The organism is Streptomyces sp. SID13031, assembly GCF_010548305.1.
GTDB lineage: Bacteria > Actinomycetota > Actinomycetes > Propionibacteriales > Kribbellaceae > Kribbella.
The window spans coordinates 1-56,186 of the sequence record NZ_JAAGLV010000010.1; the positions used below are offsets into that span (position 1 = coordinate 1).

Sequence of the window (56,186 nt, forward strand, 5' to 3'; positions counted from 1 at the left end):
TGACGGCTTCGTATTTGGGGAGGTTCTTGGTGAGTTTGAGGTCGCGGCGGATGTCGCCACGGTTGCGGCGGTGCCGTAGCGACAGGAGTTCGATGGTGTCGCCGGCGCCGAGTTCTTTGGCCAGGCCACGGGACTCGATCTCGGCGGTGAGGTACCAGTTGTGGGTGGTCAGCTCGGACAGCGCGGCATCGACGGTGTCTGCAGCGATCAGCAGTTCGCTGTCACTGTACAGACACGGCGGTCGCAGCTGCGAGATCTCCATACCCGAAACGATAGACGACCCCACCGACAGTTTTCAAAGCCGGGAACCCCTTATTTATAAGGGAATCCGAAGTGGCCGATATTGGTCAGGTTGTCCACAGGGTGCGTCGGCTTGTGGATGAACGGGCGTGTTTGGCGAGGGCCGGGGGAGGCGTCGCCGACGAGTATCAAGCAGCATGTCGAACACCTCACCGGAGCTGGGTGTTCGCTGCGGTAGGGAACGTGTCGTCGCAGTAGATGTTAGTTTCCGTGGCATGGGCGGGCAGCGGACGGCTGGGGAGTTTCACGCGGCTGATGGGGTTGAGGATTGGCGCGCGCTCTATCACCTGGTTTCGGCGCATTTTCGGACCGGTTCGCTGGCTGCGGGGGTCGCGCTCGTTGATGAGATCGGTCGGCTTGTCGACGGGAGTGAGGAGCAGTACCTCAGTGTCGACCTGCGGAGCGCCGGGGTCACGGTGTCGCTGGGGCGGCGCGATGTCGGGTTGGCTCGGCGGATTTCGGGTGTGGCCAAGGAGTTGGGGGTTTCTGCTGACCCGACCGCTGTTCAGGTCGTCAACGTGACGCTTGATGCCCTGGTCGGCGCTGACGTGTTGCCGTTCTGGCGGGCGGTGCTTGGGTATGGGCAGATCGGCGACGACTATCTGTTCGATCCGTTGCGTCGCGGGCCGGGCTTCGGGTTGCAGGAGTTGGCGGTGGCGCGGCCGGAGCGCAATCGTCTGCATCTCGACGTCGCCGTTCCTCACGATCAGGCCGCGGAGCGAATCGCCGCCGCCCTGGCTGCGGGCGGTCGGCTGGTCTCCGACGTGCATGCGCCGAAGTGGTGGGTGCTGGCCGATGCCGAGGGCAACGAAGCGTGCGTTGCCACCTGGGTCGACCGCGAATAGGCGATCCGCGACCCCGCAGTACTGGCGCCGTGCTCGGGCCGGCTGGGAAATGGAGTCAGAGCAGTCGGTCGAGGGCTCGCTGGATGGAGGTCATTACCTTGTCCAGGTCGGCTGCGAAGGCCGGATTGACCTGAGCCATCCCGGCGAACCACAGGCCGAAGGCTACGTCTCGGGTGGCGATGAAGTTGTCCAGGTGGGCGAGGTCGGGCAGCTCGCGGTGTTCGCCGTAGCCCTCGAGAAGCGCTGCCCGGATCTCGGCATGGTCGGGTCGGCTGCGGTACTCCCACAGCGGTACTGCGATGTCGTAAAGCCAGTAGCCGAACCCGCAGTCGTCGAAGTCGATCAGCCGGACCGCGTCGCCGTCGAACAGGGCGTTCTCCAGATGCAGGTCGGCATGAATCAGGCCGAAAGCGTCCGGCTCCGATCCGAGCTCCGCCGTCACCGTACGCATCCGGCGCGCGATCTCGTCGAACTGCGCGCGTACCGGTGCCGGCAACAGGTCCCAGCAGTCGGCTGCGGCGACACCGCCGTACTCCATGGTGTTGCCGAAGAAGGTCTCCCAGTCCCACCGCATGCGGACGAAGCCGCTCGGCGGGACCCACCCTGAGGCGTGATCGTGCAAACGGGCGAGGACGCCACCCAATCGCCGGAAGTGCACGGGTCGCGGATTGGCCGCCTGCATCCGTCCGCCCTGCCAGCCGAGGACCGAGCAGACCAGGCCGTCGGCGACAGTGGTCCACTCTGCGCCGTGGGTCCGTACCGGTGTCGGCACGCTCAGCTCCGTGTCTGCCTGCAACGCGGTCAGCCAGGCCAGCTCCGATCCGACCGCGACCCGCGAATCGACCCCAGGGCCGTGCCGGTTCGGCCGGTGTACGCGGAGCAGGAATCGGCCATCGCGGGAGTCGACCCGGAACGTGGTGTTCTCGCCATGCGCGATGAACGACAGGCGCGGCTCGTCGATCGGGTAGTCCGCAAGCGCCCGCACGCCCGTACGGCGGATGCGTGCGACCTGCGCGCGCGTCGACTCAAGCTCGGGCATCCACGCAGCGTATCGGCGCACGTTCGCGGGCCACTACCGAATTTCGGGCTGACTGGTGGCTGGCCCCTGCGCGAGTCGGAGCGCCACCAAACACCAAACCCACGGGTAGAGGCTTTGGCTCGGTCGGCTAGGCGTGGCTGAGTGTGGGGAGCGCGCTGGTGGTGGGGTTGGTGTGTGGTGGCGGTGCGGTGGACCTCGGGCGGGTCAGGATGGGGGGATGGGTGAGGTGCTCGGCTATGTGCGGCTTCAGGACAAGTATGCGTTTCCTGAAGGCACCGGCGTTCTGTCCGTCAACGGACTGGCGGTGGCCAAGGCGGCGCGCGGTCGGGGGATCGGCTCGATCCTGATGACCGCGGTCACCGACGAGGCGACGCGCCGCGGCGCTCGCAAGATCACCTTGCACGTCCACGGCACGAACACCGTCGCAAGGCGACTCTACGAGCGCCACGGTTACACCGTCGAAGGAACCCACCCACGAGAGTTCCTGATCGAAGGCCAGTACGTCGACAGCCTCGTACTGGCCAAATTCCTGACCTAGTACTACGGATTGACACCGTGCTCACGCAGCCACGGCTTGGGGTCGATCGGGTCGCCGCCGCCGGGCAGTACTTCGAAGTGCACGTGCGGGCCGGTCGTGTTACCGGTGACGCCGATCGCGCCGACCTGGTCGCCTGCCTGGACCGTGTCGCCGACGGAGACGGTGAACGCGGACATGTGGCTGTACGACGTGACGGTGCCGTCGGCGTGACGGACCTTCACCTGGCGACCGTAGGCGCCTTCGTAGTCGGCCTGGATCACTTCACCGGCCATCACGGAGTCGATCGGCGTACCGATCGGAGCCGCGAAGTCGAGGCCGGTGTGGTTGTTCGCCCAGCGTCCGCCGGCCTGGCCGAAGCCCGCCGTCAGGTGGTAGCCGGTGGTCGGCAGCACGACCTTGGGCGCCGCCTTCGCCTTGGCGATGGCCTCGGCCTTCGCTTTGGCGGCCGCAGCAGCAACAGCCTTGGCCTTGAGGGCCGCTTGTGCCTTGGCCGCTGCCAGCGCGAGGGCACGACGCTGGGTCAGATTCGCATTGGCCGAAAGCTTCGCAGCACGAGCCTTCGCCACGGCCGCCGCGTCGGCCTGCGCCTTGCGGGTGGACTCGAGCGACAGATCGAAGCGCGCCATGTCGCGCGAGGCGAGGTCGCGGCGCTCGATCCGGGCGGCGGTCATGGCATCGAGCTGGCTGGCGGTGGCGCTGGTCGTGGCGTTGGCCGGACCGGCAGAGGGGGAGATGGCGACGGCACTCGTGCCGGCGGCGGCCGCGAGGGCGGCCGTCAGGCCGACCAGCTGGACGCCACGGACGGAAGAGCGACGGGACGTCAGGCGGTGCTTCGCCACCCGACGCGCGCCGGCCGGAGTACGACGGGGTGTCGTACGTCCTGCTTCCGACACGTCATGGTGAGGGGACACGAGAGCCTTCCAGAGTCGAGTTGCCCCCGGGGTCATCCCCAGCGGCCCATCGACCATAACGAGGAGGTCACGGTCTCCTCAAACGCGCGTTGCGACCAGATCACGGATTTCGGCCACGGACAGTGAGCGCCATCTGCCGAACAGTGCGCGGTCAGGCGTGAAAGTGACCCGCGGGTAGTTCGATCCGGCCGTGATGGGGATCACCCGGGTCACAGCTGTCCGGAGGCCTTTGGAGCCGTTATGCAGGCGTCCACAATATGAGAGGTTTGTCCACTAACTTACTTCCCTTTCAATAACCTCGCATACTGGGAATCACCAGGCCCGAAGGAAGGAGACGGTGATGACAGAACCAGCTCGGCGTGAACTCGCCTTCTACCGTCTCCACATCGACCTGCAGCGCGTCTCCAGCGCCCTCTGTCTGCTCTGACAGCTCTTTAGACCACCCCTTTTGTCATGACGGCCCATTCTGGGTCCGTCCACAGCGCCGTGCCCGCAGCTCCAGTGCGGGCCGGCGTCACCCCTGCCTGCCCGCCGCCGCCCGGGAGCTCTCTGTGTCGACCACCTCGCTGACCTCGGCAACTGCCGCCGCCGACCCACCGCAAGGCCCTGCCCTGTCCGATGCCGACCTGCCCGTGATCGGGCGCCGGCACCCGTGGCGCTGGGTCGGAGTCGCCGTCGTCCTGGTGCTGCTGGCGATGTTCGTGCACGGACTCGCCACCAATCCCGGCTGGGACTGGCCGACGTTCTTCCAGTTCTTCACCACCCAGACGATCTTCTCGGCGCTGGCGGTGACCCTGCAACTGACCTTGTACGGAACGGTTCTGGGCTTCGCGCTCGGCGCGGTGATCGCGACCATGCGACTGTCCAGCAGCCCGTTCCTCCAAGTAGTTGCCTGGGGCTACATCTGGGTGTTCCGCTCGATCCCGTTGATCGTCCAGCTGCTGTTCTGGTTCAACCTGGCCTATCTCTACCAGGAGCTCAGCCTCGGTATCCCGTTCGGACCGGAGTTCGTGCACTTCAACACGAACAACCTGTTCGGCCCGCTCGGCGCCGCGGTACTGGGCTTGGCTTTGCATCAGGCCGCGTACGCCGCCGAGATCATCCGCGGCGGCATCATCTCGGTCGACCAGGGGCAGACCGAGGCGGCGGCAGCGCTCGGCATCCCGCGGTCGCGGCAGTTCTTCCGGATCGTGCTGCCACAGGCGATGCGGTCGATTCTGCCGAACGGCGCGAACGAGGTGATCCAGCTCTTCAAGGGCACCTCGATCGTCTCGGTGATGGCGATCCCGGAGCTCTTCTATCAGGTCCAGGTGATCTACGGCCGGAACAGCCGGGTCGTGCCTTTGTTGATGGTGGCAACGGTCTGGTACATCGTCCTGACCACGGTGCTGTCGATCGCGCAGTTCTATCTCGAGCGGTACTTCGCCCGCGGTACCAGCCGCTCGTTGCCACCGACACCGATTCAACGGGTGCGCCGAACGTGGCGCTCGATCCAGGCCAAGGCCTCGGCGCGACCCGATGCGGGGGTGACCTCGTGACCGCGATGGTCGACCTCAAGGGCGTGCACAAGGCGTTCGGCACGCTCGAGGTCCTCAAGGGGGTCGACCTGGAGGTCCGGGCCGGCACCGTGACCGTGATCCTCGGCCCGTCCGGTTCGGGCAAGTCGACGCTGCTGCGGTCGATCAACCATCTGGAGAAGGTGGATCGCGGCCTGATCCGGATCGACGGTGAGCTGGTCGGGTACAAACGGCGCGGCGACAAGCTGTACGAACTGCGCGAGCGGGAGATCCTGCACCAGCGGTCGCAGGTCGGGTTCGTCTTCCAGAACTTCAACCTGTTCGCGCACCTGACCGCACTACAGAACGTCGTCGAGGCTCCGGTCTCGGCACAACGCCGCAAGCGCCGCGAGGTCGAGCCGGTCGCGCGGGAGCTGCTGGAGCGGGTCGGAGTCGGCGACAAGGCCGATGTCTACCCGCGCCAGCTGTCCGGCGGGCAACAGCAACGAGTAGCCATCGCGAGGGCGCTTGCCCTGCGACCGAAGGTGCTGTTGTTCGACGAACCCACCAGCGCGCTCGACCCGGAGCTGGTCGGCGAGGTGCTCGACGTGATCAAGGAGCTCGCCCGGGCCGGCTCGACGATGGTCGTCGTCACCCACGAGATCGGCTTCGCCCGCGAGGTCGCGGACACCGTGGTGTTCATGGACGGCGGCGTGATCGTCGAGTCCGGCCCACCGCACCAAGTTTTGGACAACCCCACTCACGAGCGCACCCGCGCCTTCATCTCCAAGGTTCTCTGATGAAACGATCCCTGCTCGCTGTCGCCCTGCTACCGATCGCCTTGCTGGCGGCCTGCGGCGCCGATCCCACCACCACCCAGAACGCCGCCGCCGACACCGGCGGCATCAACACCGGGCCCGAACAGAACCGGGTGACGGCGGCCAAGAACGAGGCAGCCGCCGCGCTGGTACCGGCCAAGGTCCGCGAGCGCGGCACCCTGATCATCGGCGGCACCGTCGGTACGCCGCCGCTCGGGTTCGTTGCTGATGACAACAAGACCCCGATCGGGATCGAGGTCGATATCGCCACCCTGGTCGCGAGCGAGCTCGGACTGAAGCCGGACTACCAGGTGACCAGCTGGGAGAACCTGTTCGTCGGTCTCGACTCGGCGAAGTACGACGTCGGCTTCTCGAACATCACCGTGACCGAGAAGCGCAAGCAGAAGTACGACTTCGCCACCTATCGCAAGGACGACATCTCGTTCGAGGCGAAGAAGGGCGGCAGCTGGAAGGTCGCCAGCGGCAAGGACGTGGCCGGCAAGACGATCGCGGTCGGCAGCGGCACCAACCAGGAGAAGATCCTGGTCGACTGGAACGAGGCGAACATCAAGGCCGGCTTGCCGGCCGCCTCGATCAAGTACTTCCAGAACGCGTCCGACACCTACCTGGCGCTGTCGTCGGGCCGGATCGACGGGTACTTCGGGCCGAACCCGAGCGTCGCCTACCACGTCAAGGTGAGCGGCCAGACGGAGACGATCGGCAAGTTCTCCGGCGCCGGAGCATCGCTGCAGGGCCTGATCGCGGCCACCACGAAGAAGGACAGCGGCCTGGTGCAGGCCTTCCAGGCGGGGCTGAACGCGGCGATCGCCGACGGCAGCTACGCCAAGGTGCTGGCCCGCTGGAACGTCGCGAACGAAGCGGTCGACAAGTCCGAGATCAATCCGCCCGGCCTGCCGATCACGAGCTGAGGGACGATGATGAAGAGAGCACTTGTTGCCGGTGTGCTGTTGGTGGCACTGGCTGGTTGCGCGGATCCGGTCGCCGAGGCGCCGAAGGGCAGTGACGCGTCGGCGATCTCGTTCGACACCTCGGCCACGCAGTCGCACATCACCTCCGCCAAGGTGGACAGCATCGCGGCCGAGTTGCCGGCCGCGGTACGGGAGAGCGGGAAGCTCATCGTCGGCAGTGGTTCGGCCGGTGGTGGGCAGCCGCCGCTGGCGTTCACCGCCGACGACAACAAGACCCCGGTCGGGGTGGACATCGACTTCGCCTACCTGGTCGGCAGCGTGCTCGGTCTGCAGGTGGAGATCCAGACCACCAGCTGGGAGAACCTGTTCCTCGGGATGGACTCCGGCAAGTACCAGGCCGGTATCTCGAACATCGGCGTCTCCGAGCTGCGCAAGGAGAAGTACGACTTCGCGACGTACCGGCTCGGGCTGCACGCCTGGGAGGCGAAGAAGGGCTCCGGCTGGACGATCACCAAGCCCGCGGACATCGCGGGCAAGACGGTCGCGGTCAGCTCGGGCACCTTGCAGGAGGCGATCCTGCTCGACTGGAACAAGCAGAACGTCGCCGCCGGCCTGAAGCCCGCGAGCCCGAAGTACTACCAGTCGGCGACCGACTACTACCTGGCGCTGGAGTCCGGCCGGATCGACCTGTACCTCGGGCCGAACCCGACCGCCACCTACCACGTGGCGACGTCGGGCAAGACCGAGATCATCGGCACCGTCTCGTCCGGCTACCCGATCCAGGGGCTGGTCGCGGTGACCACCAAGAAGGACAGCGGGCTGGCCAAACCGTTCGCGGACGCGCTCAACGCGGCGATCCAGGACGGCAGCTACGCCAAGGTGCTGGCCAAGTGGCACCTGCAGGCGGAGGCGGTGCCGAAGTCGCTGGTGAACCCGCCCGGACTGCCCAAGAACAAGCAGAAGTGATTCAGCCGAAGTGAGAGGTGCAAGGGGCTAATGGCAACTATCGCGACCATCTCCAGCAGTCCGTCCGACGTGTCCCGGACCGACGCGGTGCTCTCCTATGTGACCAAGCGGCTGCTCAGCCACGGACATCGGGTCACGCCGATCGTGCTGCGTGACCTGCCGGCGTCGCCGTTGCTGCGCGGGCAGGCCGACGACCCGGAAATCGCGCGAGCGGTCGAGACGCTGGCCGCCGCCGACGCGGTGGTGGTGACGACGCCGGTGTACAAGGCGGCGTACGCCGGGTTGCTGAAGGTGTTCCTCGACCTGCTGCCGCAGTACGCGTTGCGGAGCAAGCCGGTGTTGCCGCTGGCAACGGGTGGGTCACCGGCCCACGTCCTGGTGATCGACTACGCGCTCCGGCCCGTGCTCACGAGCCTCGGCGCCGGGTCGATCGGGCAGGGCTGGTTCGTCTTGTCGTCACACATCCGCCTGTACGACGGGGGCGGGCTGCTGCTCGATCCTGCCGCATCGGTGCCGCTCTACCAGGTGACCGAGGCCTTCCTCTCCACGGTGGAAGGCGGGCAGGTGGTGGAGAGCTTGCCGGTGCAGACGAGTGCGCTCGAGGTAGTACGTGCGAGGCCGGAGGATCCGGAGGCGGCGCCGTTGCTGGCCGACCTGGTGGTCGAGTACAGCACGCGGTACGGGCGAAGTAACGATCACACGCTGCTGACGGAAGTACCGCCATCGGACTTCCACCGCGAGCAAGGTGGGGCGTTCGTGCTGTTGCGGCACGGCGGGGAGACCGTTGCCGGGGGCGCCATTCGCCGGTATGACGACCAGACCGCCGAGGTGAAGCGGATGTGGACGTCGCATCTGCATCGGCGGCAGGGGCTCGGTCGGCGGGTGCTCCAGGAGCTCGAAGTGGCAGCACGCGATCTCGGGTACCGGCGGTTGTATCTGACCACCGGGCCCCGGCAACCGGAGGCCAGCGCGTTGTATCTGGCAGCGGGGTTCGAGCCGCAGTTCGATCTGGACGTCGACCCGGAGTCGATCGGGCCGCTGCCGTTCAGCAAGAACCTGTCGGTCAGCTTGCAGGTGGCGTCATGAGCCGGCGACTGATCACGGCCATCGAGATCGACGGCGCCGGTGGGCATCCTGCTGCTTGGCGTGGCGCCGAGCTCGACCCGGCGGCCATCCTGACCGGCGAGGTCGCGTTGCGTGCGGTCCAGCGGGCGGAGGCGGCCGGGATCGACTTCGCAACCTTCGTGGACACGCTGGAGGCTCCGGCCGACGAGCCGGCGCAGGTCAGCGCCCGGCTGGATGCGCTGGGGCTGGCAGCGCGAATCGCGCCGTCGACCGATCGCATCGGGTTGATCCCGACGCTAACGGTCACCCACACGGAGCCCTTCCACGTGCAGGCGTCCGTCGCCACGCTCGACTTCGTCTCGGCCGGTCGCGCGGGCTGGCTCGCCGACGTCTCGACCAGTGCGGAGGCGGCCGCAGTTATCGGTCGCCGCGAGCCCGCACCGGCCGCCGATACCTGGCGCGAGGCCCGGTACGTCGTCGATGTGAGCCGTCGGCTCTGGGACTCGTGGGAGGACGACGCGATCATCCGTGACGCCCCGAGCGGCCGATTCATCGACCGCGACCGCATCCACTACGTCGACTACACGTCGCCGGCGTTCGATATCAAGGGTCCTTCGATCGTGCCGAGGCCGCCACAAGGGCATCCGCTCACCGCCGTTCGGCTGAGTTCGCCCGAGGCGCTGCAGGCCGCGGCGGACGCCGATCTGGTGTTGCTGCCGGGCGCTACTGAGCTTGACGACCGGCTGGCCGCAGTACGGGCAGCAAGTCTCACTCCGCGGGTGCTGCTCTCTGTGAGCGTGCTGCTCGACGAGGACGAGGCCAGCGGGGTACGACGGGCTGCCGGGGCTGAGGTTGATTACGTCGGCACAGTGGAGGGGTTGGCCGACCTGATCGAAGGATGGAACGCGGCCGGGGTGGACGGGATCCATCTGCGGCCTGCCTCGCTCGAGCTCGACGTACCGGTGATCGCGGAGCGCCTCGTCCCGTTGCTGCGGGAGCGGCGGCTGCTCGGGCCGGCGGTCGATCGGGCGACGTCGTTGCGGAACCGGCTCGGGCTGAAGCGGCCGGCCAATCGGTATGTGGGGAGCAGGAGATGACCAAGCAGCTTCATCTGGCGGCGCACTTCCCCGGGGTCAACAACACGACGGTGTGGTCCGACCCTGAGTCCAGATCGCAGATCGACTTCGCGTCGTTCCGGCACCTGGCGGAGACGGCCGAGCGCGGGACGTTCGACTTCTTCTTCCTGGCCGAGGGGTTGCGGCTGCGCGAGGTGAAAGGACGGATCCACGACCTCGATGTGGTCGGGCGGCCCGAGTCGCTGACCGTGCTCAGCGCGCTGGCCGCGGTGACGACGCATCTGGGTCTGGCGGCGACGGTGAACTCGACGTTCAACGAGCCGTACGAGCTGGCCAAGCGGCTCGCGACCCTCGACCACCTCTCGGGTGGCCGCGCGGCGTGGAACGTCGTCACCTCATGGGACGCCTTCACCGGCGAGAACTTCCGCCGCGGTGGGTATCTCGACAAGAGCGACCGGTACGTCCGGGCGCAGGAGGCGCTGCGGGTGGTCCGGAAGCTGTGGGAGTCCTGGGACGAGGAGCTCGTGCTGGACCAGGGGGGTGGAGTCTTCGCTCGTGAGGGCGCTGGGGCCTTCGCGGACGAAGGCGACCACTTCTCCATCCAGGGCCGGTTCGGGTTGCCGCGGTCGCCGCAGGGGCATCCGGTGGTGATCCAGGCCGGGGACAGCGACCAGGGCCGGGATTTCGCGGCCGAGGGCGCCGACGTGATCTTCAGTCGCCATGGCAGCTTCGAGGCCGGCCAGGCCTTCTACAAGGACGTGAAGGCGCGGCTGCCGCAGTACGGGCGGTCGGAGGACTCGCTGAAGATCATGCCGGCGGTCACGGTCGTTGTCGCCGACAACGATGCCGAGGCGGCCGACAAGGCGCAGCACATCCGTGAGCAGCAGGTCTCCGGGCCGACGGCGATCGTGCTGGCCGAGCTGCTCTGGGGACGCGACCTGTCGTCGTACGACCCGGACGGGCCGTTGCCTGCCGAGGGTCCGGTGGTCGGGTCCGGGGTGACGCAGGGGCGGGTCGGCTACAACGACCCCGCGCCGATCATCGCCGAGTGGCGGGCGCAGGCGGAGGAGCATGGCTGGTCGCTGCGGCAGACGGTGATCAACCAGCAGAACCGGCAGACGTTCGTCGGCTCGGCGTCGACGGTCGCTTCCGCGATGAACAGGCATGTGCAGGAGGACGCGGCTGACGGCTTCGTCCTGGTCCCGCACCTGACTCCGGGTGGCCTCGACGACTTCGTCGACCAGGTCGTGCCGCTGCTCCGCGATCGAGGGGTGCTGCGTTCGGAGTACACCGGTACGACGCTCCGCCACCACCTCGGGCTGGATCGATGACCGCGCCGGCCATCCTCCATCGCCACCGGTCGACCGAGGACCCCGCCACGGTGGTTTTCGTGGGTGGCGGTCCCCGGACGGTCGGCCTGCTGGAGCGGTTCGCGGCGAGTGCTGAGGAGTTGCTGGGGGACCGGGCGGTCGAGATCCACGTGGTGGATCCATACCCGGCCGGTGGCGGGCGGATCTGGCGGCGGGACCAGTCGCGGCTGCTCTGGATGAACTCGATGGCCTCCGACGTCACGATCTTCACCGACGAGTCCGTCGTCTGCGAGGGGCCGATCAGCCCGGGGCCGGATCTGGCCACCTGGGCGAACGGTGTCGGCGCGACCCTGCTGGAGGAGGCCGGGCTGGAGGCGCCCGGTCCGATGGACTTCCCGCCCCGGCTGCTGCAGGCGGAGTACCTGAGCTGGGTCTGGGATCGCGTCCTCCGGTCGCTTCCGCCGGGCGTCACGGTCACGACCCACCTGGAACGCGCGGTGTCGCTCACCTCGGACTGGGGCAACCGTGTCGAGCTGGCATCCGGGGAGGTGCTGGAGGCGGACCTCGTTGTGCTCGCCCTCGGGTACCTCGACCGGGTGCCGACGGCCGACGAGGCGGCTCTGGCGGACGCCGCCTCGTCGGCCGGCCTGACCTATATCCCGCCCGGCTACACCGCCGACGTCGACCTGAGCTCGTTGCGACCGGCCGAGCCGGTGATCGTGCGCGGGTTCGGGCAGGCGTTCATCGACCTGATGGTGCTGCTCACCGAGGGGCGTGGCGGCTGGTACGACTCGGGCAGCGGGCGGCTCGAGTACAACCCGTCGGGCAGCGAACCGATCCTGTACGTCGGGTCGCGGCGCGGCGTGCCCTATCACGCGAAACTCGGCTACACGGTCGCTGGTACGACGCCCGTTCCGACCCGGTACCTGACCAGCGCCGCCCTGGACGAGCTGGGCGACGGGGTGCTCGATTTCGCCACCCAGGTGCGGCCATTGGTCGACAAGGAACTCACGTTCGCCCACTACCAGCAGCTGTTCCTGGCGCACCCGGAGCGAACCAGGTGGCCGTGGCAACAGTTCTTCGAAGTGCTCGACCGGACGTTGCCCTCGGCTCCTGAATTCGTTGCTGCGGTGAATGAGGCTGTCCCGGCCGTGGAGGATCGGTTCGTGCTGGCCGCGGTCGATCGGCCGCTGGCCGGGTTGACCTTCGAGGAGCCCGGACAGCTGGATCGCGAGCTGGTGGGGTTGATCGAGAACGATCTGCTGCGTCGCGCCGATCCGCTGCACTCGGCCGATCTGGCCGTTTTCAACGCGTTGCTGAGCGTCTACACCGTGCTCTCGGTGGCGATCACGGCCGGCCGATTGTCGGACGAGGACCGGGTCCGGCACGTCGAGACCGAGTGGCACGGCTTCTTCTCCTTCGTGGCCAGCGGTCCGCCGCCGCGCCGGCTGGAGGAGCTGCTCGCGCTGCATCGGGCCGGCCTCGTCCGGTTCGCGGGTCCCGATCTGAAAGTTGCTCTAAGCAATGATCGGTTCGTTGCCGCCAGCCCCGCCCTGCCGCGGGAGATCGAGGCGCGCGCCTTCGTGGAGGCCCGGTTGCCGAGGCCCGATGTGCTCGCCACCCCGGATCCCTTGCTGACCGGGCTGCTCGAGTCGGGGCTGCTCGCCGCCGATGAGCTGATCGCGTCGGACGGTACGAGTCTCGGCGGCGGTCAGCTCAAGGCGGACGGCGAGTGCCGCGCGATCAAGGCCGACGGCTCGGTCCATTCCTCCCTGTTCCTGCTGGGACCCTCGGTGTCCGGTTCGGCCGGCTCGTCGGGGTTCTCCCGGCCGCACTTCAACGGTCCGGGCTTCCGCCAGAACGACGCGGTCGCCCGGAACCTCTTGCGCCAGTTGACACTCACGAGCCAGAAAGCAGGTCAACGCCATGCCAGTTGAGTTCCTCGGAATCGCCGGGACGAACCCGGCCAGCGAGGTCACGCCGCGCACCGGTGCCGCCCTCGATCTCGAGTACACGGCCAAGCTCGCCAGAGCCCACGAGGACAACGGGTGGGACCGGATCCTCTTCGCGTACCACTCGGGCGCGCCCGATCCGTCCCAGGTCGCGGCTTTCGTGGCAGGCAGGACCGAGCGGATCAACCTGGTCGTCGCGCACCGGCCCAACGTGGCCTATCCGACGCTGACCGCGAAGACGTTCGCGACGCTCGACCACCTCAGCGGTGGGCGGTTCGAGGTCCACGTGATCACTGGTGGGTCGACGGCCGACCAGGCGGCGGAGGGTGACTTCCTGGCCAAGGACGACCGGTACGGACGGACGCGCGAGTTCATCCAGATCCTCAAGCAGGCCTGGACCTCCGACGAGCGCTTCGACTTCGCCGGCAAGCACTATCAGTTCGAGCAGTTCGTCGCGGACATCAAGCCGCTGCAGCAGCCCCGGCCGCGGATCTCGTTCGGTGGTTCGTCGGCGGCCGCCTATGCGGTCGGGGCCGCCGAGGCGGACATCTTCGCGCTGTGGGGCGAGCCGTTGGCCGGTACCGCCGAGCAGTTGGCCACGATCGACGCGGAGGCCGCCAAGGCCGGGCGCGCCAGGCCCACCATTCAGATCGCCTTCCGGCCGATCCTGGCGCCGACCGAGGAACTCGCCTGGGAGAAGGCGGAGACCGTCCTCGGCCGGATCAAAGCCGCCCAGGCCGGTGGTGCTCAGGTGAAGGGCCGGTTCCGGGATCCCCGGAAGACGCCGGAGAACGCCGGCTCCCAGCGCCTCCTGAAGGCAGTCGAGGCCGGTGATCGGCACGACCGTGCCCTGTGGACGGCACCGACCGGCCTGACCGGTGGCGGCGGCAACTCGACCGCCCTCGTCGGTACGCCGGAGACGGTCGCGGCCGCGTTACTCGACTACTACGACCTCGGGGTCCGGATCTTCTCCGCCCGCGGCTACGACATCTACGACGACGCCGTCGACTTCGGCCGCTACGTGATCCCGCTGGTCCGCGAGGAAGTCGCCCGCCGCGAGCAGACCACCCAAGAGGAGCTGGCGTCATGACCGTCACGACTGAGCAAGCTGAGCTTGAACAGAGCTGGCAGACCTGGCACGCCCTGCGCGAGCAGGACCTGAACACGGACTACGGCTGGCTCACGGTGGTCGCCTTCAACTGGCTGCCGACGTCGCCGGAGGAGCTGCCGGGGCTGCCGGGCAAGTGGTGGGCTGCCGATGGGTTGGCGCACGTGACGACCAGCGGTGGTCTGACACTCAACGGCGAGCCGGTAGACGGCACCACCTCGGCCAGCGTCGCTGAAGCCGGCTCCCTGAGCTGGCTGCTGTACGGCGACAAGCTGGTCGAGCTGGTACTCCGCGGAGGCCGCTACGCGGTCCGGCAGCGCGACCCGCGCGCTACTACCCGAGCCGGCTTCAACGGAGTGCCCACCTACCCGGTTGACCCGGCCTGGGTGGTCACTGGCCACTTCAGCCCGCGCGAGGAACCAGTGCGCATCGAGGTGGCTACTGCTCGCCCGGACCTCCGGCAGCACATCACGTCGATCGGCACGGTCCACCTCGCGCTCGGCGATTCGGCGTACGAGCTGGTTGCGACCGCAGCGGGGGAGGGGAAGGTGTCACTGTCCTTCCAGGACGAGACGAACGAGGACGAGACCGCTCCCTGGCGCATGGTGACGACCGGGCGGGTGCAGAGTGACCGGACCGTTGTCGTGGACTTCAACCGGGCCATCAACCTGCCGTTCGCCTTCACGGACTTCGGCACCTGCCCTGCACCTGTCATCGGCAACCAGTTGGCTCTACCGGTCACCGCGGGGGAGAAGAGGCCCCGGTGAAGTTCTGTACGTACACGCTGATCGACAACTCGCCGGACCCGGTCAGCGGGCAGCAGCTTACGACGTACGAGTGGTTCCAGCGCGTGGTCCGGCAGGCGCAGTGGGCGGAGGAGCTGGGCTTCGACGGCTACGGCGTCGGCGAGCGGCATGCGCAGCGGTTCATCTCGTCGTCGCCGCCGGTGGTGCTCTCCTACATCGCCGCCTCCACCAGCCGGATCAGGCTGCTCACCACGGTCACTGTCGTGTCGTTGCTGGACCCGGTCCGCGTTGCCGAGGACTACGCGACGCTGGACCAACTGTCGGGTGGACGGCTCGACATCATCATCGGCAAGGGCAACGACCCGGAGCAGAACGCCCTGTTCGGGTACGACCTCGACGGGCAGTGGGACCGGAACAGGGAGAAGTACGAGCTGCTCCGGCGACTGCTGCGGGAGGAAGGCGTGTCCTGGTCGGGGACCTATCGGTCGCCGCTAGTGGATGCCACTACTCAACCCCGGCCGCTGCAGGAGCCACTGCCGATCTGGCACGGCTCTGCCTCGTCCACGGAGTCCACTGAGCTCGCTGCGAAGTGGGGCGAGCCACTGTTCTCCGCGAACGGCTTCCACCCGATGGAGAAGTACGCAGGGTTGATCCGGCACTACCGGGAGCGCTGGGAGGCGTACGGGCACGACCCGGCGGATGCGGTGGTCGGGGCCGGCTTCAACGGGCTCTACGTGAAGAAGAGCTCACAGGAGGCGCTGGACGGGTACCGGCCGATCTTCGACGCCTTCATGGACTCTCCGGGCGCCAAGCACAACAAGCTGCCGTTCACGACGCTGGAGGAGTTCCTGGAGCAGGGATCGGTGCTGGTCGGGTCGCCGGAGCAGGTGATCGACAAGTTCGGCCGCTACCAGGAGGCGTTCGGGCATGAACTCTCCGGCGTCTCGCTGGAGGTCCCCGGCCTGCCGGAGGACGAGAACCGGGCCAGTGTCGAGACTTTCGTCACCGAGGTGGTACCGGTCCTGCGGGCCTCGTATCCGAGCCGTGTCTGGTCCTGAAAATTGGTCGGAAGCACTCCGGAGAACCGGTATGCTTCTCTGGTCGGACGAGGGGTCCAGCAGGGCACTTCTTCCCCGATTTCACATCGGGGCAGGAGACCGTGTAATCTCTCTCCTCGGCCCGCCCCTTTAGCTCAGTCGGCAGAGCGTCTCCATGGTAAGGAGAAGGTCTACGGTTCGATTCCGTAAAGGGGCTCTGAGAATCGCTGCACCACCCGGTCCGCCGGGTGGAGCATCGGACTCTCTGGCGGGGTAGCTCAGGTGGTTAGAGCACACGGCTCATAATCGTGGTGTCGCGGGTTCGACTCCCGCCCCCGCTACTTCGAGAACGCGATCACCCCAGTTGCGCGTTCCAGACAAAAAGAGGCAGTAGTGGCAAAGGCAAGCGACGTCCGGCCGAAGATCACCCTTGCGTGCACGGTCTGCAAGGAGCGGAACTACATCACCAAGAAGAACCGGCGCAACGACCCGGACCGTCTTGAGCTGAAGAAGTACTGCGCGCGTTGCAACGATCACACCGATCACCGCGAGACCCGCTGACCTCAGCAGTCTTCACGTCAGGCCCGCTTCGACACCGAAGCGGGCCTTTTCGTTTGCCCGGACCTTTCAGACGGTGAGGATGGGCTTGCCGGCCTCGTAGGCGGTCAGGCGGTCTTCTCGCGAAGTCAGGCAGCAGGAGCCGCAGACAGTGCCGCAGCCTTTCGCGCTCGTGTAGTAGAGGCAGCAGGTGTTGCGGAGATAGACGAGCTTGCCGGCGGCCTCGGTGACCTCGCCCAGCCGGGACAGCTCCGCGGGGGCCTTCGCGACGAAGGTCTGCCAGCGCTCCAGCAAGAAGGACGGGGCGACCGTCTCCTGCTCGCGGGTGGCGGCACAGAAGGCCATCGCGCAGCCGGCGGCCACCCCACCGTGGAGTTGGCGCAGGCCGGCCCGCGTACGGCGGTGGAGCTCGGCCGAGAGCGGGAGCAGGTGCTGGGTCAGCACCACGTCGTACAGGGTCTGCAGGCCGCCGGGGAGGAAGCTGGCCGAGCGGATCGCGACCGAGGCGATGCCGTGGCCGTCGTGCGGCTTCACCCAGAGGTTGTGGGGGCGGATGTCGAGCACCCGGCCCTCGAGCGCCCAGAGCAGCAGTGCGGTGGCCGGCGCGCGGCCCGCGTAGAACGACATCAGGCTGAGGGCGTTGGCATGGGCAGAGACGTGGTCGCTCGCGTCGTGGTCACGTTTGAGCAGCTCGGTCAGCTCGGGGCCGTCCGGTTCGAGTAGCCGGTCGACCCGCAGCCACTCGGTCCCGCCGGGTTCACCGATCTCGAGCCCGTACCTCGGGGCGTAGCGGGCCAAAGCGGCTACACCTCCCCGTCGTGCCGTCACGCGTCCTCGCCCTTCGTCTCGGGAGGAGTGGGTGGCGGCACTCACGGGACAGTCTAGGGTTACTGACCATGACGATCGACGCCACGATGGTCGGCCGGAGCTACGCGGCCGCCGAGTCCTACCAGGTTGGCCGGGAGAAGATCCGGGAGTTCGCCGACGCGATCGGCGACCCCAACCCGGCCTACCGCGGTGATGACGCCGTCGCGCCGCCGACCTTCGCCTTCATGGTCGCCAACCCGGCGCTGATCGAGCTGCTCGGCGACGCGGAGCTCGGGCTGCGGCTGGACCGGATCGTGCACGGCGCGCAGAAGTTCAGCTACACCCGCCCGATCAAGGCCGGCGACGAGATCGCCGCGACCGCCACCATCACCACTGTGCGCAAGGCCGGTGACGTCGAGGTGATCATGTACGAGACCGCGCTGACCACCGTCGGCGGCGACCCGATCGCCACCTCGACGTCGACGATCTCGCACAACCGGGCGGACGCATGAAGAGCGTCGAGGCCGGCACCGAGCTGCCGCCGCTGACCATCACCGTGCGCCGCGAGGACCTGGTCCGGTATGCCGGCGCGAGCGGCGACTTCAACCCGATCCACTGGAGCGACCGGATGGCCGCGGCCCTCGGGCTGCCCGGCGTGATCGCGCACGGCATGCTCACGATGGCCAACGCGGCCCGCGTGGTCACCGACTGGCTCGACGACCCGGCCGACCTGGTCGAGTACGGGGTGCGCTTCACCAAGTTCGTCGTCGTCCCGGATGACGACAAGGGCGCCACGGTCACCTTCTCGGCGAAGGTCGACAAGCTCACCGACGACAAGGTCACCGGCGGCGGCCTCGCCGAGATCGACATCACCGCGTTCGCCGGCGAGGAAAAAGTCCTCGGCCGGGCCCGGGCGGTCGTGCGCGTCGCGTGAGTACTCAGCAGCCCTCGACCGGCACCGTGTCCAAGGACGTCCGGCTGGCGGACTTCACCACGCTCCGGATCGGCGGCCCCGCCGACCGGCTGATCGAGGTGACCACCGAGCAGGAGTTGATCGACGCGGTCCGCGAGGCCGACGCGACCGCTCAGCCGGTGCTGCTGCTGTCGGGTGGCAGCAACGTGGTGATCGGCGACGAGGGCTTCCGCGGAACGGTGATCAGGATCGCCACCCGTGGCATCCGGGTCGACGCGGACGCCTGCTCCGGCGCGATGATCCACGTGCAGGCCGGCGAGGACTGGGACGCCGTCGTCCAGCGCGCGATCGCCGAGGAGTGGAGCGGCCTGGAGTCGATGTCCGGCATCCCCGGACTGGCCGGCTCGACACCGGTCCAGAACGTCGGCGCCTACGGGCACGAGGTGGCCGAGTCGATCGCCTCCGTCCGCGTCTGGGATCGCGTCGACAACGCCGTCCGGACGATCTTCGCCGCCGACTGCGGCTTCACCTACCGCAACTCCCGCTTCAAGGCCGACCCCAGCCGGTACGCCGTCCTGGAGGTCGCCTTCCAGCTGCCGCTCGGCAACCTCTCGGCCCCGATCGGGTACGCCGAGCTGGCCCGCGTACTCGACGTCGAGCCCGGCTCCCGCGCCCCGATGACCGAGGTCCGCGAGGCGGTGCTCGAATTGCGCCGCAGCAAGGGCATGGTGCTCGACGAGTCCGACCACGACACCTGGAGCGCAGGCTCGTTCTTCACCAACCCGCTGCTCGGCACCACGGCCGAAGTACCGGCCGGTGCGCCGCAGTGGCCGCAACCGGACGGTCGCGTGAAGACCAGCGCCGCCTGGCTCATCGAACACGCAGGCGTAGCCAAGGGCTTCGCCATCGGCAACGCCGCGGTCTCCACCAAGCACACCCTCGCCCTCACCAACCGCGGCAACGCCACCTCCAAAGAACTCCTGGCCCTAGCCACCCACGTCCGCACCCAGGTCCACCACGCCTTCGGCATCACCCTGATCAACGAACCGGTCCTGGTGAACTGCAGCCTCTGAACACAACGACAGGAAGTAGTGGCCCAGCGGCCACTAGCTCTCGCCTAGGCCCCACCCTCAGCGCCCAGTTACCGCACTACTTCCTGTCGCTCTGTACGCCTGTGGACAACCCAACGCACCCAACGGCCTAATCCAGGCACCATCTGCGGGTGGAATCGCTTGCCAAGGTGCTGGCCGACAACCAGGGCCAGCTCAGCTACGCTGCGCTGAAAGCCATCACCTCGCGCCGTGAACTCGCCTCGGCACTGAAGAGCGGAACGATCGAGCGCCGCTCACGATGCACTGGGCGCCGATCACCAAGGACGACTGGCCGGACAGGATCACCTCTGTGCTGCGTACGGTTCTCGACTGTGCGCGGATCCTTCCGTTCGACGAGGCGTTGGCGGTCGCCGATGGCGCCTTGGCGAAGGGGCTGATGAATCGAGAGGAGTTCACCAGGGCTGCAGACACGATGCGTGGCCCTGGCCGACCCAATGCTCGCCGGGTTGCCGCCGCGATGCACGCCGGGGCCGAAAGCTTTCTCGAGTCGATGCTGCGCGCACTGCTGCTGACGGAGCAGATCGAAGGCTTCGAACCGCAACTCCTGGTCGAGACCGGCTCGTTCCCGGTGCGGGTCGACCTTGGACACCGGCAGGCTCAGGTTGCGCTGGAGGCCGAGGGGTATGCCTTCCACGGCTCAAGTGGTGACTTTGCCGCCGACTGCCGTCGCTATGACGAGCTGGTGGCGATGGGCTGGTTGGTGCTGCGGTTCACCTATTGGCAGGTGCTGAACGAGAAGAAATGGGTGGCCGAGATGATTCGTGCGGCGTTGCTGCAGCGGGGGTGCGGGCAGAGCGACAGGAAGTAGTGCGGAAGGGCGGTCCTGGGCGTCGTTGGCTGAGCGCGTAGGCCGGGGATGGGGATTACTACTGCCTGTCGTTGTGTCCGAGGTCAGGTCATCTGGTCCATGGGGCTGCGGATGGTGGCGGGGAAGCGGGTGAAGTCGCGGATTGCCTGGTGGATGGACTGGGCTTTCGGGTCTTCGGCGTAGCGAGAGGTGCGGGTCAGGGCGGCCACCTCGCTGATGCGGTGGATCAAGGGGCGCATGCGGTACTCCGTTCGGGTCTCGAGGACTGGGGCCAGGGCGTCCTGGGCGCTGTCCAGGTCGCCCAGGAGGAGGTAGGCCTTCACCTGCTGGAGGCGGGCCATCCGCTCGGAGCCTGGGTTGCGGCGGGCGTGCGGGGCTGCTTCGAAGAGGGCGACGCTGTGGTCGGCGTGCTCCAGGGTCAGCTCCGGCTGGCCGAGCGTCAGGTAGGTGTCCGACCACAGTCCCTCGGCGCGTTCCGGCGTACAGAGGAAGAGGCCGCCGAGCTCGGGCACGGACGAGTCGGGTCTGGTGCGTTTGGCCTGGTCGAGCATGGTCCGGGCCTCGTCGGTCCGGCCGGCCCGCGCCAGATCCAGGGCGGCAGCCGCCGTCAGGAAGCGCGCGGAGGTACCGGCGGCGTACTGGAGCCCGTCCAGCGCGAAGCCGAGCGCGTGGTCGATGTCGTCCTGCCAGAAGGCGGCGGTGTGCTGGGTGGCCCGGACCCAGGCGCGCAGCTCGTCGTGGCCGGCGGCGTCGGCGCAGGCCCAGGCCGTCCGGGTGTGGCTCTCGGCGACGTCCGGACGGCCGAGGTCCACCGACATCCAGCCGAGCAGCGTGAGCGCCCAGCCGGCCGCGGCGTACAGGTCGCGGGTCTGCTGCGGTAGCTGCCGGCCGGAGAGCAGCCGGAAGGCTCGGTCGCGGACGGCGACGCTGCGCTGGAACAGCGCCTTGGTCGGCACCTTGAGGTAGTTCTGCGCGATCCGCTCGATATCGGCGTGCAGCTGCTCGACGGTGAGGCCGCCGACGTTTGACTCCTCGGCCAGCGCGAGCAGCGAGATCGACGCGTCGCCGGCGTCGATCAGCTCGTCCTCCAGCCCGGCCATCGAGCAGCTGGTCGCCTCGGATGACAGCGATCCCGACGTACCGGTCTGGCTGAAGCCCAGCTCGCTGTCGCTGGTGACGCGCAGGACCTCGCGCAGCCCGGCCCGGTACGCCGCGCCCGGCCAGCGCACCGCGCCGCGTTCGAGCTTGGCGATGTAGTGGCCGTCCAGCTCGTACTTCGTATCGGTGGTCGACCAGAGCCAGGCACAGACCGACTCGGCAAGCTCCGAGCGGGACATATAGGAGCCCGGCGTACTGGAGGACTGGGTCCGCTCCCGGGCGGCTCGCAACAACTCGTTCGACTCTGACATGACGGTAACTCTAGGTGCCCGGACACGCTCCGCGACGGTCGTCAGGGCCGTTGTGCAACAGCTGCCCCAAACTGCCCCGCAGTGCCCCGAGATGCCCCGATTCCCTGCCCCGCTTGAGGGTCTGGTTAGGGTGGGGCGTGCCCGAAGCCATCACCACCTTGCGCGCCGAGCTGTCGCTGTTCGACCGGGCGGAGGAGGCGTTCGCGCTGCTGGAGACCTTCCTCGAGGTCGCCCGGCCGCGGATCGGCTCGGTATCCATCGATCCGGATCTGCTCGGGCTGCCCGACGAGATGACCGACGACCGGGTCGTCGTCCAGGGCCTGATCGATGCCATCCGCAACGAGCCGCTCCGCAAGCGGCCGTTCTGGGCGGCGACCGACCGCGAGTACGACCTCGACGACGAGCAGGCCCGCTGGGACTACACCCGGCTCGCCTACTGCTCCATCCGCGCGGCCGTCTGGAGTGAGCCCAGGACCACCACCTACTTCGAGGTCGCCGACCAGACCAGTGCGACGTACTGGCTGCCGGACACCCTGAAGACGCAGTATTTCGACGCCATCGACGCCAAGGGCTGGGCGATCCCCGAGGACTGGCTCACCGCGCCGTCGAAGATGCCCAAACCCTGGTGGCGGCGCTTCTAGACCGCGGGCAGCCGTTCCAGTGCCTTCGCAACAGAGGCCTGCAGCTCAGCGTCGTCCCAGGCCCGGTCGGTCATCGCGCCGGACAAGTAGGCGTCGTACGCCGCCAGATCCAGATGCCCGTGCCCGCACAGTGCCGTCAGGATGACCTTCTCCTCGCCGGACTCCTTGCAGCGTTGGGCTTCCTCGATCGCCGCGGCCAGCGCGTGCGTCGGCTCGGGCGCCGGCAGGATGCCCTCGGAGCGCGCGAACAGCACCCCGGCCGCGAAACACTCCGACTGCGGCTTGGCGATGGCCTCGATCTCGCCGGTCTCGTACAGATGGCTGATCAACGGGCTCATCCCGTGGTACCGCAGCCCGCCGGCGTGGATCGGGTCCGGGACGAAGTCGTGCCCGAGCGTGTGCATCTTCATCAGCGGCGTCATCCCCAACGTGTCGCCGAAGTCGTAGGCATAGGTGCCCTGCGTCAGCGTCGGGCACGCCGTCGGCTCGACCGCGCGGACGACGGGCGACATCCGCCCGGCCCACTTCTCCCGCAGGAAGGGGAAGGCGAGGCCGCCGAAGTTCGAGCCGCCACCGGTGCAGCCGACCAGCACGTCGGGCGTCTCGCCGACCATCGCGAGCTGCATCAGCGCTTCCTCGCCGATGATCGTCTGGTGCATCAGCACGTGGTTGAGCACGCTGCCGAGTGCGTAGTGCACGGTCGGATCGGCGACCGCCATCTCGACCGCTTCGCTGATCGCGATCCCGAGCGACCCGGGGGAGTCGGGGTCCTCGCTGAGGATCTTCCGGCCGGCCTCGGTCAGGTCGGACGGGCTCGGGTGCACGGTCGCGCCGAAGACTTCCATCATCGTTCGCCGGTACGGCTTCTGGTCGTACGAGGCCCGGACCTGCCAGACCTCACACTCCAGCCCGTACTGCGCGCAGGCGAACGCGAGTGCTGTACCCCACTGACCCGCGCCCGTCTCCGTGGTGAGCTTCCGAACGCCCGACTTCGCGTTGTAGTACGCCTGCGGTACTGCGGTGTTCGGCTTGTGCGAGCCGGCCGGCGAGACACCCTCGTACTTGTAGTAGATCCGAGCCGGCGTATCGAGCGCCTTCTCCAGCCGGTGCGCCCGGTAGAGCGGGCTGGGCCGCCACAGCCGGTAGACGTCGAGCACTTCACCGGGGATGTCGATGTACTGCTCCTGCGACACCTCTTGCAGGATCAGGTCCATCGGGAACAGCGGAGCGAGATCCTCCGGCCCGATGGGCTGCCCGGTCCCGGGATGCAGCACCGGCGGCGGGGGAGTCGGCAGATCGTGCAACACGTTGTACCAGCGAGTCGGCAGCTCATCCTCGGGCAGCAGGATCTTCGTCGGCGTCATGCACGCAAAGTAAGGCCTGACGCCATCGGGGTCTAGTGCGTCGGTACAGGCTGTGAAGCGCTCGCGGTCTCCGGCACTCCGAGCCATGCGTCGATCTCGCCGAGCAGGCTCTTCTGTACTTCGGACGGCGCGGTCGACGCGAGCACCGAAGCCCGGGCCAGATCCGCCAGCTCGGGGTCGGTGAAGCCGTGCACGTTGCGGGCCGTCTCGTACTGCTCTGCCAGCCGCGAGCCGAACAGCAGCGGGTCGTCGGCGCCCAGTGCGATCCGCGCGCCCGCCTCGTACAGCTGGCGCAGTGGCACGTCCTCGGCTCGTTGGTAGACACCCAGCGAGACGTTGGAGGCCGGGCAGACCTCCAGGGCGACCTGTGCGTCGACCACTCGCTTGAGCAGCTCCGGGTCTTCGACAGAGCGGACGCCGTGGCCGATCCGGCCGGCGCCGAGCTCGTCGAGGCACGTCCGCACGGTGGCCGGGCCGCACAGCTCACCGCCGTGGGGTGCGGCGAGCAGGCCGGCATGACGGGCGATCCGGAACGCCGGGGCGAACTCGGACGTAGTACCGCGTCGCTCGTCGTTGGACAGGCCGAAGCCGACGACTCCACGGCCGACGTACTGCGCGGCGAGCCGGGCGAGGGTCCGGGCGTCGAGCGGGTGCCGGGTGCGGTTGGCGGCGATCACGACCTGGACCGAGATCCCGGTGCTCGCGGAGGCGTCGCGGGCGGCGTCCAGGACGAGGTCGGTGAACTCGGTGATGCCGCGGAAGCGGCTCGCGTACCCCGAAGGGTCGACCTGGATCTCGAGCCAGCGGGAGCCGTCGGCGCGGTCGTCCTCGGCGGCTTCGCGGACCAGGCGGCGGACGTCGTCCTCTGTCCGCAATACGGAGCGGGCGACGTCGTACAGGCGCTGAAAGCGGAACCAGCCGCGCTCGTCGGCGGCCGAGAGCACCGGCGGCCACTCGGTCCGCAGCGCGTCCGGCAGCCGGACGCCGTGCTTGTCGGCCAGCTCGACCAGGGTGAGGTGCCGCATCGACCCGGAGAAGTGCAGGTGCAGGTGGGTCTTCGGCAGCAGCCGCAGGTCCCGATCCGTCATTACAGAAGGTTACCGACAGACCGCCCGGCGATGAAATCCGGGCGGCCTGCCGACGCTGGGCCGGTCAGCTGAGCAGTTTGGCGATCCGGGCGATGCCCTCGGTCAGGTCGGCGTCGCCCAGGGCGTAGGACAGCCGCAGGTAGCCGGGGGCGCCGAACGCCTCGCCGGGAACGACCGCGACCTCGACCTCGTCCAGGATGATGGCGGCCAGCTCGGCCGAGGTGTTCGCGACCTTGCCGTTGATCTCCCGGCCGAGCAGGCCCTTGACCGACGGGTACGCGTAGAACGCGCCGGTCGGCTCCGGGCACTCGATGCCGGGGATGTCGTTGAGCAGCTGCACCATCAGCTTGCGCCGCCGGTCGAAGGCCACCTTCATCTCGTCGACCGCGCTCAGGTCGGCGGTCAGGGCGGCGATCGCGGCCCGCTGGGCGACGTTGCAGACGTTCGAGGTCTGGTGCGACTGCAGGTTCGTCGCGGCCTTGATGACGTCCTTCGGGCCGATCATCCAGCCGACCCGCCAGCCGGTCATCGCGTAGGTCTTGGCGACGCCGTTCAGGACGACGGTCTGGTTGGCCAGCTCCGGTACCGCGACCGGCAGCGAGGTCGACTTGGTGTCGCCGTAGGTGAGGTGCTCGTAGATCTCGTCGGTGATCACCCAGATGTCGTGCTCCAGCGCCCAGCGGCCGATCGCCTCGATCGCCTCCGGGGTGTCCACCGCGCCGGTCGGGTTCGACGGCGAGCAGAACAGCAGCGCCTTCGTCTTCTCGGTCCGGGCCGCCTCGAGCTGCTCGACGGTGACCAGGTAGTTCTGGCTCTCGTCGGCCAGCACCTCGACCGGCACGCCGCCGGCCAGCTGGATCGTCTCCGGGTAGGTGGTCCAGTACGGCGCCGGCAGCAGCACCTCGTCGCCCGGGTCGAGCAGCGTCGCGAACGTGTTGTAGACGGCGTGCTTGCCGCCGTTGGTGACGAGCACCTGGCTCGCCTCGATCTCGTACCCCGAATCCCGCAACGTCTTATCGACGATGGCCTGCTTGAGCTCGGGCAGACCACCCGCCGGGCTGTAGCGGTGGTTCTTGGGATCGCGGGCCGCGACGACGGCGGCCTCGACGATGTAGTCGGGGGTCGGGAAGTCCGGCTCACCGGCGCCGAAGCCGATCACCGGGCGGCCGGCCGCCTTGAGAGCCTTCGCCTTCGCGTCGACAGCGAGGGTGGCCGATTCACTGATTGCACCGATACGTGCGGAGATGCGGGAGACCATGACCCCATCCTGGCACTGCCCGCCCGTCCGTCACATCCGGGGATCGCCTGGTGACCGGAACTCGGGCGGGCCCCCCGGCGTTGGCACGTGCGTGAAGACGGTAAGGTTCTGCCCGCAGTACGACGTCCGGCCCGAAGTCCACGGAGGTTCGCCGCCGTGGCGGGGACCCGGAGCACCCTGGGGCTCAGTTCGACCAGGTGGCCCCGACCCCGTACACTCTTCTAGTCCGGGCGTAGATGGCCCTGACTCGGCATGCCCGAGATCAGGTCCAGCGGCGTCTGGAACTTTGCAGAGGGCACTAGCTCAACTGGCAGAGCATCGGTCTCCAAAACCGAAGGTTGGGGGTTCAAGTCCCTCGTGCCCTGCAAATCCTGTCCGGTACAACGCCGGCCAGGCCGCCGCTAGCGAAAGAGGTAGGTCGTGACGGAGACGCGCACCCCGGCACCGTCCGGCGCCGGTAAGCCTGCGGAGAGCAAGTCGGGAAACCGGCTACTGCGCTTCTACCGCCAGGTGGTCGCCGAGCTCCGCAAGGTGGTCTGGCCGACCCGCAAGCAGCTGTCCACCTACTTCGTGGTCGTCCTGACCTTCGTGGTGTTCGTCATCGCGATCGTGTCGGTGCTCGACCTCGCGTTCGGCTGGGCGATGTTCAAGATCTTCGGCTGACGGCTCAGCCGAGCACCGAACCACCTGCCGGAGCCCACCCGGTTCCACCACCCGATGCACAGATGACGGAGTACAACGTGTCCGACCAGCGCGACGACGAGGTCCTGGAGAAGGACGAGTTCGACGTAACCGCTGACTCCGACGACGTCCTCGATCTCGACTTGGGTTTCGACGACTCCGACGATGACGACGATGACGACGACCTGTTCGCGGACATCGAGGTCGAGGTCGGTGACGACGACGAGGTGCCGGTGGCGGCCGAGAGCGAGTACGCCGCCGACGACGAGGCCGAGGACGGCGCTCCCGACGCGGACGACTCTGACGACGAGCCGGTGGTCGTAGTAGCGGCCGCTGACGCCGCGGAGGACGACGAGGTGGTCACCGCCGCCGACGTCGACGACGCAGCCGAAGAACTGGCCGAAGAGACCGCCGAGACGGCTCCGGACGACACGACGGAGGCCGAGCCCGCGGTCGACGCGGTCGTCTTCTCGTCCGCCGACGCCGATGAGGACGGCTCGTCCGCCGACGACACGGACGACTCCGCCGACGAGGACGCTGTCGACGTAGAGGCCGAGCCGGCCGACCCGCTGGAGGAGCTGCGCAGCACGCTGCGCTCCCAGATCGGCGACTGGTACGTGGTGCACACGTACTCGGGGATGGAGAACCGGGTCAAGGGCAACCTTGAGAACCGGATCAACTCCCTGAACATGGAAGACTTCATCTTCGAGATCGTCGTGCCGACCGAAGAGGTCGCCGAGATCAAGAACGGGCAGCGCCGGATGGTCAAGCGCACCGTGCTTCCCGGCTACGTGCTGGTCCGGATGGACCTGACGGACGAGTCCTGGTCCACCGTGCGGCACACGCCGTCGGTGACCGGCTTCGTCGGGAACAGCCAGAAGCCCGTCCCGCTCAGCCTCGAAGAGGTCGAGAAGATGCTCGCCCCGGCCGTCGTGGCGGCGGCCGAGGCAGCGGCAGCCGAGACCGGCGCCGCCCCCACCAAGACCGCGGCCAAGAAGAAGGTCGAGGTCGCCGACTTCGGTGTGGGCGACTCGGTCATGGTCGTCGACGGGCCGTTCGCGACCCTGCACGCCACCATCACGGAGATCAATGCCGACGCCCAGCGGATCAAGGCGCTGGTGGAGATCTTCGGCCGGGAGACCCCGGTGGAACTCAGCTTCAGCCAGATCCAGAAAGTCTAAGGACCCGAGACAATGCCTCCCAAGAAGAAGATCGCTGCCCTCGTGAAGGTGCAGCTCCAGGCCGGCGCCGCGACCCCGGCTCCGCCGGTCGGTACCGCGCTCGGTCCGCACGGCGTCAACATCATGGAGTTCTGCAAGGCGTACAACGCCCAGACGGAGTCCATGCGCGGAAACGTCGTGCCGGTCGAGATCACCATCTACGAAGACCGCTCCTTCACGTTCATCACCAAGACGCCGCCGGCGCCGGAGATGATCAAGAAGGCCGCGGGCCTGCAGAAGGGGTCGGCCGTCCCGCAGAAGGACAAGGTCGGCAAGATCACCAAGGACCAGGTCCGCGAGATCGCCACCACCAAGATGCCCGACCTGAACGCGCGCGACATCGACGCCGCGATGAAGATCATCGAGGGCACCGCACGCTCGATGGGCGTCACGATCGAGAAGTAGTACCTCTTTCCGGTTCACCTCGGTGAGCCAGCTGGAGTGGAAGGGCGAGCAGTTCGCCCATCAAGACCACATCGGACGATGAGTACCGTCCGCAAACAGGAGACTGAAATGGCACAACGCAGCAAGAGCTACCGCGCGATCGCGGAGAAGATCGACTTCGACCACCTGTACACCCCGCTCGAGGCGATCAAGTTCGCCAAGCAGGGCGCGACGGGCAAGAAGTTCAACTCGACCATCGACGTCGCGATGCGTCTCGGGGTCGACCCCCGCAAGGCCGACCAGATGGTGCGCGGCACCGTCATCCTTCCGCACGGCACCGGCAAGACGGCACGGGTCCTCGTCTTCGCCACCGGTGAGAAGGCCGAGGCCGCACTGGCCGCCGGCGCCGACTTCGTCGGTGACGACGACCTGATCAAGAAGGTCACCGACGGCTGGCTCGACTTCGACGCCGTCGTCGCGACCCCCGACCTGATGGGCAAGGTCGGCCGGCTGGGCCGCGTGCTCGGACCGCGTGGTCTGATGCCGAACCCGAAGACCGGTACGGTCACCCCCGATGTGACGAAGGCCGTCAACGACATCAAGGGCGGCAAGATCGAGTTCCGGGTCGACCGGCACGCGAACCTGCACTTCCTCATCGGCAAGGTCTCCTTCGACGAGGCCCAGCTGGTGGAGAACTACAGCGCCGCACTGGAGGAGATTCTCCGGCTGAAGCCCTCCAGCTCCAAGGGCCGCTACATCAAGAAGACCGTCTTCTCGACGACGATGGGTCCGGGCGTCCAGGTAGACCCGAACGCCACCAAAAACCTCCTCGAGGAGAACGCAGAGGCCTGAGCCTCCCGCTTCTTCCAGTCACACCCCGAAAACCCCGGTCCCACGGACCGGGGTTTTTCGCGTACTACGAGCGCCGGGTGAGCAGGTCCGGCGTGAGGTCGGCGAGGGTGCGGGCGCCGGCCAGGCGCATGGCGTGCTCCAGTTCGTCGCCGAGGTCGGTGATCAAGCGGGTCACTCCGGCTGAGCCGTCGACGGTCAGGGCCCACAACGCTGGGCGCCCGACCAGTACTGCGCGGGCGCCCAGTGCGAGTGCTGCCATGACGTGTTCCCCGCGGCGGATTCCACCGTCGACGTAGACCTCGGTGGTGGTACCCGCGAGAGCGGCTGCTACCTCCGGAAGTGCTTGTGCAGTGGGGATTGCGCCGTCGAGTTGGCGGCCGCCGTGGTTGGAGACGATCACCCCGGCGGCACCCGCGTCGGAGCAGCGCTTGGCGTCGTCGCCGCGCAACACGCCCTTCACCAGAACGGGAAGGCCGGTCCGCTCGGCCAGCCAGCCGATCACATCCGGGGTGAGGTCGTCGGCCTTGTCCAGGTCGCCGTCGCCGTAGTCATCGTCGTCCAGGTTGGCCAGCAGATGATCCGGCGGGAGCCCCTCCCACACCGACGGCCCGTCGTCCTCCTTGCGCCCGACCACCGGGGTGTCGGCGGTCAGTACGACGGCCCGCGCGCCACCCGCGACCGCAGCATCCAGCATCCGCAGGGTGATGTCGCGGTTCCGCACCACGTAGATCTGCAACCACCACGGCGTACCGACCGCACCGATCGCGCCGAACGTAGTACCGGCGTTGCTGGAGACTCCGAGCAGCGATCCGGCCGCGCCCACACCCGCGGCCATCGCCAGCTCTCCGTCGGGATCCGCCTGCCGCTGCAGCGTCGTCGGCGCCACGAGCACCGGTACGTCGACCGGCACGCCCAGCACCGTCGTCGTGAGATCGACCGTCGACACATCGGTCAGCACACGCGGCCGAAAGCGATACTCACTCCAGGCCGCGACCGCCTCCCCAACGCTGATCCCACCAGCGGCCCCCTGCCGGAAGTACCGATGCACAGCCTCCGGCAACTTCTCCCCAGCGGCTGCTTCCAACCCATCGATCCATCGCATACCCCCGATCCTTCCACCCAACGACCCCCGCCTCCCGCCCTCCGCGCCTCCCGCTCCGCGCGGTATTGTTGGGGGCGTGGAGAGGTATGGGCAGCGATTTTTGTGCCCCGGCCGGCGCGATGGTGCCGACGGGGTGAGTCGCTGCTGCGCTCTCTCCTGAGGTGACCGCGGCTGGTCGGGGTGTCTGTTCCCTCGGACCGCTGCTCACAGGAGAGATAACCCATGGCTGTACTCACCACCGAAGAACTGCACTCTGCCCTCGCCCTGCGCGACCTGGCCGATCCGGCTCAAGGTCCGCATGCGATCCAGCTGATCGTCGACCAGATCCGGGCCGCGCTCGGGCAGGCCTGGCCGTACACGGAGATCTGGACCCGGCGAGATCATCCGGTCGTCTCGCTCGCCGACAACTACGACAACCTCGGGTACGCCGCCGGCGCGGTGACTCGCGAGGAGCGCTACACCCGCTACGCCTCGCCGGGGGAGGTACTGCGGAGCCACACGTCCGCCATGATCCCGCCCGCCCTGCGCGAGCTGGCCGCCTCGGAGGCGTCGGACGTACTGATGATCTGCGCCGGGATCTGCTACCGGCGCGACTCCGTCGACTGGCAGCACACCGGTACTCCGCACCAGCTGGACCTGTGGCGGATCAGCCGCAACGTCACCCTCGGGGAGCCCGAGCTGGAGACCATGATCGCCAAGCTGGTGGAGACCGTCCTGCCGGGCCAGACCTACCGCACCGTGCCGGCCGTGCATCCGTACACGATCCACGGGCGCCAGATCGACGTCCTGCTCGACGACCAGTGGATCGAGATCGGCGAGTGCGGCGTCGCGGCCCCCGCCGTACTGCGCAAGGCCGGGCTCGACGAGAGCTGGACGGGGCTCGCGATGGGTCCTGGTCTCGACCGGCTACTCATGCTGCGCAAGGGGATTCGGGACATTCGGTTGCTTCGGTCAACGGATCCGCGGGTGGCCGGGCAGTTGCTGGATCTCTCGCCGTACAAGCCGGTCTCCGCGATGCCCGCGGTACGCCGTGACCTGTCGGTCGTGGTCGGTCCCGACGCCGACGTATCGGACGAGGTGCTCGGCGACCGGGTCCGCCAGGCCCTGGGCGTCGATGCCGAGGCCGCGGAGTCGGTCGAAGTACGCGGCGAAACGTCGTACGCCGAGTTGCCGCCCGCCGCGCGGGAACGGCTCCAGCTCAAGCCGGGTCAGCGCAACGTGCTGGTCCGGCTGGTGCTCAGGCCGCTCGACCGGACACTGACCGATGCTGAGGCCAATCGGTTGCGCGACCAGGTCTACTCGGCGCTTCACGAGGGACCTGTACCGGAACTGATCGGGCAATAGCCGCCAGGGTCCTGCTGGCGAGCACGAACGCGAGGATCGCCAGCGGGGCCTCGAGGATCAGCGCCTGGGCCAGAGCGAGGTTGTGGTCGAGGCCGGGACCGGCCGTCGTCACGTCGAACCAGGCGTCGGCGACCAGCAAGGTCCCGGCCGCGACGGCTGCCAGGGCGGCGCGAGGGTCGCGCCGGTGGAGCAAGAAGGCGGTCAGCCCGGCCGTGGCCGCGATGGCCAGGTCGAGGCCGATCCAGGCGAGCTGCCAGTGGTCGGCCGAGTAGGTCGGCGGCAGGGTGACCGCAAGAATCAGCACCCAGGGCAACAACACGACCGCTACACCGCCTGCCACGAAAACGGCGACGCCACCGGCGGACCGGCGTGGACGGGTCTTGCCGTCCAGCCGCCGGTCGTCGATGGCGTTTCCCCACATGACAAGTGACAGCGCCGCCAGGGCTCAGGGAATTCCCGCCACTGGTGTCATGGCACCGCCCGGCCAGTCCTAGATGATCACCCAGAGCAGGGAGGCCATTCCGAAGCCGACCAGGGACAGGATGGTTTCCAGTACCGACCAGGTCAGCAGGGTCTCCTTGACGGTCATGTTGAAGTACTTCGCGACGATCCAGAAGCCGCCGTCGTTGACGTGGCTGAGGATGATCGAGCCGGCGCAGATGGCCGCCGCGATCAGCGCGAGGTGCGCCTGCGAGTAGCCCTCCGTGGTCAGCAGCGGTCCGACGATGCCGCCGGTCGTCACGATCGCGACGGTCGCCGAGCCCTGCGCGATCCGCAGGCCGCACGAGATGACGTAGGCGAGCAGCAGGATCGGGAGACCCGCACTGGACAGACTCTTGGCGAGCGCGGCACCGACCCCGGTGGCCGAGATGACCGCGCCGAAGAACGCACCCGCGCCGACCACCAGCAAGATCATGCCGACGGGCTTCAGCGAGTTGCTGCTCAGTTCGCTGAACTCCGCGTTCGTCATGCCACGGCGGACGCCGAGCAGGTAGTAGGCGAGCAGGACGGCGAGCAGCAGCGCGACGGCCGGGTTGCCGAGGAACGTGAGGACGCTGAGAATGTCGCGGTCCGGGTCGAGGATCAGCGTGCCGAAGGTCGCGCCGAGGATCAGTACCAGCGGCAGCAGGATGACCGCCATCACCAGGCCGAGCGACGGCTCGGGCTTGTCCTCGGCGTTGTCGTCGACGACGACGAACTCGTCCGGCACGGACACCGGGACGCGAGGCGCGATGTAGAGCGGCCAGAGGATGCCGGCGACGGCGAAGGCGGGCAGACCGCAGGCCAGGCCGATGATGATCAGCCAGCCCATGTCGACGTGCAGCAGTCCGGCGACCGCGGTCGGGCCGGGGTGGGGTGGCAGGAAGGCGTGCGTCATCGACAGGCCGGCCAGGACGGGCAGCGCGTAGAGCACGAGCGACTTGCCGCCGCGCTTCGCCGCGACGTACACGAGCGGGGCGAGGACGAAGATGCCGATGTCGAAGAAGACCGGGATGCCGAAGATCAGGCCGACCAGGCCCATCGCGACCGGGGTGCCCTTGGGGCCGAACAGCTTCAGCAGCCGGCGGCTGAGCACATCGGCGCCACCGGACTTCTCCAGCAGCGCGCCGAGAACGGTGCCCAGACCGATGATCACCGCGATGTGGCCGAGGATGCCGCCGAAGCCCTTCTCCAGGACGGAGTCGCTCGACTTGAGCGCCGTACCGACGATGGTCCGGACGTTCAGCCCGGCGGCCAGCGCCAGGAACAGGCCGGTCGCCAGCAGCGAGATGAACGGTTCGAGCTTGATCTTGATGATCAGGAACAACAGCAGCGCGATGGCCACCAGACACAGCAGCAACAAGCCTGCCGTGTCGTGGTGCAGCCAGTCGATGGCTCCGGACATGGGGACACTCCGAGGGGGTGGGGACAAAGCCGGGTGGGTCGGGACAAAGGCGGGTGGATCAGCTCAATGCGGCGCAGAAGGCCTTCGCGTTGCTGGTGATCTGGGACCAGTTGGCGGCGGTGATGTCGGCGGGCGACACGACATCGGTACCGGCGCTGACCGCGAGCGCGCCGGCCTCCAGGAACTGCCGGGCGTTACCGGCGTTGACCCCGCCGGACGGAACCAGGGGGACACCTGGGAAGGGACCGTTGAGGTCTTTCAGGTACTTCGGGCCGAGGTGGTGGGCGGGGAAGATCTTGACCGCGTCGGCGCCGAGGGCCAGTGCCGTCATCACCTCGGACGGGGTGAAGGAGCCCAGCACGATGGGGATCCCGGCGTCGTGCGCGGTGGCCACGATCGCCGCCGCCTCGGGCCCTTGGCCGGGCGTGACCAGGAACGCGGCGCCCGCGTCAACGGCCGAGCGAGCTTGCGCGGCCGTCTGCACGGTACCGGCGCCGACGACTGCTCCGGTATCACCGGACGCGGCCCGCTCGAGGTGCCTGGGCAGGTCGGGGGTGGTGAAGGTCAGCTCGATCACATGGATGCCGCCGGCAACGAGTGCGGCGCACAGGTCGCGCGCGTCGTCGAGCGCCGGGGCCCGTACGACGCTCAGCACCCGATCGGCGCGGAGCAGGTCCAGCGTGGTCATCTAGTTTCCTTCCTCAGGGGCGGCAGGGTTAGTACGGCGGATCGCGCGGCCGGGCAGGGCGTCGGTGCGGTGGCCGGCCTCGATGACGGGGACACCGCCGACGAGCACCCAGGGGATGCCCTCGGCCTGCTGGCGGGGGTTGTCGAAGGTCGCGGTGTCGCGCACCCCGGCGGGGTCGAAGAGCACCAGATCCGCGTGGTACCCCTCGCGAACGAGCCCCCGATCGGTCAGCCGAAGCCGCTTCGCGGGACGGCCGGTCAGGTGGTGGATGCAGTCGGCGAGCTCGAGGACGCCCAGCTCGCGGACGTAGTGCGCGAGGTACCGGGGGAACGTCCCCCACGCCCGCGGATGCGGCTTTCCGCCGACCAGGATCGCGTCCGAACCACCCGTGTGCGTCGGGTGCTTCATGATCGCCTGCACGTTCTCCTCGTGCCCGACGTGCTGCAGGATCGTCGTCGCGAGGTTGTCCCGGATCAGCAGCTCGAAGAACACGTCCGCCGGCGCGCGGCCGCTCCCGGTCGCGATCGCCGCGACAGTCTTGCCGACCGCGTCGGCGAGCTCCGGGTTCTTCACGCCGCCGATCTCGATCGTGTTCCAGTCGGTCACGCAGCCGTGGCAGCCGTCCGTGCCGACCTGCTCCAGCTCGTAGCTGATCCGCTCGCGGTCGGCCGGATCGGCCAGCCGGGCGATCAGCGCGTCCGAGCCGCCCTCCGCGCTCCAGCTCGGCAGGATCGCCGATAAAGTCGTTGCCCCGGGCAAGTACGGGTAGGTGTCGGTGGTGATGTCGACGCCGTCCGCGAGCGCCTCGTCGATCATCGCGAGCAGGTCGACGCCACGGCCCTTGTTCGGCTCGAAGTTCATCGTCGCGTGGGTCAGGTGCAGCGCGCACCCGGACTGCCGGGCGATCTCGACCATCTCGCCGTACGCCTCCAGCGCGCCTTTTCCGTACGAGCGCTGATGCGGGCTGTAGTAGCCGCCGTACTCCGCGACCACCTTGCAGAGCTCGACGAGCTCGGCCGTGTCGGCGAACATGCCTGGGGTGTAGGTGAGCCCACTGCTCATCCCCACCGCGCCTTGCTGCAGCCCCTCGGCCAGCAACCGCTTCATCTCTTCCAGCTCTGCCGCGGTGGCCGGCCGATTCGCGGTGCCGACGACCATCATCCGCAGCGTGCCCTGCGGGACCAGGTACGCCGCGTTGCAGGCGATCCCCTGGTCGAGCCGGTCGAGATACCCGGCGACCGTGGACCAGGAGAAGTCGAAGTCGTCCGGCTCCCCGTTCCAGCCCGCGATCTGACGGCGGACGGCGACCCGCGTCGCGTCGTCGATCGGCGCGAACGACAGCCCGTCCTGGCCGAGCACCTCGAGCGTTACGCCCTGGCTGACCTTGGCCGTGTGGTCCGGGTTCGCCAGGATCTGCAGGTCCGAGTGGGCGTGCATGTCGATGAAACCGGGCGTCACGACCAGCCCGTCGGCGTTGATCGTCCGCTCGGCGCGCAGGACGTCGCTGCCGGGCAAGTAGTTGCCGACAGCCACGATTCGCCCGCCGTTGACGGCGACGTCGGCGCGGAAGCCCGCGGTACCGGTGCCGTCGATCACGGTCGCGCCGGTGATCAGGAGGTCAATCATCAGAAGAAGGTCCGGATCAGGTCGACGACCACCGGGTCATCGGCGTCCGGGTCGTCGACGACGGGGATCAGGCCCCACTTGTCGAACGCGGTACAGGGATGCGACAGCCCGACGCGCAGCTCGTCGCCGATCACCACCGGCGGCTCGCCATCGGGGGAGAAACGCAGGAAGCCGTGCTGGTCGTTCATCTTCGTCACGGTCATCCCCTCCACCGCGCGGACGTGCTCGTCGGCGGATCGCGGCCGGAGCAGCTGCGGCTCGGGCAGCCCTTCGTCGAAGGGCAGATCCCGCTTGCCTGCATCGAAGATCGCCAACCCCGCTTCGGGTTGCGAAGTGATCCGGATCCAGCCGTGCATAGCCGGCACCAGCCGGTCGCCGTCGGTACGAGGCTCGGCGCCCAGTGGCGAGATCTTGCGGTAGTAGCCGTCGTCATGCGCGATGTAGGCGCCGGACCGCAGTACAACCCTCGCGCCCTGTTGGGCGAGCGGAGCGAGTACCTGCGCCACCTGCTCGAAGTACGCGCTACCGCCCGCACTGACCACCGGCACTACGTCAGCGTCGTACTGCAAGGCGCTGTGGACAGCGGCGAGATCCCGGAGGTACGAGCGGACGTGCTCAAGCCCCTCCTCGTCTGCGCCGTGTGCGATCGCCCCTTCGTAGCCAGCGACCCCAGCGAGCCGCAGTGTCGGTGCAGCGACGACGGCGGCGGCTACTGCCAGCGCAGTCTCGGCATCACGGGCACCTGTCCGCCCACCGGCTCCACCGACCTCCACCAGTACGTCGAGCTGCCGCGCGCCCGCGTCGACGTACGCCGATCTCGCGGCCTCCATGATCTCGACAGTGCGCACCGAATCGGCCCACACCATCACGTCGAACCCAGGGTCGCTCGCCAGCTCGTCTGCGATCCAGCGGAGCTGCAGTGGCGAGACCACCGCGTTGGCGACCATCACCCGGCTCACCCCATGGGCCCGGGCGACCCCGAGCTGGAAGACGTTCGCCAGCGTGATCCCCCACGCGCCTGCGTCGAGCTGCTTCGCCCAGAGCGCCGGAGCCATCGGGGTCTTGCCGTGCGGCGCCAGCTGGACCCCGTGCTCGGTGCACCAGCGGGCGAGCGTCTCGATGTTGTGCTGCAGACCAGGCGCGGACAGAGTGAGTAGGGGAGTCGGCAGCTCGGACAGCCGCGGCTTGCCGGCCAGGACGTCGGCGACGGTCCGGCCCCAGAAAGCGGGCGGCAGCGCCTTGTCCTGCCAGCTCACCGGCTGGTCGGCCAGGGCTGCGACGGCGGCGGCATCGTACGGAGCTGACATGACGTCCTCTGCGCTGGTTGCGTTCTGCGCAACGTTCGTTGCGCATTCTGACGTATCGGTTGTAGCATCGCGCCAGAACTTCCGTCAACGACATCCGCCCGAGAGGACTCATCGATGGCCGATCTGGTACCTCGGGCGGTCTGCCTCGGCGAGGCGATGATCATGCTCGCCGCCGAGACCGGTGCCCCGTTGGAGGATGTCGAGACGTTCCGCCGCTCGGTGGGCGGCGCCGAGTGCAACGTCGCCGGCGGCCTGGCTGCGCTGGGGGTGCCGACGGGCTGGATCTCGCGGCTCGGCGCCGACGGCTTCGGGCGGCACGTACTGCGCGACCTGGAGAGCCGTGGGGTCGAGGTGGGTGGCGTCGAGGACGACCCGACCCGGCCGACCGGGCTCTACGTGAAGCACACGATCAACGGCCGGACGCGGATGCACTACTACCGCTCAGGCTCGGCCGCTGCGGCTATGGATGCCGACTTCCTGGATCGGCCGGCAGTGCGCAACCGGCTGGTCGGTGCTGAGCTCGTGCACACCACTGGGATCACTGCGGCCATCTCTACGACGGCTGCTGCGCTGCTGGATCGGTTAGCGGCTTTGCGGGACATGTTGGGCCTCACCTTGAGCGTCGACCTCAACTGGCGGCCGGCGTTGTGGCGTGACACCGACCCGGCTCCGCTGTGGCGGCTGCTGCGGGCGGCTGACGTAGTACTGATCGGTGCTGATGAGGCTGCTGTCTTTGCCGGGACGGGTGATCCAGATGAGCTGCGGCGGCTGTTCGGGCCGCGCGCGACGATCGTGGTGAAGTCGGACGCGCATGTAGCGCTCGCGCTGGAGCCGGACGGGCGGCGTACGGAGGTACCGGCTCTCACTGTTGAAGTAGTAGAGCCGGTGGGTGCTGGCGATGCCTTTGCTGCCGGCTACTTGGCCGGGACGTTGCAGGGGCTGCCCATGGCGCAGCGGTTGCGGCTGGGACATGTGAGCGCTGCGGCCGTGCTGGCTGTGCCTGACGACCATGCGACGCCTCCTGATGCGCGTACGCGGCAGGCGTTGCTCGACTGCTCCGAAGAAGACTGGGCCGGCACCCAGGTGGGACCAGCCGGTATCAGGTCACCAGCCCTGGTGGGAGGTGTGCTGTGAGTCAGAGCCTGGCTAGAGCCCTGCAGATCCTGGTCAGCCTGGGGGAGGGGGACCGCTCGCTCGACCAGCTGGCGACCGAGCTCGACGTCCACAAGACGACAGTGCTGCGGCTGCTGCGGACCATGGAGGTCGAGCGGTTCGTACGACGCGACGAGGCGCACCGCTATCGGCTGGGGTCTCGGCTGTTCTCGCTGGCCGACGCGGCTCGGGAGCAGCACGTAGTACGGGCTGTTGCTGCTCCGCACTTGCTGCAGCTCAACCAGCGGACCGGGCAGACGGTGCACCTGGCGGCGTACGAGAACGGGCAGGTCATCTACATCGACAAGCTCGACAGTGTGCAGTCGGTGCGGATGTACAGCCAGATCGGCGTACCGGCCGCTCTGCACTGCACGGCCGTCGGCAAGGTGCTGCTCGCCGCGCAGCCGAAGCGGCAGCGGGAAGGCTTGCTGACCACCATCGAGTACCACCTGTACACGCCGAACACGATCGCGGGACCGGACCAGCTGCGCGACGAGCTCGACCTGGTCCGGTCGCAGGGCTGGGCGCACGACCGAGCCGAGCACGAGACCTTCATCAACTGCATCGGGGCGCCGATCACCGAGCGCACCGGCCGGGTGGTGGGAGCCGTCTCGGTGTCGGTACCGGACGTTCTGCTCAACTATGAGCAGGTGCTGGAGCTGCTGCCGGACCTGCTGGCCACCGCGGCCGCCATCGGCGCCGACTACAACTGACTTCCCACTGACTTTCAGCCAACTGATCGAGAGGAACCCTAGAAAAATGTCCGACAAGACCGCCGTCTCCACCCCCGATGCCCCCGCCCCGATGCCGGTGTTCTCCCAGGGAGTCCGCAAGGGCAACGTCCTGCAGGTGTCCGGCCAGGGCTCGGTCGACCCGGCGAGCGGCTCGTTCGTCTTCGAGGGTGACGTGAAGGCGCAGACCACCCGGGTCCTGCAGAACATCGAGGCGATCCTGAAGGCCGGCGGCGCCACCTTCGACGACGTCCTGATGCTCCGCGTCTACCTCACCACCCGCGACGACTTCGCCCCGATGAACGAGGCCTACGCCGAGTTCGTCACCCCCCGCACCCCCAGCGGCATCCTCCCCTCCCGCACCACCGTCTTCACCGGCCTCCCCCTCGAGCAGATGCTGGTAGAAATCGACGCCCTCGCAGTCCTGTCCTGATCCTTGGGACAGGCGTCTCATCAGGTAGTTGAGGGTGGGACGATGAGGGGGATGGCAGACCCGGTCAGTCTCTGGAGGATCGCTCCCTCGATCTATCTGCCGGCCTTGCTGTACGGCATCGGCCAGGGGGCGATCGCTCCCGTTGTCGCTCTGTCGGCGCGTGATCTGGGTGCTTCGATCGCGGTTGCCAGTCTGGTCGTCGCCGCGGCCGGTGTCGGGCAAGTGATCGGTGATATCCCGGCGGGCGCGCTCACCACCCGGATCGGTGAGCGGCGTGCGATGTTACTGGCGACCGGGCTCGTATCGGTCGCGCTGGTGGCCTGTCTCCTCGTTCCGAACGTCTGGGGGCTCGCGCTCGCCATCGGCGCGACCGGGCTCGCCGCCGCGGTCTGGGGCCTGGCCCGGCAGGCCTATCTCAGTGAGGCCGTCCCGATCCAGCTCCGTGCGAGAGCGCTGTCGACTCTCGGTGGCGTGCAGCGGATCGGCTCCTTCATCGGCCCGTTCCTCGGCGCCTTCGCGATGAAGTTCCTCGGCACCGACGGCGCCTACTGGGTCCACCTGGTCGCGGCCGCGCTCGCCTGCGTGGTCCTGCTGAGCCTCCCGGACATCGAGTCCGTACGCCGCAACCGCGCCGCCAACCCGGTCGTCATGCAATCCACCCGCACGGTCATCCGCGAGCATCTCCCAGTACTACGGACGCTCGGCGTCGGCGCACTCCTCGTCGGCGCCGTTCGCGCTTCGCGGCAGGTGGTGATCCCGTTGTGGGCCGAGCATCTCGGACTCGATCCGCAGACCACCAGCCTGATCTTCGGCATCTCGGGTGCCGTCGACATGCTGCTGTTCTATCCGGCCGGCTCGGTGATGGACCGGTTCGGGCGCAAGTGGGTCGCAGTACCGTCGATGTTCGTACTCGGGCTGGCGCATCTGCTCCTGCCACTGACGCATTCGGGCCTGACGCTGACCGCGGTCGCTCTGCTGATGGGCGTCGGCAACGGGCTGGGCGCCGGCGTGATCATGACCCTCGGGGCCGACGCCTCGCCACCGGTCGGCCGGGCCCAGTTCCTCGGCGCCTTCCGGTTGTTCGCCGACACCGGCAGTGGCGCCGGGCCGTTCCTGATCGCCGCGGTCACCGCGATCGCGGGTCTCGGCCCCGCAGTACTGTTCATGGGACTCACCGGATGGGCCGCGGCGACCGCGATGAGCCGGTGGATCCCACCTCTGCCCAGGGCGCCGGAGTAACCGATTTGGTTCGCTCGCCTTCCGATGTTTCAATGGACTCTGCCGAAGACCGCTGGTCGTTGCTCCCGGAGCAACTGAAGGTCCATGAACTTTGTGGGCGGCCCGCGCAGGTGACAAGTCAGTGAGAGTCATTTTCACGCCCTTGCGCCTGCGCAGGGGCGTTTTCGATTTTCTGGGCTTTGGGCCGGCGCGGCAAGAGCTGTATGGCATTTAGAGGCCAAACCCTGTCGTTGACAGGGCGGAAGGAGACCCATGGCGAGGCCGGACAAGGCAGCCGACGTCGCGGAGCTGACTGAGAACTTCAGAAGCTCAGGCGCCGCCGTACTGACCGAGTACCGCGGACTCACCGTGGCGCAGTTGCGGCAGTTGCGCACGGCGCTCGGTGATGACGTGCACTACGCCGTGGTGAAGAACACGCTGACCAAGATCGCGGCCAAGGATGCGGGTGTGGAGTCGTTCGACTCCCTGCTCGAGGGTCCGTCGGCCATCGCCTTCATCAAGGGCGACCCGGTGGTCGCGGCCAAGGGGCTGCGTGACTTCGCCAAGGCCAATCCCCTTCTCGTCATCAAGGGCGGTGTGCTGGATGGCAAGGCACTCGGCTCCGACGAGATCAACAAGCTCGCTGACCTCGAGTCGCGTGAGGTTCTCCTCTCGAAGCTCGCAGGTGCGATGAAGGCGGCCCCGCAGCAAGCGGTGTCGTTGTTCGCTGCTCCGCTCGCACAGGCTGCCCGCCTGTTCGCGGCGCTGCAGGACAAGCTGCCGGCCGGCGACGCCCCCGTGGCGGACGAGGCTCCGGCTGCCGAGGCTGTGCAGGACGCACCCGCCGACGCACCTGCCGAAGAGGCGAGCACCGAGGAGACCACGTCAGCTGACAGCTGACGCGTTCGAATCACGCAACACCCCAATCAGTGATCACCCCAGCAACACGTTGAAGGAAGGACCGCCAAAATGGCGAAGCTCAGCACCGAAGAGCTGCTCGGTCAGTTCAAGGACCTCACCCTGCTCGAGCTCTCTGAGTTCGTGAAGGCCTTCGAAGAGGAGTTCGGCGTCACCGCCGCCGCTCCCGTCGCCGTCGCGGTCGCGGGTGCCCCCGGCGCCCCGGCCGAAGAGGCCTTCGAGCAGGACGAGTTCGACGTCGTCCTGGAGTCGGCCGGCGACAAGAAGATCCAGGTCATCAAGGAGGTGCGCGCCCTCACGAGCCTCGGCCTGAAGGAGGCCAAGGACCTCGTCGAGAGCGCGCCGAAGGCCATCCTCGAGAAGGTCGACAAGGCTTCGGCCGAGAAGGCGAAGGATGCCCTCGAGGGCGCCGGCGCCACCGTCTCGGTCAAGTGACCTGTGCGGCCTAGCCGCACAACGAAGTGATACCAGTTGAAGGGCGGTCCTACGGGGCCGCCCTTCGGCATGTCCGGACCGGGACTAGTATCCCGAAAGGTCTCGGTGCGTGACCACAGCGTGACTCTTCGGTCGTGATCACTTGACAGACAGGGGTTACGCAAAAGCGTACTCGTGCGTAACCTAAGCAACCGCGCCCTCGTTGAACCGGCGAAAGCACGTCGGTCGGGGCAGCACGACTTACCCGTGAGGAGGACCGGTGGGCGTAGAAGTCCGCGTCGAGGGACTGTCGAAGTCCTTCGGAAGCCAGCTGATCTGGGGCGACGTGTCCCTGACCCTGCCGGCCGGCGAGATCTGCGTGATGCTGGGCCCTTCCGGCACCGGGAAGTCCGTATTCCTGAAGACGCTGATCGGTCTGCTCAAGCCCGACAAGGGTCACGTGCACATCGAGGGCGTCGACATCGCGACCTGCTCCGAGCGCCAGCTCTACGAGGTCCGCAAGTTGTTCGGCGTGCTGTTCCAGGACGGCGCGATGTTCGGCTCGATGAACCTGTACGACAACGTCGCCTTCCCGTTGCGTGAGCACACCAAGAAGTCCGAGTCCGAGATCCGCTCCATCGTGATGGAGAAGATGGAGATGGTCGGCCTGGTCGGCGCGGAGAAGAAGCTCCCGGCCGAGATCTCCGGCGGGATGCGCAAGCGCGCCGGGCTGGCCCGCGCGCTCGTGCTGGAGCCCGAGATCCTGCTCTTCGACGAGCCCGACTCCGGCCTCGACCCGGTCCGGACGGCGTTCCTGAACCAGCTGATCATCGACCTGAACGAGATGACCCAGGCGACCTGCCTGATCGTCACCCACGACATCAACACCGCGCGGACGGTGCCGGACAACATCGGTCTGCTGTACCACCGGCACCTGGCGATGTTCGGCCCGCGCGAGATGCTGCTGTCCAGCGAGGAGCCGGTGGTCCGCCAGTTCCTGAACGCCCAGCGGATCGGCCCGATCGGCATGTCGGAGGAGAAGGACGCCGACGAGCTCGCCGCCGAGGCCGACCAGGAGCTGCCGCCGCTGCCGCCGATCCCGATCCAGCAACTGCCCAGCAGCGGCGTACTACGCCCGACCCAGCGCCCGCCGGGCCAATGGTGTGAGGACAACGGCGTGACGCCACCGCCCGGTTCCTTCGCCGGTGACGTGGTGACGACTTCGTGACAGCCTCCGCCACCGCCCCGCTGAAGGCCGCAGGATCGCTGTTCGCTTTCGCGCTCGACGCCGCCCGGGCCTCGGTCCGGCGGCCGTTCCAGCTGCGCGAGTTCCTGCAGCAGGCGTGGTTCGTGGCGAGCGTGACGATCATCCCGACCGCACTGGTCGCGATCCCGTTCGGCGCGGTGATCGCGTTGCAGGTCGGTGGGCTGATCCAGCAGTTCGGCGCGCAGGCCTTCACCGGCTCGGCCGCCGTACTGGCCGTGGTCCGTGAGGCGTCGCCGATCGCGACCGCGCTGCTGATCGCCGGCGCGGGCGGCTCGGCCATCTGCGCCGACCTCGGCGCGCGCAAGATCCGCGAAGAGCTCGACGCGATGATGGTGCTCGGCATCGACCCGATCCAGCGCCTGGTCGTCCCGCGGGTGCTGGCCACCATGCTCGTCGCGTTCTTCCTGAACGGCTTCGTCAGCGTGGTCGGCGTGATGGGCGGCTACATCTTCAACGTGGTGCTGCAGGACGGTACGCCCGGTAGCTATATAGCCTCGTTCACGGCGCTCGCCCACCTGCCCGACCTGTGGCAGGGGCAGGTGAAGGCGCTGGTGTTCGGCTTCATCGCCGCGGTGGTCGCCTCTTACAAGGGTGTGAACGCCGGTGGTGGCCCGAAGGGGGTCGGCGACGCGGTGAACCAGTCCGTCGTGATCACCTTCATGCTGCTGTTCGTCGCGAACTTCTCGATGACGGCGATCTACTTCCAGCTCGTACCGCCGAAGGGGGCCTGACCTGCCATGGCGCAGTCCGCCCTCGACGTCTTGATCAAGAAGCCGCTGAACTCGCTCGACCGGCTCGGTGAGCAGCTCGCCTTCTACCTCAAGGCACTGGCCTGGTCCGGCAAGTCGGTCCGCCGGTACCGCCGCGAGATCCTCCGGCTGCTCGCGGAAGTGACGCTCGGTACCGGTGCACTGGCCGTGATCGGCGGCACCGTCGGCGTGATCACCTTCCTGGCCTTCTTCACCGGCACGGAGGTCGGCCTGCAGGGCTACTCGGCGCTGAACCAGATCGGCACCTCGGCCTTCGCGGGTTTCGTCAGCGCCTACATCAACACCCGCGAGATCGGTCCGCTGATCGCCGGGATCGCGCTCGCCGCGACCGTCGGCTGTGGTTTCACCGCGCAGCTCGGCGCGATGCGGATCAGCGAGGAGATCGACGCCCTCGAGGTGATGGCGGTCCCGTCCCTGCCGTACCTGGTCACCACCCGGATCATCGCGGGGCTGATCGCGGTCGTCCCCTTGTACGTCGTCGGGTTGCTGTCGTCGTATTTCGCCACCAGGCTGACCGTGACGACGTTCTACGGGCAGAGCACCGGGACGTACGACCATTATTTCCATCTGTTCTTACCACCGGGTGACGTGCTCTGGTCGTTCGGCAAGGTGCTCGTCTTCTCGGTGCTGGTGATCCTGGTGCACTGCTACCACGGGTACCACGCGACCGGCGGCCCGGCAGGCGTCGGTGTCGCCGTCGGGCGCGCGGTCCGGACGTCGATCGTCGTGATCAACGTCGTCGACCTGCTGCTGTCGATGGCGATCTGGGGCACCACGACCACGGTCAGGCTGGCGGGGTAGCGATGACCAGACGATTACTCGGGACGGCCTTCATCGGGTTGCTCTGCTTCCTGCTCTGGCTGACCTACGCCTTCTACACGAAGGTCTTCACCGCCACCGTCGACGTGGAACTGCAGACCAGCCACATCGGCCTGCAGCTGAACCGGCACGCGGACGTGAAGCTGCGCGGCATCATCGTCGGCGAGGTCCGCAGCGTCTCCACCGACGGCGACTTCGCCACCGTGCACCTGGCGCTGAAGCCCGACCAGGTGCAGGAGATCTCCAGCCAGGTCAGCGCGCGGATCCTGCCCAAGACGCTGTTCGGCGAGAAGTACGTCGCGCTGGTGCCGCCGGCCGGTCCCGAGGGCCGCGCGATCAAGGGTGGCGACGTGATCGCCCGGGACAAGACCGCGGTCGGCATCGAGATCGAGAAGGTGCTGAACGACGCGCTGCCGCTGCTGCAGGCGGTCGACCCGGCCGACCTGAACGCGACGCTGAACACGCTGGCCACGGCGCTGGAGGGGCGTGGCAGTGAGATCGCCGAGACCCTCACCCAGCTCGACGGCTACCTGAAGAAGCTGAACCCGAACGTACCGAACCTGATCGCCGCGCTGACCAAGCTGACCCAGGTCTCGAAGATCTACGGCGACGTCACGCCGGACCTGGCCCGGGCGCTGCGCAACCTGACCATCACCGGCAACACCGTGGTGGAGAAGGAGAAGCAGTTGCAGACGTTCTTCATCGACGTCCAGACGCTGTCCACCACCGGGAACACCTTCCTGAAGGAGAACGAGGACCGGGTGATCCGGCTCGGCGAGGTGAGCAGGCCGGTGCTCGACCTGCTGGAGCGCTACTCGCCGGAGTTCCCCTGCTTCCTCAAGGTGATGACGGACACCATCCCGACCCTGAGCGACACTTTCCGCGACGGCCGGCTGAACATCAACCTGGAGCTGATCACCAACCAGCCCACTCCGTACCAGCCGAACGAGACGCCGAAGTACGAGGACCATCGCGGCCCGACCTGTGTCGGCCGGAACTACACCGTGCCGGGGGAGCATCCCGGCCCGTACACGCAGGCCAACCCGGCGCCGTACGTCACCGGTGAGGACGGCGTGATCGGCGACCACGGCAAGAACACGAAGTTCCCGGTCAACCTGCAGCTGAACCGGGCGATGCCCGGCTTCGCGATGGACACCGGTGGCGCCGGTACGCCGGCCGAGCAGAAGGTGATCGACTCCTTCGCCGGACCGGCGATGGGCATCCCGGCCGGCGAGGTACCCGATCTGACCACCCTGCTGATCGGCCCCCTGGTCCGCGGCGGGCAGGTGAACCTGAAATGAAGCTGCTCGACAAGAAGACCTCGCTCGACACCGTCCGGCTGGCGATCTTCGTCGTCGTCACGACGGTGGCGACCGCGCTGCTGGCCATCACCATCGGCAACATCAGCTTCAACGCGACCACGAAGTACCGGGCCGTGTTCACCGACGTGGTCGGGCTGAACAAGGGTGACGACATCCGGATCGCGGGTGTCCGGGTCGGGCAGGTCGACAAGATCGCGGTCTACCAGGACAAACTCGCGATGATCACCTTCAGCGTCGACTCCGACCAGGTGCTCGACACCAGCACGCGGGCGACGATGCGCTACCGCAACCTGGTCGGCAACCGCTACGTCGCGCTGACCGAGGGCGTCGGCGGTGGCAGCAAGATGAAGGCGAACGGGATCATCGACAAGGACCGGACGGCGCCCGCGCTGGACCTGTCGGTGCTGTTCAACGGGTTCAAACCGCTGTTCACCGCGCTGACGCCGAAGGACGTGAACCAGTTCGCGTTCGAGGTGATCAAGGTGCTGCAGGGTGAGGGCGGCACGATCGAGAGCCTGCTCGCCCGGACGGCGTCGCTGACCACCACCCTGGCCGACTCCGACCAGGTGATCGGCGACCTGATCACCAACCTGACCTCGACGCTGCAGATCGTCTCGCAGCGCCAGCAGAACTTCTCCCAGCTGCTGGTCAACCTGCAGCAGTTCATCACCGGGCTGAGCCAGGACATCAACCCGATCCTCGGCTCGCTCGGCTCGATCAACTCGCTGAACACGAAGACGGCCGGCCTGCTGCAGCAGACCCGGGTGCCGCTCAAGGCGGACCTCGACCGGCTGCGCCAGGTGTCGACCACCCTTGACGACACCCAGGCGATCTGGGTGAAGACGCTGCAGAACATGCCGGGCAAGCTCGAGACGCTGACCCGGACCGCGTCGTACGGGTCCTGGTTCAACTTCTACCTGTGCGGCTTCGACGGCAACGTCACGCTGCCGCTGGGCACCCGGATCCCGATCAGCCATGACGTCAACTCGGCGAGGTGCGCCAAGTGAAGCCGTTCAGGGAACAGAACCAGGTCACCATCGGCGTGGTCGGCCTGACCGTGATCGGGCTGGTCATGCTGGCCGCGTTCAAGGCGCAGGACCTGCCGCTGATCGGTGGCGGCACGAAGTACTCCGCGCAGTTCTCCGAGGCCGGCGGACTGAAGCCGAACGACGAGATCCGGGTCGCCGGGGTCCGGGTCGGCCAGGTCCGCAAGGTCGAGCTCGAGGGCACTCACGTCCGGGTCGACTTCGTCGTCGACCGCGGCGTGAAGCTCGGCAACAAGACCGGCGCCGAGATGAAGATCAAGACGCTGCTCGGGCAGAAGTACCTGAAGCTCGATCCGGCCGGCGACGGCGAGCTCAAGGAGGGTTCGGCGATCCCGCTGGACCGGACGATCTCGGCGTACGACGTCGTCGACGCGTTCACCGATCTGGCCAACACCACCGAGCGGATCGACACCGCGCAGCTGGCGAAGGCGCTGGACACGTTGTCGACGACCTTCAAGAACACCCCGGAAGAGGTCCGGGCCTCGCTGACCGGGCTGTCCCGGCTGTCCCGCAACGTCGCCAAGCGCGACGAGCAGCTGAAGCAGTTGCTGCAGCACTCCGAGGTGGTCACCAAGGTTCTGGCCGACCGCAACGAAGAGCTGATCAAGCTGATGAAGGACGGCAACACCGTGTTCCAGGCGGTGCAGGCGCGCCGGGCGCTGATCCACGAACTGCTCGTCTCGACGCAGAAGCTGGCCGCGCAGGTCAGCGCGCTGGTCAAGGAGAACCGCAAGGACCTGGCGCCGACGCTGACCAAGGTCAACGCCGTGCTGGCCACCCTGCTGAAGAACCAGAACGCGCTGGACGCCAGCATCAAGGGCCTCGCGCCGTATGCACGGGTGTTCACCAACACCCTCGGTACCGGGCCGTGGTTCGACACCTACGTGCAGAACCTCGTACCGGTGCCCGAGATCCCGTTGCCGCAGCTCCCGATCCCGGGGTTGCCGCCGATCCTGGGCGGGCTGACCGGGGGGAGCGGCCGATGAAGATCGCAGGACTCTCCCGGATGATCGCGTTCGGCGTCGTCATCGTGGTGCTGGCCGTCAGCGTCATCTCGCTCTGGCCGCATCCCGAGCGGGTGTCGGCGACGGCGTACTTCCCGCGCGCGGTCAGCGTCTACCCGGGCTCCGACGTCCGGATCCTCGGCATCAAGGTCGGCGAGATCGAGAGCGTGACGCCGGCCGGCCGCTCGGTCCGGGTGAAGTTCTGGTGGGAGGCCAAGCACAAGGTGCCGGCCGAGGCGAAGGCCGTGATCGCGTCCCCGTCGATCGTCGCCGACCGGTACCTCCAGCTCACCCCGGCGTACTCCAAGGGTGCCGTGATGGCCGACGGCGCGCAGATCCCGCTGGAGCGGACGGCCGTACCGCTCGAGCTCGACCAGATCTACGAGAGCCTGAACGACCTGTCCGTCGCGCTCGGCCCGAAGGGCGCCAACGACCAGGGCGCCCTGTCGCGGCTGCTCGACGTGTCCGCGGCCAACCTGAACGGTCAGGGCGCGAAGCTGAACCAGACCATCACCGACGTGTCCACGCTGACCCAGACCCTGTCGAGCAACTCCAAGAGCCTGTTCAGCACGGTCCGGCAGTTGCAGACCTTCGTCTCCGCGCTGGCCGCCAACGACGCCCTGGTGAAGCAGTTCAACACGAACTTCGCGGCCACCTCGACCACGCTGGCCGGTGAGCGCCAGGACCTGTCCGCCGCGCTGTCCACGCTGGCGGCGGCGCTCGGTGAGGTGGCGAGCTTCGTCAAGGACAACCGTTCGCTGCTGAAGACCACCATCTCCGGCGCCACCGACGTCTCCCAGATCCTGGTCAAGGAGAAGGCCGCGCTGGCCGAGATCATCGACACCGCGCCGCTCGGCCTGGGCAACCTGGCCCGCGTCTACAACCCGCAGTTCGGCACCCTGGACCAGCGGATCAACCTGGCCCAGCTGGACGACCCGGCGACCTTCATCTGTTCGCTGCTGATCCAGGCCAACCAGCCGTTGTCGACGTGTTCGGCGCTCAAGCCGATCTTCGACGCGCTGCCGAAGCTCCCGCTGCTGAGTGCCATCACCGGCTCCGGCGGACCAGCCGGTACGCCGTGGGCGCCGGCCCCGAAGGCCAAGCTGGCCAGCCCCGACCCCGTCGACGACACACTCGGCGGCCTGGTCCCGGGTGGTACGCGATGAGGCGCCTGCGCAGTACTGCGGTGGTCGCCGGTGCCGTCGCGATGGCGACCCTCCTGAGTGGATGCGACTTCAGCGTCTACTCCCTGCCGTTGCCGGGTGGCGCCAAGATCAAGGGCCCGTCGTACACGGTCACCGTCGAGTTCGCCGACGTCCTGGACCTGGTGCCGAAGTCGTCGGTGAAGGTGGACGACGTCACCGTCGGTACGGTCGAGAAGGTCTGGCTGGAGGGCTACACCGCCAAGGTCAGGATCAAGCTGCCGAAGAGCCTGGCGCTGCCGGACAACGCCCGGGCGACGATCCGGCAGACCAGCCTGCTGGGCGAGAAGTTCGTCTCGCTGGCGCAGCCGTCGGGCACTGAGAAGCCGCGCGGCAAGCTGGAGAACGGCGAGCTGATCCCGCTGTCCCGCACGACCAGCAACGTCGAGGTCGAAGAGGTGCTGTCGGCGCTGTCGCTGCTGCTCAACGGCGGTGGCGTGGCCCAGTTGCAGATCATCACCCAGGAGCTGAACAAGGCGCTGACCGGCAACGAGCCGGCCATCCGCAGCGTGCTGACCCAGCTGAACACCTTCGTCGGCACCCTCGACCAGAACAAGCAGAAGATCGTCACCGCGATCACCGCCGTCGACCAGCTGGCCAAGCAGCTGAACGCGCAGAAGACGACGCTGGCGAGCGCGATCGACTCGCTGCCGAAGTCGATCGCCACCCTGGACAAGCAGCGGGCCGCGCTGGTCAAGACGCTGCAGGCCCTGGCCAGCTTGGGTAGTACCGCGACCCGGGTGATCACCGAGTCGCAGAAGGACCTGGTCGCCAACCTGCAGTCGCTCTACCCGTTGCTCACCAAGCTCGTCGAGGCCGGCGAGAACCTGCCGAGGTCGCTCGAGTTGCTGCTCACCTATCCGTTCCCGGACGCGGCGGCGGGCGCGGTCAAGGGTGACTTCACCAACCTGAACATCACCCTCGACGTCAACACCCAGACGGCGTTGAAGGGACTTATCGGGCTGGACCTGCCGGATGTCGGCCTGACCCTGCCGACCGCGGAGATCAGCTTGCCGCTGCACAACTCGCCGAAGTTCCCGACCACCAAGCCGACCGGCGGGCTGCCGCCGTTGCCGCTCCCGACCGGGACCGCGACCACCTGCATCACGATCCTCGGGCTGCCGGTCTGTACGCCGAAGCTGAACCGGTCCGGGTTCGATCCCGAGCTCGCGAAGGTCCTGATGCCGGGGGTGGCCAAGTGATCACCAGAACGATCCGGATCCAGCTGATGGTCTTCCTGCTGATCACCCTGGTCGGCATCGCCTACGTCGGCGGCAAGTACGCCCAGGTCGACAAGCTGCTGTTCAACGACGACTACACGGTCAGTGCCAGCTTCGCCGAGTCCGGTGGCATCTTCTCCGGCGCCGAGGTCACGTACCGCGGCCAGCCGGTCGGCCGGGTCGGCGAGCTCAAGCTGCTGTCCGACGGCGTCGAGGTCAACCTGGACATCGAGAAGAAGAACAAGATCCCCAGCGACCTGCTCGCCGTGGTCGCGAACCGGTCGGCGATCGGCGAGCAGTACGTCGACCTGCAGCCGCGCCGCGACGGCGCGCCGTACCTGCAGGACCGCTCGAAGATCTCCCGGCAGAACACGGCGCTGCCGATCGACACCACCGAGCTGCTGCTGAACCTCGACCAGCTGGTGAACTCGGTCGACAAGAACAGCCTGAAGACGACCGTCAAGGAGCTCGGCGACGCGCTCCGCGGCCGGGGCAGCGACCTGCAGAAGATCATCGACAGCTCCGGCGCGCTGATCAGCGACGCCGACGCGAACGTCCTGCAGACGATCAAGCTGATCAATGACGGCAACACCGTGCTCGCCACCCAGGTGGCGAGCGGGGACGCGATCAAGACCTGGGCGAAGAACCTGGCCCTGCTGTCCGACACGCTGGTCAGCTCGGACGCCAACCTGCGGTCCGTGATCGACAACGGCTCGGCCGCGTCGACGCAGCTGACCGCGCTGATCACGGAGAACAAGGCCGACATCGCGGTGCTGCTGGGCAACCTGCTGACGGTGAGCCAGCTGACCGCGGTACGGCTGGACGCCGTCGAGCAGCTGCTGGTGGTCTACCCGGCGGTGGCGATGGGCGGGTACGTCGTACCGGGCAAGGACCCGGGCACCGGACACTACGACGCACACTTCGGTCTGGTGCTCGGCTTCAGCCCGCCTGCCTGCCGGGCCGGTTACAACGGGACCGAAAAGCGCGTCCCGCAGGACACCACCAGCAAGGCGGCGAACACCAAAGCAGGCTGTACTGCGTCGCCGGGGTCGGGAATCGACGTCCGGGGATCGCAGAACAAGCCGGCGCCGTCGTCACGCTCAGGCTCGAACCGGATCGGCTACGGCATCGGGTACGACCCGGTGACGGGGGCCGCCGGCGGACAGGGCGGGATGCCGGAGATGGTGCTCGGATCGACCGGTGGCCAGGAAGAGCTGCTCGGCCAGGACTCCTGGAAAGCCCTGATCCTCGGACCGGTGAGTGGCAAATGACTTCCGCAACCGCCTCCCGGAGAGGCCCGATCATCCTGGCGTGGGCGCTGAGCGTGCTCGTGCTGATCGCCCTGGTCGGCGCGACCCTGTCGGTGATCGCGTTGCGTGGGCAGGACGCCCGCAAGAGTGAACGCGACGGCGCGATGAAGGCGGCCCGGCAGTTGGCGCTCGACTTCACGACGTACAACTACGAGAGCTGGGACAAGGACGCGCAGCGGGTGCTGGACGACTCCACCGGGCAGTTCAAGGAGGAGTTCAAGTCGGGTGCGAGCTCGGTGAAGACGGAGGTGGTCGCGAACAAGGCGACCTCCAAGGGCGACGTGAAGGAGGCCGCGGTGGTGTCGAACGACAAGGACTCGGCCCAGGTCCTGGTGATCGTGAACGCCGTCGTCACCAACACCGCCTCCAAGGACGGCGTGGAGCGCCGGTACCGGATCAAACTGGACCTGGTCCGGGAGAAGAACCGCTGGCTCACCGCCGACTTCCAGGTGGTCGGCTGATGCCCCGCAGGATCGCCGGCCAGCGCCGCCGCCCCGAGAACGGGGCCGAAGTCAACCCCCGGATCGACCCCTCTGAAGCAGTGACTCGGGCCACACCGGAGGCCCCGGAACGGATTTCGGACCGTTCGCAGGACAGAGTGCCGACTACGCAAAGTGACGAAACTCGCAAGAAGCCGGCTCCGGAACAGGCCGAGCAGGGCTTCCTCGTACCTCCCAGGCCGGCCGTCCCGGTCGTCGCGCCTGGATCGGCCGTCCGCTCTCCTGTCGCCGTCGTGCTGTCGGCGGCGCTCGGGGTCCTGCTGGTGCTGATCCTGGTCTTCGCGGGCATCCTCGGGGTCAAGGCCTGGCAGGGCAAGGAGGCCGACGACGCTCGTGGCCAGGCGGTCGCGGCCGGCCGGAAAGCCGCCGAAACGGCGCTGAGCTACGACTACCGCACGCTCGACAAGAGCTTCGCGGCGGCGCGGGCGACGATGACGCCCGACTTCGCCGGCAAGTTCGACGCCACCGCCAAGGTGGCCGGCGAACTTGCCACCAAGACCAAGGCGACGGTCCGTGCCGAGGTCCGCGAGGTCGGCGTCCGGGACGGCAACGCCGACCGGGTCACGCTGATCATCTTCGTCAACCAGACGACCACCAGCACGATCACGGAGGGTAGGCCCCGGGTCGACCTGAACCGGACGAGATTCACGATGGTCCGAAACAGGGGCCAATGGCTGGTCCAGGAGATCGCCGGACTGTAGTCTCTTTGTGACTCCGGAGAGGTCGTGCCGGGTGGCTCGCGGGTTGGTTACCCGCTGGAGAACCCGGGTCGATCCTTGACGGAGAGGGTGGTCCGAAGGCATAGTATCGGACCCCATTGGACAGGCTTGCCCTGATCGGGTAGCCTATTGCTTTGCGCTGCCTTTAACCGCACCCTTGTTCATCCTCAGAACTTGACGAGGGTCGTTTGGCATGCGCTCCCAGCACCCGAAGTGCCGCTTCGAAGTTACTTTGCGAGCCCGTGGAAGGACGCCCCTTGGTCGCCTCGCGCAACCCCCAGTCCGACAGTATTACCAACGTTTCCGGCGCACCACGCCGCATCTCCTTCGCAAAGATCTCCGAGCCTCTCGAGGTTCCGGATCTTCTTGCGTTGCAGGTGGACAGTTTCGACTGGCTGGTCGGAAACGAAACCTGGCAGGCCAGGGTGGCCGCCGCCGAGGCGGAGGGACGGACTGATCTGTCCTCCCCGTCCGGCCTCGAGGAGATCTTCGAGGAGATCTCCCCGATCGAGGACTTCAGCGGAACCATGTCGCTGTCGTTCCGTGACCACCGGTTCGAGCCCCCGAAGAACACGGTCGACGAGTGCAAGGAGCGTGACGTCACCTACTCGGCGCCGCTGTTCGTCACCGCCGAGTTCATGAACAACGAGACCGGCGAGATCAAGAGCCAGACCGTCTTCATGGGTGACTTCCCGTTGATGACGCGCAAGGGCACATTCGTGATCAACGGCACCGAGCGTGTCGTCGTGTCCCAGCTGGTTCGCTCGCCCGGTGTGTACTTCGAGCGCACGCCGGACAAGACGTCGGACAAGGACATCTTCACGGCCAAGATCATCCCGTCGCGCGGTGCGTGGCTGGAGTTCGAGATCGACAAGCGCGACATGGTCGGCGTACGGCTCGACCGCAAGCGCAAGCAGAACGTCACCGTGCTGCTCAAGGCGCTCGGCTGGACCGACGCGCAGATCCTCGAGGAGTTCGGCGAGTACGAGTCGATCCGCCTCACCCTGGAGAAGGACCACACCTCCGGGCAGGACGACGCGCTGCTCGACATCTACCGCAAGCTGCGTCCCGGCGAACCGCCGACACGCGAGGCTGCCCAGGCGCTGCTGGACAATTACTACTTCAACGGCAAGCGCTACGACCTGGCCAAGGTCGGCCGGTACAAGATCAACAAGAAGCTCGGCCGTGACGAGACGCACGACACCGCGGTTCTGACGATCAACGACATCGTGGCGACGATCAAGTACATCGTCGCGCTGCACGAGGGCAAGACCGAGCTGACCGCGCCGCAGGGCGAGATCGTCGTCGAAGAGGACGACATCGACCACTTCGGCAACCGTCGTCTGCGCACGGTCGGCGAGTTGATCCAGAACCAGCTCCGCACCGGCCTGGCCCGGATGGAGCGCGTGGTTCGCGAGCGGATGACGACTCAGGACGTCGAGGCGATCACGCCGCAGACGCTGATCAACATCCGCCCGGTGGTCGCGGCGCTGAAGGAGTTCTTCGGTACTTCGCAGCTGTCGCAGTTCATGGACCAGACCAACCCGATCGCGGGTCTGACCCACAAGCGCCGGCTGTCGGCGCTTGGCCCGGGTGGACTGTCTCGTGAGCGGGCCGGCTTCGAGGTTCGGGACGTGCACCCGTCGCACTACGGCCGGATGTGCCCGATCGAGACCCCGGAAGGCCCGAACATCGGTCTGATCGGCTCGCTCGCGACGTACGGCCGGGTGAACCCGTTCGGCTTCGTCGAGACGCCGTACCGCAAGGTCGTCGACGGCCGGGTCACCGACCAGGTCGACTACCTGACCGCGGACGAGGAGGACCGGTTCGTCATCGCTCAGGCCAACGCGGCACTGACCGACGACGACGTGTTCGCCGAGGACCGGGTGCTGGTTCGCCGGCGCCACGGTGAGGTCGAGCTCGTCCTGGTCGACGACGTGGACTACATGGACGTCTCGCCGCGCCAGATGGTGTCGGTCGCGACGGCGATGATCCCGTTCCTCGAGCACGACGACGCCAACCGCGCCCTGATGGGCTCCAACATGCAGCGCCAGGCCGTTCCGCTGATCACCGCGGACGCACCCCTGGTCGGTACCGGCATGGAGTTCCGCGGAGCGGTCGACGCCGGTGACGTGCTGGTCTCGGAGAAGGCCGGCGTCATCAAGGAGGTCTCGGCCGATCTGATCGAGGTCGCCGCCGACGACGGCACGTACCAGACGTACCGGCTGCAGAAGTTCCGTCGCTCGAACCAGGGCACCTGCATCAACCAGCGTCCGCTGGTCGACGCCGGGCAGCGGGTCGAGGTCGGCTCGCCGCTGGCCGACGGTCCGTGCACCGACGAGGGCGAGATGGCACTCGGCCGTAACCTGCTCGTGGCGTTCATGCCGTGGGAGGGTCACAACTACGAGGACGCGATCATCCTCAGCCAGCGCGTCGTCCAGCAGGACCTGCTGACCTCGATCCACATCGAGGAGCACGAGGTCGATGCTCGCGACACCAAGCTGGGCCCGGAGGAGATCACCCGCGACATCCCCAACGTCTCCGACGAGATGCTGGCGGACCTGGACGAGCGGGGCATCATCCGGATCGGCGCGGAGGTCACCACCGGTGACATCCTGGTCGGCAAGGTCACGCCCAAGGGTGAGACCGAGCTGACCCCGGAGGAGCGGCTGCTCCGGGCGATCTTCGGTGAGAAGGCGCGCGAGGTGCGCGACACCTCGCTGAAGGTGCCGCACGGTGAGAACGGAACCGTCATCGGGGTCCGCGTCTTCGACCGCGACAACGGCGACGAACTGCCGCCGGGCGTGAACCAGCTGGTCCGCGTGTACGTCGCGCAGAAGCGCAAGATCTCCGTCGGCGACAAGCTCGCCGGACGCCACGGCAACAAGGGCGTCATCTCGAAGATCCTGCCGGTCGAGGACATGCCGTTCATGGAGGACGGCAGCCAGGTCGACATCA

The 56,186-nt window shown here is 67.8% G+C and carries 56 protein-coding genes, 3 tRNA genes and 1 pseudogene (1 of these 60 running past the window's edge); 46 read left to right on the top strand and 14 right to left on the bottom strand.

Annotated elements, in window-relative coordinates:
• On the bottom strand, nt 1–262 hold a 262-nt coding region (locus G3I17_RS20235; RefSeq protein ID WP_203590519.1), incomplete at its 3' end, for a hypothetical protein.
• A gap of 175 nt (nt 263–437) precedes the next feature.
• Between G3I17_RS20235 and G3I17_RS20240 the strand changes: the two genes are divergently transcribed.
• The gene (locus G3I17_RS20240; RefSeq protein ID WP_239062739.1) at nt 438–1,145 is read left to right on the top strand and encodes a VOC family protein; all 708 of its coding nucleotides are present in this window, start codon (nt 438–440) and stop codon (nt 1,143–1,145) included.
• A gap of 55 nt (nt 1,146–1,200) precedes the next feature.
• Here G3I17_RS20240 and G3I17_RS20245 read toward each other — a convergent pair whose 3' ends face one another.
• Nucleotides 1,201–2,184 (bottom strand): phosphotransferase, encoded by a 984-nt coding sequence (locus tag G3I17_RS20245; protein WP_164598572.1) that lies wholly within the window; start codon nt 2,182–2,184, stop codon nt 1,201–1,203.
• Nucleotides 2,185–2,401: 217 nt separating this feature from the next.
• Here G3I17_RS20245 and G3I17_RS20250 point away from each other — a divergent pair, with 217 nt between their 5' ends.
• Nucleotides 2,402–2,722, top strand: coding sequence for a GNAT family N-acetyltransferase (locus tag G3I17_RS20250; protein WP_164598574.1), 321 nt, complete (start codon nt 2,402–2,404; stop codon nt 2,720–2,722).
• A 2-nt stretch (nt 2,723–2,724) separates the two neighbouring features.
• On the opposite strand, the gene G3I17_RS41690 is transcribed toward G3I17_RS20250, so the two are convergent.
• Nucleotides 2,725–3,615, bottom strand: coding sequence for a M23 family metallopeptidase (locus G3I17_RS41690; RefSeq protein ID WP_203590520.1), 891 nt, complete (start codon nt 3,613–3,615; stop codon nt 2,725–2,727).
• 358 nt (nt 3,616–3,973) lie between these two features.
• Between G3I17_RS41690 and G3I17_RS42140 the strand changes: the two genes are divergently transcribed.
• The 15 genes from G3I17_RS42140 (at nt 3,974) to rpmG (ending at nt 16,697) form a co-directional block, all read left to right on the top strand.
• Nucleotides 3,974–4,060, top strand: coding sequence for a putative leader peptide (locus tag G3I17_RS42140; protein ID WP_343238371.1), 87 nt, complete (start codon nt 3,974–3,976; stop codon nt 4,058–4,060).
• A 139-nt stretch (nt 4,061–4,199) separates the two neighbouring features.
• On the top strand, nt 4,200–5,171 hold the full coding sequence (locus G3I17_RS20260; RefSeq protein ID WP_239062746.1) for an amino acid ABC transporter permease: 972 nt from the start codon (nt 4,200–4,202) through the stop codon (nt 5,169–5,171).
• A 5-nt stretch (nt 5,172–5,176) separates the two neighbouring features.
• Nucleotides 5,177–5,929, top strand: a complete 753-nt coding sequence (locus G3I17_RS20265; protein WP_164599171.1) for an amino acid ABC transporter ATP-binding protein — start codon at nt 5,177–5,179, stop codon at nt 5,927–5,929.
• Entirely contained in the window at nt 5,929–6,876 is a 948-nt protein-coding gene (locus G3I17_RS20270) for an ABC transporter substrate-binding protein (RefSeq protein ID WP_164598578.1), read from the top strand. Before G3I17_RS20265 ends, G3I17_RS20270 begins: the two co-directional genes overlap by 1 nt.
• Before the next feature lie 6 nt (nt 6,877–6,882).
• Nucleotides 6,883–7,842, top strand: a complete 960-nt coding sequence (locus tag G3I17_RS20275) for an ABC transporter substrate-binding protein (protein ID WP_164598580.1) — start codon at nt 6,883–6,885, stop codon at nt 7,840–7,842.
• 30 nt (nt 7,843–7,872) lie between these two features.
• Complete coding sequence (gene ssuE / locus G3I17_RS42145; protein WP_164598582.1) at nt 7,873–8,928, top strand: NADPH-dependent FMN reductase; 1,056 nt, start codon at nt 7,873–7,875, stop codon at nt 8,926–8,928.
• Nucleotides 8,925–10,004 (top strand): LLM class flavin-dependent oxidoreductase, encoded by a 1,080-nt coding sequence (locus G3I17_RS20285; protein WP_164598584.1) that lies wholly within the window; start codon nt 8,925–8,927, stop codon nt 10,002–10,004. The genes ssuE and G3I17_RS20285 overlap by 4 nt, the downstream gene beginning before the upstream one ends.
• Nucleotides 10,001–11,314: an NtaA/DmoA family FMN-dependent monooxygenase gene (locus G3I17_RS20290; protein WP_164598586.1), complete on the top strand. Its 1,314-nt coding sequence runs from the start codon at nt 10,001–10,003 to the stop codon at nt 11,312–11,314. Before G3I17_RS20285 ends, G3I17_RS20290 begins: the two co-directional genes overlap by 4 nt.
• Nucleotides 11,311–13,230 carry an FAD/NAD(P)-binding protein gene (locus tag G3I17_RS20295; RefSeq protein WP_164598588.1) on the top strand — a complete coding sequence of 640 codons (1,920 nt, stop codon included), beginning with the start codon at nt 11,311–11,313 and terminating at the stop codon, nt 13,228–13,230. Before G3I17_RS20290 ends, G3I17_RS20295 begins: the two co-directional genes overlap by 4 nt.
• Nucleotides 13,220–14,335 (top strand): LLM class flavin-dependent oxidoreductase, encoded by a 1,116-nt coding sequence (locus G3I17_RS20300; protein ID WP_164598590.1) that lies wholly within the window; start codon nt 13,220–13,222, stop codon nt 14,333–14,335. Before G3I17_RS20295 ends, G3I17_RS20300 begins: the two co-directional genes overlap by 11 nt.
• The gene (locus tag G3I17_RS20305) at nt 14,332–15,120 is read left to right on the top strand and encodes a DUF1684 domain-containing protein (protein WP_164598592.1); all 789 of its coding nucleotides are present in this window, start codon (nt 14,332–14,334) and stop codon (nt 15,118–15,120) included. Before G3I17_RS20300 ends, G3I17_RS20305 begins: the two co-directional genes overlap by 4 nt.
• Nucleotides 15,117–16,157, top strand: a complete 1,041-nt coding sequence (locus tag G3I17_RS20310) for an LLM class flavin-dependent oxidoreductase (RefSeq protein ID WP_164598594.1) — start codon at nt 15,117–15,119, stop codon at nt 16,155–16,157. The genes G3I17_RS20305 and G3I17_RS20310 overlap by 4 nt, the downstream gene beginning before the upstream one ends.
• 123 nt (nt 16,158–16,280) lie before the next feature.
• A tRNA-Thr gene (locus G3I17_RS20315) sits at nt 16,281–16,353 on the top strand.
• 50 nt (nt 16,354–16,403) lie between these two features.
• Nucleotides 16,404–16,477, top strand: a tRNA-Met gene (locus G3I17_RS20320).
• 52 nt (nt 16,478–16,529) lie between these two features.
• The gene (gene rpmG / locus G3I17_RS20325; RefSeq protein ID WP_020388160.1) at nt 16,530–16,697 is read left to right on the top strand and encodes a 50S ribosomal protein L33; all 168 of its coding nucleotides are present in this window, start codon (nt 16,530–16,532) and stop codon (nt 16,695–16,697) included.
• A 66-nt stretch (nt 16,698–16,763) separates the two neighbouring features.
• Here the strand turns inward: rpmG and G3I17_RS20330 are convergent, their stop codons facing one another.
• A complete protein-coding gene (locus G3I17_RS20330) occupies nt 16,764–17,492 on the bottom strand; it encodes a hypothetical protein (protein ID WP_203590521.1) in 729 nt (242 codons plus the stop codon).
• Between the two features lie 98 nt (nt 17,493–17,590).
• Between G3I17_RS20330 and G3I17_RS20335 the strand changes: the two genes are divergently transcribed.
• From G3I17_RS20335 to G3I17_RS20350, 4 genes are all read left to right on the top strand, one after another.
• Nucleotides 17,591–18,013 carry a MaoC family dehydratase N-terminal domain-containing protein gene (locus G3I17_RS20335; protein ID WP_164598598.1) on the top strand — a complete coding sequence of 141 codons (423 nt, stop codon included), beginning with the start codon at nt 17,591–17,593 and terminating at the stop codon, nt 18,011–18,013.
• Nucleotides 18,010–18,435 (top strand): MaoC family dehydratase, encoded by a 426-nt coding sequence (locus tag G3I17_RS20340; protein WP_164598600.1) that lies wholly within the window; start codon nt 18,010–18,012, stop codon nt 18,433–18,435. Before G3I17_RS20335 ends, G3I17_RS20340 begins: the two co-directional genes overlap by 4 nt.
• Nucleotides 18,432–19,487 (top strand): UDP-N-acetylmuramate dehydrogenase, encoded by a 1,056-nt coding sequence (locus tag G3I17_RS20345; protein WP_164598602.1) that lies wholly within the window; start codon nt 18,432–18,434, stop codon nt 19,485–19,487. The genes G3I17_RS20340 and G3I17_RS20345 overlap by 4 nt, the downstream gene beginning before the upstream one ends.
• Nucleotides 19,488–19,764: 277 nt before the next feature.
• The gene (locus tag G3I17_RS20350; RefSeq protein WP_203590522.1) at nt 19,765–20,334 is read left to right on the top strand and encodes a DUF559 domain-containing protein; all 570 of its coding nucleotides are present in this window, start codon (nt 19,765–19,767) and stop codon (nt 20,332–20,334) included.
• Between the two features lie 83 nt (nt 20,335–20,417).
• Here G3I17_RS20350 and G3I17_RS20355 read toward each other — a convergent pair whose 3' ends face one another.
• The gene (locus tag G3I17_RS20355; protein ID WP_203590523.1) at nt 20,418–21,743 is read right to left on the bottom strand and encodes a hypothetical protein; all 1,326 of its coding nucleotides are present in this window, start codon (nt 21,741–21,743) and stop codon (nt 20,418–20,420) included.
• A 137-nt stretch (nt 21,744–21,880) separates the two neighbouring features.
• Between G3I17_RS20355 and G3I17_RS20360 the strand changes: the two genes are divergently transcribed.
• Nucleotides 21,881–22,384 carry a hypothetical protein gene (locus tag G3I17_RS20360; protein WP_164598604.1) on the top strand — a complete coding sequence of 168 codons (504 nt, stop codon included), beginning with the start codon at nt 21,881–21,883 and terminating at the stop codon, nt 22,382–22,384.
• Here the strand turns inward: G3I17_RS20360 and G3I17_RS20365 are convergent.
• From G3I17_RS20365 to G3I17_RS20375, 3 genes are all read right to left on the bottom strand, one after another.
• Entirely contained in the window at nt 22,381–23,748 is a 1,368-nt protein-coding gene (locus G3I17_RS20365; protein WP_164598606.1) for a TrpB-like pyridoxal phosphate-dependent enzyme, read from the bottom strand. The genes G3I17_RS20360 and G3I17_RS20365 overlap by 4 nt on opposite strands.
• Nucleotides 23,749–23,780: 32 nt before the next feature.
• Nucleotides 23,781–24,836 (bottom strand): adenosine deaminase, encoded by a 1,056-nt coding sequence (locus G3I17_RS20370; protein WP_164598608.1) that lies wholly within the window; start codon nt 24,834–24,836, stop codon nt 23,781–23,783.
• Nucleotides 24,837–24,900: 64 nt separating this feature from the next.
• Nucleotides 24,901–26,094: a pyridoxal phosphate-dependent aminotransferase gene (locus G3I17_RS20375; RefSeq protein WP_164598610.1), complete on the bottom strand. Its 1,194-nt coding sequence runs from the start codon at nt 26,092–26,094 to the stop codon at nt 24,901–24,903.
• Between the two features lie 292 nt (nt 26,095–26,386).
• Between G3I17_RS20375 and G3I17_RS20380 the strand changes: the two genes are divergently transcribed.
• The 5 genes from G3I17_RS20380 to rplA all read left to right on the top strand — a co-directional run bounded on the left by G3I17_RS20380 (nt 26,387) and on the right by rplA (nt 29,231).
• Nucleotides 26,387–26,459 (top strand) — tRNA-Trp (locus G3I17_RS20380).
• Nucleotides 26,460–26,514: 55 nt separating this feature from the next.
• Nucleotides 26,515–26,757 (top strand): preprotein translocase subunit SecE, encoded by a 243-nt coding sequence (gene secE / locus G3I17_RS20385; RefSeq protein ID WP_020388149.1) that lies wholly within the window; start codon nt 26,515–26,517, stop codon nt 26,755–26,757.
• 62 nt (nt 26,758–26,819) lie between these two features.
• Nucleotides 26,820–27,956: a transcription termination/antitermination protein NusG gene (gene nusG / locus G3I17_RS20390; RefSeq protein ID WP_164598612.1), complete on the top strand. Its 1,137-nt coding sequence runs from the start codon at nt 26,820–26,822 to the stop codon at nt 27,954–27,956.
• A 12-nt stretch (nt 27,957–27,968) separates the two neighbouring features.
• Nucleotides 27,969–28,400: a 50S ribosomal protein L11 gene (gene rplK / locus G3I17_RS20395; RefSeq protein ID WP_020388147.1), complete on the top strand. Its 432-nt coding sequence runs from the start codon at nt 27,969–27,971 to the stop codon at nt 28,398–28,400.
• Nucleotides 28,401–28,508: 108 nt separating this feature from the next.
• Entirely contained in the window at nt 28,509–29,231 is a 723-nt protein-coding gene (rplA, locus tag G3I17_RS20400) for a 50S ribosomal protein L1 (protein ID WP_164598614.1), read from the top strand.
• A 64-nt stretch (nt 29,232–29,295) separates the two neighbouring features.
• Here rplA and G3I17_RS20405 read toward each other — a convergent pair whose 3' ends face one another.
• Nucleotides 29,296–30,333, bottom strand: coding sequence for an alpha-hydroxy acid oxidase (locus G3I17_RS20405; protein WP_164598616.1), 1,038 nt, complete (start codon nt 30,331–30,333; stop codon nt 29,296–29,298).
• Nucleotides 30,334–30,555: 222 nt separating this feature from the next.
• On the opposite strand from G3I17_RS20405, the gene G3I17_RS20410 reads away from it, so the two are divergent.
• Entirely contained in the window at nt 30,556–31,677 is a 1,122-nt protein-coding gene (locus tag G3I17_RS20410) for a hypothetical protein (RefSeq protein ID WP_164598618.1), read from the top strand.
• Here the strand turns inward: G3I17_RS20410 and G3I17_RS20415 are convergent.
• From G3I17_RS20415 to G3I17_RS20435, 5 genes are all read right to left on the bottom strand, one after another.
• A complete protein-coding gene (locus G3I17_RS20415) occupies nt 31,571–32,098 on the bottom strand; it encodes a hypothetical protein (protein WP_203590524.1) in 528 nt (175 codons plus the stop codon). The genes G3I17_RS20410 and G3I17_RS20415 overlap by 107 nt on opposite strands.
• Before the next feature lie 69 nt (nt 32,099–32,167).
• Complete coding sequence (locus G3I17_RS20420) at nt 32,168–33,562, bottom strand: gluconate:H+ symporter (protein WP_164598620.1); 1,395 nt, start codon at nt 33,560–33,562, stop codon at nt 32,168–32,170.
• 58 nt (nt 33,563–33,620) lie between these two features.
• Nucleotides 33,621–34,250, bottom strand: coding sequence for a bifunctional 4-hydroxy-2-oxoglutarate aldolase/2-dehydro-3-deoxy-phosphogluconate aldolase (locus G3I17_RS20425; RefSeq protein WP_164598622.1), 630 nt, complete (start codon nt 34,248–34,250; stop codon nt 33,621–33,623).
• On the bottom strand, nt 34,251–35,876 hold the full coding sequence (locus G3I17_RS20430; protein WP_203590525.1) for a D-aminoacylase: 1,626 nt from the start codon (nt 35,874–35,876) through the stop codon (nt 34,251–34,253).
• Entirely contained in the window at nt 35,876–37,183 is a 1,308-nt protein-coding gene (locus G3I17_RS20435; RefSeq protein WP_164598624.1) for an alanine racemase, read from the bottom strand. Before G3I17_RS20435 ends, G3I17_RS20430 begins: the two co-directional genes overlap by 1 nt.
• Before the next feature lie 114 nt (nt 37,184–37,297).
• Here G3I17_RS20435 and G3I17_RS20440 point away from each other — a divergent pair, with 114 nt between their 5' ends.
• The 18 genes and pseudogenes from G3I17_RS20440 to rpoB all read left to right on the top strand — a co-directional run.
• Nucleotides 37,298–38,317 carry a sugar kinase gene (locus tag G3I17_RS20440; RefSeq protein WP_164598626.1) on the top strand — a complete coding sequence of 340 codons (1,020 nt, stop codon included), beginning with the start codon at nt 37,298–37,300 and terminating at the stop codon, nt 38,315–38,317.
• Entirely contained in the window at nt 38,314–39,048 is a 735-nt protein-coding gene (locus G3I17_RS20445) for an IclR family transcriptional regulator (protein WP_164598628.1), read from the top strand. Before G3I17_RS20440 ends, G3I17_RS20445 begins: the two co-directional genes overlap by 4 nt.
• Before the next feature lie 46 nt (nt 39,049–39,094).
• The gene (locus G3I17_RS20450) at nt 39,095–39,499 is read left to right on the top strand and encodes a RidA family protein (protein ID WP_164598630.1); all 405 of its coding nucleotides are present in this window, start codon (nt 39,095–39,097) and stop codon (nt 39,497–39,499) included.
• Between the two features lie 42 nt (nt 39,500–39,541).
• Nucleotides 39,542–40,738 carry an MFS transporter gene (locus G3I17_RS20455; RefSeq protein WP_164598632.1) on the top strand — a complete coding sequence of 399 codons (1,197 nt, stop codon included), beginning with the start codon at nt 39,542–39,544 and terminating at the stop codon, nt 40,736–40,738.
• A 252-nt stretch (nt 40,739–40,990) separates the two neighbouring features.
• Nucleotides 40,991–41,497: pseudogene (gene rplJ, locus G3I17_RS20460) on the top strand (50S ribosomal protein L10); the annotation flags it as partial.
• A 189-nt stretch (nt 41,498–41,686) separates the two neighbouring features.
• Nucleotides 41,687–42,070: a 50S ribosomal protein L7/L12 gene (gene rplL, locus G3I17_RS20465; protein WP_164598637.1), complete on the top strand. Its 384-nt coding sequence runs from the start codon at nt 41,687–41,689 to the stop codon at nt 42,068–42,070.
• A 259-nt stretch (nt 42,071–42,329) separates the two neighbouring features.
• Nucleotides 42,330–43,277, top strand: coding sequence for an ATP-binding cassette domain-containing protein (locus G3I17_RS20470; RefSeq protein ID WP_164598639.1), 948 nt, complete (start codon nt 42,330–42,332; stop codon nt 43,275–43,277).
• A complete protein-coding gene (locus G3I17_RS20475) occupies nt 43,274–44,047 on the top strand; it encodes an ABC transporter permease (protein WP_164598648.1) in 774 nt (257 codons plus the stop codon). The genes G3I17_RS20470 and G3I17_RS20475 overlap by 4 nt, the downstream gene beginning before the upstream one ends.
• 6 nt (nt 44,048–44,053) lie before the next feature.
• A complete protein-coding gene (locus G3I17_RS20480; protein ID WP_164598650.1) occupies nt 44,054–44,887 on the top strand; it encodes an ABC transporter permease in 834 nt (277 codons plus the stop codon).
• A gap of 2 nt (nt 44,888–44,889) precedes the next feature.
• Entirely contained in the window at nt 44,890–46,206 is a 1,317-nt protein-coding gene (locus G3I17_RS20485) for an MCE family protein (protein WP_164598652.1), read from the top strand.
• Nucleotides 46,203–47,234 (top strand): MCE family protein, encoded by a 1,032-nt coding sequence (locus tag G3I17_RS20490; protein WP_164598654.1) that lies wholly within the window; start codon nt 46,203–46,205, stop codon nt 47,232–47,234. Before G3I17_RS20485 ends, G3I17_RS20490 begins: the two co-directional genes overlap by 4 nt.
• Nucleotides 47,231–48,259 (top strand): MCE family protein, encoded by a 1,029-nt coding sequence (locus G3I17_RS20495; protein WP_164598657.1) that lies wholly within the window; start codon nt 47,231–47,233, stop codon nt 48,257–48,259. Before G3I17_RS20490 ends, G3I17_RS20495 begins: the two co-directional genes overlap by 4 nt.
• Nucleotides 48,256–49,443 (top strand): MCE family protein, encoded by a 1,188-nt coding sequence (locus G3I17_RS20500; RefSeq protein ID WP_164598659.1) that lies wholly within the window; start codon nt 48,256–48,258, stop codon nt 49,441–49,443. Before G3I17_RS20495 ends, G3I17_RS20500 begins: the two co-directional genes overlap by 4 nt.
• Nucleotides 49,440–50,681: an MCE family protein gene (locus G3I17_RS20505; RefSeq protein ID WP_164598661.1), complete on the top strand. Its 1,242-nt coding sequence runs from the start codon at nt 49,440–49,442 to the stop codon at nt 50,679–50,681. Before G3I17_RS20500 ends, G3I17_RS20505 begins: the two co-directional genes overlap by 4 nt.
• The gene (locus G3I17_RS20510; RefSeq protein WP_164598663.1) at nt 50,678–51,970 is read left to right on the top strand and encodes an MlaD family protein; all 1,293 of its coding nucleotides are present in this window, start codon (nt 50,678–50,680) and stop codon (nt 51,968–51,970) included. Before G3I17_RS20505 ends, G3I17_RS20510 begins: the two co-directional genes overlap by 4 nt.
• Complete coding sequence (locus G3I17_RS20515; protein ID WP_164598665.1) at nt 51,967–52,470, top strand: hypothetical protein; 504 nt, start codon at nt 51,967–51,969, stop codon at nt 52,468–52,470. The genes G3I17_RS20510 and G3I17_RS20515 overlap by 4 nt, the downstream gene beginning before the upstream one ends.
• Nucleotides 52,471–52,607: 137 nt before the next feature.
• Nucleotides 52,608–53,210 carry a hypothetical protein gene (locus G3I17_RS20520; RefSeq protein ID WP_203590526.1) on the top strand — a complete coding sequence of 201 codons (603 nt, stop codon included), beginning with the start codon at nt 52,608–52,610 and terminating at the stop codon, nt 53,208–53,210.
• 275 nt (nt 53,211–53,485) lie between these two features.
• Nucleotides 53,486–56,186, top strand: the 5' portion of a protein-coding gene (gene rpoB / locus G3I17_RS20525) for a DNA-directed RNA polymerase subunit beta (protein WP_164598669.1). The gene runs 785 nt beyond the window's last position; only the first 2,701 of its 3,486 coding nucleotides appear in the window; its start codon is at nt 53,486–53,488; its stop codon lies beyond the right edge, outside the window.

Coding starts and splice junctions, on each gene's coding strand:
- G3I17_RS20505 (WP_164598661.1), top strand. CDS start 49,440: ATGAGGCGCCTGCGCAGTACTGCGGTGGTCGCCGGTGCCGTCGCGATG.
- G3I17_RS20245 (WP_164598572.1), bottom strand. CDS start 2,184: ATGCCCGAGCTTGAGTCGACGCGCGCGCAGGTCGCACGCATCCGCCGT.
- nusG (WP_164598612.1), top strand. CDS start 26,820: ATGACGGAGTACAACGTGTCCGACCAGCGCGACGACGAGGTCCTGGAG.
- G3I17_RS20295 (WP_164598588.1), top strand. CDS start 11,311: ATGACCGCGCCGGCCATCCTCCATCGCCACCGGTCGACCGAGGACCCC.
- G3I17_RS20290 (WP_164598586.1), top strand. CDS start 10,001: ATGACCAAGCAGCTTCATCTGGCGGCGCACTTCCCCGGGGTCAACAAC.
- G3I17_RS20335 (WP_164598598.1), top strand. CDS start 17,591: ATGACGATCGACGCCACGATGGTCGGCCGGAGCTACGCGGCCGCCGAG.
- G3I17_RS20265 (WP_164599171.1), top strand. CDS start 5,177: ATGGTCGACCTCAAGGGCGTGCACAAGGCGTTCGGCACGCTCGAGGTC.
- G3I17_RS20455 (WP_164598632.1), top strand. CDS start 39,542: ATGAGGGGGATGGCAGACCCGGTCAGTCTCTGGAGGATCGCTCCCTCG.
- G3I17_RS20355 (WP_203590523.1), bottom strand. CDS start 21,743: ATGTCAGAGTCGAACGAGTTGTTGCGAGCCGCCCGGGAGCGGACCCAG.
- ssuE (WP_164598582.1), top strand. CDS start 7,873: ATGGCAACTATCGCGACCATCTCCAGCAGTCCGTCCGACGTGTCCCGG.
- G3I17_RS20375 (WP_164598610.1), bottom strand. CDS start 26,094: ATGGTCTCCCGCATCTCCGCACGTATCGGTGCAATCAGTGAATCGGCC.
- G3I17_RS20350 (WP_203590522.1), top strand. CDS start 19,765: ATGCACTGGGCGCCGATCACCAAGGACGACTGGCCGGACAGGATCACC.
- G3I17_RS20500 (WP_164598659.1), top strand. CDS start 48,256: ATGAAGATCGCAGGACTCTCCCGGATGATCGCGTTCGGCGTCGTCATC.
- G3I17_RS20490 (WP_164598654.1), top strand. CDS start 46,203: ATGAAGCTGCTCGACAAGAAGACCTCGCTCGACACCGTCCGGCTGGCG.
- G3I17_RS20480 (WP_164598650.1), top strand. CDS start 44,054: ATGGCGCAGTCCGCCCTCGACGTCTTGATCAAGAAGCCGCTGAACTCG.
- G3I17_RS20340 (WP_164598600.1), top strand. CDS start 18,010: ATGAAGAGCGTCGAGGCCGGCACCGAGCTGCCGCCGCTGACCATCACC.
- G3I17_RS20415 (WP_203590524.1), bottom strand. CDS start 32,098: ATGTGGGGAAACGCCATCGACGACCGGCGGCTGGACGGCAAGACCCGT.
- rplL (WP_164598637.1), top strand. CDS start 41,687: ATGGCGAAGCTCAGCACCGAAGAGCTGCTCGGTCAGTTCAAGGACCTC.
- G3I17_RS20425 (WP_164598622.1), bottom strand. CDS start 34,250: ATGACCACGCTGGACCTGCTCCGCGCCGATCGGGTGCTGAGCGTCGTA.
- G3I17_RS20430 (WP_203590525.1), bottom strand. CDS start 35,876: ATGATTGACCTCCTGATCACCGGCGCGACCGTGATCGACGGCACCGGT.
- rplK (WP_020388147.1), top strand. CDS start 27,969: ATGCCTCCCAAGAAGAAGATCGCTGCCCTCGTGAAGGTGCAGCTCCAG.
- G3I17_RS20305 (WP_164598592.1), top strand. CDS start 14,332: ATGACCGTCACGACTGAGCAAGCTGAGCTTGAACAGAGCTGGCAGACC.
- G3I17_RS20275 (WP_164598580.1), top strand. CDS start 6,883: ATGATGAAGAGAGCACTTGTTGCCGGTGTGCTGTTGGTGGCACTGGCT.
- G3I17_RS20410 (WP_164598618.1), top strand. CDS start 30,556: ATGGCTGTACTCACCACCGAAGAACTGCACTCTGCCCTCGCCCTGCGC.
- G3I17_RS20270 (WP_164598578.1), top strand. CDS start 5,929: ATGAAACGATCCCTGCTCGCTGTCGCCCTGCTACCGATCGCCTTGCTG.
- G3I17_RS20365 (WP_164598606.1), bottom strand. CDS start 23,748: ATGACGCCGACGAAGATCCTGCTGCCCGAGGATGAGCTGCCGACTCGC.
- G3I17_RS20405 (WP_164598616.1), bottom strand. CDS start 30,333: ATGCGATGGATCGATGGGTTGGAAGCAGCCGCTGGGGAGAAGTTGCCG.
- G3I17_RS20515 (WP_164598665.1), top strand. CDS start 51,967: ATGACTTCCGCAACCGCCTCCCGGAGAGGCCCGATCATCCTGGCGTGG.
- G3I17_RS20370 (WP_164598608.1), bottom strand. CDS start 24,836: ATGACGGATCGGGACCTGCGGCTGCTGCCGAAGACCCACCTGCACCTG.
- G3I17_RS20250 (WP_164598574.1), top strand. CDS start 2,402: ATGGGTGAGGTGCTCGGCTATGTGCGGCTTCAGGACAAGTATGCGTTT.
- G3I17_RS20435 (WP_164598624.1), bottom strand. CDS start 37,183: ATGTCAGCTCCGTACGATGCCGCCGCCGTCGCAGCCCTGGCCGACCAG.
- G3I17_RS20420 (WP_164598620.1), bottom strand. CDS start 33,562: ATGTCCGGAGCCATCGACTGGCTGCACCACGACACGGCAGGCTTGTTG.
- G3I17_RS42140 (WP_343238371.1), top strand. CDS start 3,974: ATGACAGAACCAGCTCGGCGTGAACTCGCCTTCTACCGTCTCCACATC.
- G3I17_RS20485 (WP_164598652.1), top strand. CDS start 44,890: ATGACCAGACGATTACTCGGGACGGCCTTCATCGGGTTGCTCTGCTTC.
- G3I17_RS20285 (WP_164598584.1), top strand. CDS start 8,925: ATGAGCCGGCGACTGATCACGGCCATCGAGATCGACGGCGCCGGTGGG.
- G3I17_RS20240 (WP_239062739.1), top strand. CDS start 438: ATGTCGAACACCTCACCGGAGCTGGGTGTTCGCTGCGGTAGGGAACGT.
- rplA (WP_164598614.1), top strand. CDS start 28,509: ATGGCACAACGCAGCAAGAGCTACCGCGCGATCGCGGAGAAGATCGAC.
- G3I17_RS20300 (WP_164598590.1), top strand. CDS start 13,220: ATGCCAGTTGAGTTCCTCGGAATCGCCGGGACGAACCCGGCCAGCGAG.
- G3I17_RS20440 (WP_164598626.1), top strand. CDS start 37,298: ATGGCCGATCTGGTACCTCGGGCGGTCTGCCTCGGCGAGGCGATGATC.
- G3I17_RS20450 (WP_164598630.1), top strand. CDS start 39,095: ATGTCCGACAAGACCGCCGTCTCCACCCCCGATGCCCCCGCCCCGATG.